Below are 57671 nucleotides of genomic sequence, written 5' to 3'. Positions count from 1 at the left end.
CATCATCATGTGCATAGCAAATGCAATAACGCCAAGTAAGTTCCATACGAGTGCCGCCCATACAACGGGTTTAAACCAATTTTTAGGTGTGTTTACAGACATTTTATAACCTTGTTTTATTATTATTAACGAGGTTATTAAAGAGTAAAAAGGCCAACTATACAAGTTGGCCTTTTTATATAAAAAGAGTGCTTTTAAATGCTTAACCAAATGAAATAGGACGACGACCTGTTTTATCATCTACTTTTGGTTTTTTAGTTCGCTTACGCTTACTTTTAGCTGGTTGATTTGTTGGTTGTGGTGCAGCTTGCTTTGACTCTGCTTGAGTTTGTACCGCAGGTTTTTCTACAGGGATTGCATCTTCACTTAGTGAGAGTTTAAAAAACTCACCATCAAACTCTAGTACATCACCACTGTATAATTTTTTCCGTTTAATTGTACAAATTTCATGGTTAACACCCACATAGCCTTCAGTAATTAGGTTTTTAGCTTGGCCGCCACCTTCAACTAAGTTTAGTACTTTTAATAATTTACAGAGCTCAATCGGCTCTTCTTCTAATTCTATTTCTATGTATTCTTCGTTCATATTTGCTCTCGGTGGGGTAACGCACAAGCTGTAGTATAAAGGCTTGCAGCTACTTTTGCACCAAAGCAAGTAACTTTAGCTAATTGTAATAGGGAAATAACGACGAAAGTTTTTATGTATTTTATCTGTCTTTAAAAAAACTGAAGCAATTGAAGAGTAATCTTTGCAGCAGTTAATTTTACGTATGGCCTGCTAATTGCTAAAACTTTGGCGGAATAAATATTTTTCATTAAATGGAGTAGGAAATGGGCGTAAGATTAGCAATGAAAAAAGAGCTAATGGGATTAGATAATTCAGGTATGTTAACTGCTGACGATGTTAGAGAGCACCTTGCTAATTCTGTAAAAAAGCAAGCTGATCAAGGTGAGCGCGGTTTTTCTGTAATTTCAAAATTCAATGATACCCATAGCCGTTTAGTTAGTGGTGATGCCACGAGAAAAACAAAACTTGAATTTGAACGTCATCGTTTATTTAAAGAAGTTTTATATACTCGCAAAAGTGTTGATGCTTGGTTAGATAGCCAAACAAATTAAATTGCGATAAATAGTTACCTTTAATAGACTACAATTGTAATCAAAAAGGGGTAACTATGAAAAGTGGAATTTTAATATGTGTGTTGGCATTACTATTAGCTGCGTGCCAACAACCTACCGTGTATGTATTTAGTGAAAACTTGCAAGATGAACAGCGCAACCAGCTCGATGCTGCGCTAAAAGCACAATCGCTCCCTTATGAATATGTAGAGCTGGCAATCCCACCTGATTTTGGTGAAGCCACATTACTCTTATCAAGTGATAAGATTTATCCTAAAGAAACTGAGCAACTTGCGGCTATAATGCAAGAGCTAGGTTACAAGCCACAAGTTAACTACACGACTCGTTCAAATCACTTTTATGGTGATGGCAATATAGGCTTTTATTTAAAGAATATAGTGGCGGGTACTACCTTTGTTATGCCTAAAAAGTTACGAACAACTCAATGCAGCGAAGAGAAGTACAATGATTTACTTGTCACATTTACAGATAAATATGCTGACTTTAGTTTACCCAGTGGCGCTGTTGTAAGGTTAGGTTGGGAGTTTTTATACGGTTACGTTGTTATTTATTATAAAACCTATTCGCAAACATATCGTCATTCACAGCCGTTTGTAAATACCCCCTTTGGTGCCAAGCCCTCAGATACTTACACTTTTACTGCGCACGTTAATAAGCCCAGTTGGCTTGATTGCTCATTGCAAATTGTTTATATGGATTGAACTAACCGTGAGTTTCTATATGCTCGCTTAATTTGGCAATGCGCAGGCTCATACCTTCAATAATTCGGTCTTTAATTTTTTCGCGGATAACATTAGGTAAGCGGGTGAGTGCTTCAGGGGTAATGGCAAGTACTATGGTGTCGGTTTTAGCGCGAGCACTGGTACTGCGCTCTCGGTTATTTATAAAGGCACCTTCACCTATAAATTCACCGGGCTCTATAGTGCCAAGTTCTAGTAAATGGTTATGCTTAAATACTAATAATGCGCCGCTAAGTACAATGTACAAGCGCTTGTCGTTATCGTATTGCTTAAATAAAAATTGATGCTGACTTACTAAATATAACAGGCCGAACGACTCCAATAAGACTTGGCGCTCGCTGAGCGTAAATTCTTTAAAAAAGTGCAGCCTGTTTATAATTTCCATTTGTTTGAATAATGGAATATGTTCGATTAGCTTCATCAATAACCAAATGTGTTAAAAGCGTTTAATCAGCTAATATTGCGCTCTTTTAATTTTCGGGTCAACGTGTTGCGTCCCCAACCAATTTTTATAGCAGCATCTTGTTTATGACCAGAGCAATTAGCCAGGGCTGTTTTTATTAAGCGAGTTTCTAGTTGAGCTTGAATGTCAGGCCAAATATTTTCTTTGCCTTTTTTTAGCTCTTGATTAAGCCATTGTTGGAATGCATCGAGCCAATCACCTTCTTCTTGGGTTGGTGAAGCATCCAGAATCTCCGGCGGTAAATCTTGCTCGCTTACAAGCTCACCCGGTGCCATAACTGTCAGCCAGCGACAGGTGTTTTCTAACTGGCGTACATTACCTGGCCAATTAAATAAACGTAGTTGCTCAGTCGCTTTAGGGCTCAGTACTTTACTTTCTACTTGTAGCTCTTTAGCGCTTTTATGTAAAAAGTGTTGCGATAAGCTTTCTATATCTTCAGTACGCTCTCGAAGAGCGGGTAAACGTAGGCGCACAACATTAAGACGATGAAATAAATCATCCCTAAACTTGCCTTGTTTAACTAAATCTTCAAGGTTTTGGTGCGTAGCTGCAATAATGCGTACGTCCACTTTTATACTTTGATGGCCACCAACGCGATAAAACTCACCATCGGCAAGAACGCGTAATAAACGTGTTTGCACATCAAGTGGCATATCACCAATTTCATCTAAAAATAGTGTACCGCCATTGGCTTGCTCAAAGCGGCCTTTACGTACGCTATCGGCGCCCGTAAACGCGCCTTTTTCGTGGCCAAATAACTCTGACTCAACAAGCTCTTTTGGAATGGCCGCCATGTTAAGTGCAATAAATTGATTTTCTTTACGTGGGCTATGGTTGTGCAGGGCGCTGGCGACAAGCTCTTTACCTGTGCCAGATTCACCATTTATTAATACGCTCATGCTAGAGGCCGATAGTTTACCTATCGCTCTAAACACTTCTTGCATAGCGGGTGCTTCACCAATAATGTGGGCACTTTTTGGTGGAGCTTGCTTTCGCTTAGTTTTTTTAGTGGAGTTTGCTCTGCATGCGCTCTCGACTAGCGCCACTGCTTCGTTTAAATCAAACGGCTTAGCTAGGTATTCAAAAGCACCTTTTTGGAATGCATTAACTGCAGAGTCCAAATCTGAGTGGGCAGTCATTATAATAACTGGCAGCCCAGGGTTTTGCTCTGCTATAAGCTCAAGCAACGCCATGCCATCCATACCAGGCATTCGTACGTCCGAAACTAAAACAGTAGGTTGACTAAACTTTAATGCGCTTAATACATCTTGCGCATTAGCAAAGCTTTCTGCGTTAAACCCTGCACGGGTTAGTGCTTTTTCAAGTACAAATCGAATAGAAGCATCATCATCTACAAGCCAAACTGTTTTCATGCAAACTCCAAACATTAATCTGCAAAGGGCAGATAGATATTAAATTCAGTATGTCCAGGCCAGCTATCACATTCTATATAGCCATCATGTTGATCTATCAGCGTTTGCGCTATTGAGAGTCCTAACCCTGAGCCATCTTCTTTATTGGTGATCATAGGGTAGAACAGTGTTTCACGTACACTGGGATCAATACCTGGTCCGTTATCAGATATTTGGATCAACAAGGCTTTTTTAGGTGCTTTACCTGGGCGACGATGTTGATGATTAATGCGGGTTTTTATTGTTATTTCACCGCCATCTACAAGCGCCTGCTGAGCATTTCGAACAATGTTTAATACTACTTGCTGAATTTTACCTTGATCAATGTATACATCAGGAATGCTTGGGTCGTAATCCTTAACCAAGCTAATGTTAGAACAATTATCTAACGTACTTAGTCGTGCAACTGATTCAAGTGATTGATGTATATTGCCATACGATTTTTGCGGAAGCTGATTTGGCCCTAAAAGCCTATCTACTAATTCGCGTAATCGGTCAGCTTGCTCAATGATAAGTTCAGCACATTGGTCTCTTTCTTGTTGATCAACCTCATACTGCAATAACTGCGCCGCTCCGCGAATTCCACCTAAAGGATTTTTAATTTCGTGAGCTAAGCCTCTAATTAGATTTCGGGCTGCTTGGTATTGATGCATTTGATTAGACGCTTGGTCGTGCTTAATTTCGTCATCAGTTTGGCGCCACTCAAATAAAATATAAAGTGAGCCATCAAACTTAATTTGTCGTGTACTTACGGCTACTTTTGCATGGCGAGAATCGCTAAAAACCACGTCAGCTCTGTGCTGCTGGCAATCTACACCTTCAACTAATGAGTATTGTTCTATACGCTGCAAATCGATTGAATGGTAATTAAAAAGACTATCGAAAGGCTGTTCTAATAGGCGCTTGTTACCAAGGCCAAGCAGTTCGTTAGTACTGGTATTGGCATAGACAACGGTGAAGTTTTTATCAAGCAACATGATAGCGGTTGTTTGATTTTGCCAAATAGCATCGAGTAGCTCAGGGCTAAAGTTTTTATTATTAATCATAGCTGCACCATTTTAGTGCGTGGATATTTACAAGCAAGTTATATAGTAAAATACACTGCTGCACGTTTAGTAATGCCCCAATTTAGTTACTTAGGTTTAGCCCTTTTCGGTGCATAAAAAATATGCAGGGCTCACTTATAGCAATAACTTGGTTTTTACTATTAAAAAGCTTTAATTGTAGTGTGTGCTCACCACGTTCTACATCTCTTATTGCAAAGGTTGAACTGTCACTGGCTGGGCCATGTGCTTTGCCATCAATAAAAAGTTGTATAGTAAAACCAGTTTCAAAGCGTGGTTTTATTCGGCTAGTAACATAAACAGTGCCGGTATTTTCACGAATAGTCTGGTTATGATCAGGTGAGGAAATGGCAATACTAAAGGCCGCTTGTTGGGGCTGGGGTTGCTCGTCAAAAATGTCAGTATTTGTTGCAGGCATATTAAGATCTTGGCTGGTAAGCTTTACCTCTTTAGCACCTTTATGAGGGGTGTCAGAGAACACTAATACGCCATTTTTATCTTTCCAAGCGTATATCTTTGTTTCACCAGCGTAACCATAATTGCTTAATCCTAAAGCAATTAATAGTAATAAAATCTTGTTGTTCACTCTGCAGCCCTGCATTTTTGTCGGTAACTTAACTTTAGTGGAGATTGATTAATTTTACCATTAAAAAAGCCCGCAAAGCGGGCTTGAGAACACACATATTTTATACAGCTAAATTAACAGCTGTAGTACATTTCAAACTCAACTGGGTGAGTTGTCATGTTAAGCTTTTCAACTTCTTTAGATTTAAGTTCGATGTAAGCATCGATTAAGTCGTCAGTGAATACACCACCTTGAGTTAAGAATTCACGGTCTGCGCTAAGTGCAGATAGTGCTTCGTCAAGTGATGCTGCAACAGTTGGGATTTCTGCTGCTTCTTCAGCTGGTAAGTCATATAAATCTTTATCCATAGCATCGCCAGGGTGGATCTTGTTTTTGATACCATCAAGGCCAGCCATAAGCATTGCTGAGAAAGCAAGGTATGGGTTAGCTGTTGGATCTGGGAAGCGTACTTCAATACGACGACCTTTTTCAGATGGAACCACTGGGATACGGATTGATGCAGAACGGTTACGTGCAGAGTATGCAAGCATAACTGGTGCTTCAAACCCTGGTACTAAACGTTTGTACGAGTTAGTAGAGGCATTTGCAAAAGCGTTAATTGCTTTAGCATGCTTGATGATACCGCCAATGTAGTAAAGCGCATCTTCAGAAAGGCCGCCGTACTTATCACCAGCAAAAAGGTTTACACCATCTTTAGCAAGTGACTGGTGACAATGCATACCAGAACCGTTATCACCAACAACTGGCTTAGGCATAAACGTTGCTGTTTTACCGTATAAGTGAGCCATGTTATGGATAACATATTTCATTTCTTGAATTTCATCCGCTTTTAATACCATTGTATTAAAGCGAGTAGCAATCTCGTTTTGACCTGCTGTTGCAACTTCGTGGTGATGTGCTTCTACTACTTGGCCCATTTCTTCTAGAACTAGACACGTAGCTGAACGCCAATCTTGGAAGTCATCAACAGGAGCAACTGGGAAGTAACCGCCTTTAATACCTGGACGGTGACCTGTGTTGCCATCTGCATATTCTTTATCTGAGTTCCAAGCAGCTTGCTTAGAGTCAATTTTGTACATAGAACCAGACATATCTGATTTGTATTTAACGTCGTCAAATACGAAAAACTCTGGCTCAGGGCCAAATAAAACTGTATCTGCAATACCTGTAGAGCGCATGTAATCTTCAGCACGCTTAGCAACAGAACGCGGGTCGCGCTCATAACCTTGAAGCGTAGAAGGCTCTACTACGTCACAACGTACGATTAATGTTGATTCTTCAGTGAAAGGGTCTAGTTTGATTGAGTCAGCAACTGGCATTAATACCATGTCTGATTCGTTTATGCCTTTCCAGCCTGCAATTGAAGAACCGTCAAACATTTTACCGTCTTCAAAAAAGTCTTCATCAACTTGGTGATGAGGAATAGATACATGTTGTTCTTTACCCTTAGTGTCAGTAAAGCGTAAATCAATGAACTTAACGTCATTTTCTTTAATAAAATCTAAAACCGATTGTGACATGTGTCCTCCAACTATTGGGTTTTGTTATTGCTGCATAATTGCTTTGGGATTTACTAAGCTGATTTTGTGCCATTTTTATAACTAGCTGTTTATAAATTAAAAAAATATCGTTGCATCAAAATGGAATGTACAAACGCACTATATTGGTGCGTAAATTTTCCTTTTTGGTGCAAAATTTACAGGGCACAATTTGCTGCTAATTTAATCGCTCGGAAATAGCATAACCTAAATGCAAAAGAGTACCAAAAAGATCAGCAAAATAGCCAAAAAGGCTGTTTTTCAAAAAAAATTTGAAATTTAATTCATATAATTGTCATATATAAAACAGATACTTAGTAAAAGTATTGAGAAAGTTTTGAAATTTATATTGGATAAACTTTCATCCATGTCATTAATGAGGGATAATATGCGCCCTTTTAAATCCTATGCTGGGACATCTCGCGAAAGCGTGGATGAGTGCGTAGATCTTGCAGGATCAATGAGAATTTAATTTCTCTGAGTAAATATATGAGCATCGAACAGTTAAGAAATATAGCGATTATCGCGCACGTTGACCATGGTAAAACAACACTGGTTGACAAACTACTTGAGCAATCAGGTACATTAGAAACACGCGGCGGTAACGAAGAGCGCGTGATGGACTCAAACGACATTGAGAAAGAACGTGGTATTACCATTTTGGCTAAAAACACAGCCATTTCTTGGAATGACTACCATATCAATATCGTAGATACCCCGGGACACGCCGATTTCGGTGGTGAAGTTGAACGCGTACTTTCGATGGCTGACTCAGTATTATTACTTGTTGATGCTCAAGAAGGTCCAATGCCGCAAACGCGTTTCGTTACGCAAAAAGCATTCGCGCAAGGCTTAAAGCCAATCGTCGTTATCAATAAAATTGATAAGCCAGGCGCTCGTCCAGATTGGGTTATGGATCAAATCTTTGATTTATTCGACAACCTTGGCGCGACTGACGAACAGTTAGACTTTAAAGTAATCTACGCTTCAGCAATCAACGGTTGGGCAACACTAGATTTAGACGAACCATCAGACAACATGGAACCTATGTTCAAGATGATCGTTGAAGAAGTATCACCACCGGATGCAGATCCTGAAGGTGACTTCCAAATGCAAATTTCTCAACTAGATTACAACTCTTATGTTGGTGTAGTTGGTATTGGTCGTATTAAACGTGGTTCTGTTGCTCCTAACCAACAAGTTACTATTATCAGTGCTGATGGCACTACACGTAATGGTAAAATTGGTGCAGTACAAAGCTACCTAGGTCTTGAGCGTATCGAAACTGATAGAGCTTACGCTGGTAACATCGTAACTGTAACAGGTATTGGTGAGCTTAAGATTTCTGATACAGTTTGTTTCCCAGGAAACGTTGAAGCATTACCACCACTAAGTGTTGATGAGCCAACTGTAACAATGACATTCTCTGTAAATAACTCACCTTTCTGTGGTAAAGAAGGTAAGTTTGTAACGTCACGTAATATCCGTGAGCGTTTAGACAAAGAATTAGTACACAACGTAGCACTTCGCGTTGAAGATACTGCTAGCCCAGATAGCTTCCGTGTTTCTGGTCGTGGTGAATTACACCTAGGTATCTTAATCGAAAACATGCGTCGTGAAGGTTACGAGCTTTCAGTTTCTCGTCCAGAAGTTATCTTACGTACTGTAGATGGCGTTCTAGAAGAACCGTTTGAAACAGTGACTATTGACTGTCAAGAAGAGCATCAAGGTTCTGTTATGGAACAAGTTGGCCTACGTAAAGGTGAACTTACTAACATGACTCCAGATGGCAAAGGCCGTATGCGTTTAGACTTCATGATCCCAAGCCGTGGTTTAATTGGTTTCCAAACTGATTTCATGACGCTTACTTCGGGTTCTGGTCTTATGTACCATACGTTCGATCATTATGGTCCTCATAAAGGTGGCGCTATCGGTGTTCGTAAGAACGGCGTAATGATTGCAAACGCAACTGGTAAAGCACTTACTAACGCATTATTTAACTTACAAGAGCGCGGCCGTTTATTCATCGGTCACGGTGTTGAAGTATACGAAGGTATGGTTATCGGTATTCATAACCGTGATAACGACCTTACAGTTAACGCCCTTAAAGGCAAGCAGTTAACTAACGTACGTGCATCTGGTACTGATGAAGCGCAAACGCTTTCTCCACACCTTAACTACTCACTTGAGCAAGCGCTTGAGTTCATCGATGATGACGAGCTAGTTGAAGTTACTCCACTAAACATTCGTATCCGTAAGAAACACCTTACAGAAAACGAACGTAAACGTGCGGGTCGTGCACCTAAGTCATAATCTATTAATTTAGAATAATGATTTTAAAAGCCGCTGTATTGAAAAACACAGCGGCTTTTTTGTGAATAATAGTTAGCGAGAAAAGAGCTGTAAGCTCTCAGGTTAGAAGAACATCGCGGTTGGTTCGATACCGTTAAACAGTTTTTAATATTGAACCTAAAAAAGGTATTAAGTTATTATCAAAGCTATATTTAATATGTGCGAGTAAGCTAGTGTGAATACCGAAAATGAAATGAAGGCAAAACTAGAGATAGAACATATTGCTGAACTGCAAAAATATAAAGATGAATTTGAAACGTTAGGAAAAAATGATTGGGGCTTGAAAGATCTCATATCAATTTTTTTACCGTTTGTTTTGTTATCAATTGCTAATAGCTTCTATGATATTGAAACTGAATTATTTCAAATAATATGTTTTATTTTTCTTGCTTCAGCTATGGTGCAGGGAATGATTAGGGAGCAAACCAAAAAAACAAATCGCAGAATTGATTTGCTTCTTAAAATTATTAAACATGAGCAAAAGGGTGGCTGAAATTAGCTTTATATTAGGGCGCAGCGCTCTTTGTCTAAGCAAAAACGTGCTTGAGAATTAAATAATCGATATTGCAAAGTCTATGTTTTTGTTGGTAGGATATTTTTCGTTGGGTTTCGCTTTGCTCAACCCAACCTACTTATTGGTGTTGGGGGCTTACTTTTTAGGGAGTAGGGTTATTTTGCCAAATACGTCGGCATCTATAAAACCACGATTTCTGTCGCCATTTACCGGCTGTACTTCGTGTGAGCCCATAAAATGCTCGCGCACCTCACTGCCATCGTTATCGCAATACGCTAACATAAAGCCGATTACTTGCTTTTCGATAAGTGTAAGTGGGGTGTTTTTAGCACCTTCTTTATAATCATTAGGGTAGATCTTTATCGCTACTTCCCAGGTGATGTTAAAAGGCGCGGTGGTATTGCGCTTCCAGTTACTAACTAGGTGGTCGGTATACAAATGGGCTTTTTTATCAGGTCCGTAATCGGCAGCTTGGTTATCAAGGCCAATATGGTACGCCAATGCGGTGTGATTAAATTGATGATTACCGCCCGATGCATCGCTATCAATAAATACTTCAAGCGCATCGTCATCCCAATATTTATAGGTTGGATCTGCGTGTGTATCTATTAGAACATCATCCACAATATCGGCTTGTAGGTATAAATAGTTTTGATCCCACAATAAACGATAACGCCCTTTAAAGTCGGCATCGTTTGATGGCAGTGTGCCATCCATTAGATAAGGCATGTCGTGCCAAGCGGCTTTATCCCATACGCTTTCTGATACGCCATCAATAGTAATTGGAGTTGGTGTATGTTCAACATCAATAGCCATTGATGGCGTGCTTAATAAAAAGCTTAAGGCGAGTGCTAATTTCTTCATTAATCTCTCAATTTTATTGTCGATTCGTCTTAATGTAATAACAATCTTAAAACAGCTAAGTAAATAGTTACAGTGAAATACTTTCGCCTTCGTTTAAAATATACAGCGGTACTTTTGAATCCATTTTATTGTACATATGCAATAAGCGCAGCAGGGCTGAATGACTGCTGTGGTCGCCCATTTTCCAACTTGAGTTACCGTATCCCCACGGTATCATTACTTTGCAGTTAAGCTCTTGTGCTGCGTTGAGCGCGTCTTCTGGTGTGGTGTGAACGTAACGATAAAATTTACCACTTTCTTTACTGTAGTAAGAAGCGATTGGGATTAAGCATACATCTATATCGCCATATTTTTGCTGTATGTCTTTAAAATGTTTTGAGTAGCCTGTATCGCCTGCAAAAAATAAGGTGCTACCGTTTTGTTCAAGCAGCCAGCCATTCCATAAGTCTTTATTGTTATCTTCGTAAATAAAGGGCACTAATACGCGAGCGCTAAAATGATGAGCTGGCACGGCGTTAATAACTAAGTCGTCAATGTTGGTTGTTGAGTACCACGGCATTTCGCTAATGTTAAAACCGCCGGTAGGGAAGTTGTCGGCCATCCCGAGTGGTGTTAAATAGCGAGGTTTATTGTCAATGCTTTGTATGTCGGCTTTATTAAAATGATCGTAATGAATATGCGAATACATTACCGCATCAATATTTTCGAGTTCTTGCTCACTAGGCCAAGCGCCTGCTTTACGATAAATGCCACCGCCGAGTTTAAAGCCAAGTGCCACTGGAGAATCAAACTGATTTTTTACCGGATCAAACAGCACACTTTGACCATTTGGAGTGTTAATAACAAAACTAGCGTGACCAAGCCAGCGTACGGTATAGCCAGTGCTAAGTTGTGGTTTAGTTTGCTGGCCTTGGTACTGGCAGTTTTCGCTGCCGGTTTTGCATAGTAAGTCTGGGTGAGCTGGGTAGCAGTTTTCAGTACAGGTAGTGGGATATGTTTTTTCACCTGTGTATAAATTTTTATAACGACCGTTCTTATCATTAATAACAACAACTGAGTCAGAGCTGGTAATACGATTAATATTATTAGGTGCACCGCAGGCCGTTAATATACATAAGAGTATTGCTGCGATTAAAAAGCGTTTCATTGTAAATCCCTTTTAGTATTCCCTTTAACATAAAAAAGCCTGCAGCTAAGCAGGCTTTTTAAAGTAACAAATGATTAGCCAGCGCTGTTCATTTGTTCAATAAATTTATTTGAATCGGCAATCGATTTGTTCATGTCGTTCATCAACAATTGAATATCGCGCTTAAGGTTAGTGAATTCACCTTTAATAGCCGATACCGCTTGTGCATTTAAGTTATGCTTTAAGTATAAAACGTTATCATGAAGCGAGGTTAATACTGGCTCCATTTTACTCTCTGCGCTGCGCATTGAGCGTAATAGCTGATCAAATTGACGCTTAGTCGCGGTTAGCTTTTTGCTGCTTTCACGCTTAAGTGACGCGCTTTTGTATTGCTCTAACTCATCGCTCCACTCATCAAATAGCGCTTCTGCCACGTCTTCTACTTTATTGATGTTAGTTGACACTTCGTTAGCGGCATTTAAGCTCGACTCGTAATCGTCATTTAACTGATTATAAGTGTCTTGTAGTTCGCCACCATTAAAATCGATTAGAGTCGTTAAGCGCTCTAGTGCCGATTTAAATTCTTCTTGTGACTCTTGTTGCGAGTCTTTGGTTTCTTCTACGCGGTCAATAAGAATATCGCGTTTGTGAACACCCACTTTTTCCATCGCAGAATAATAAGCAGATTGGCAGCCAGTTAAAGTAAGTGTTACTACAAGCATTGAAACACTGAGTAATGTTTGTTTTTTCATTTGAATTCCTGTTTACGAGCGTTAGTGCTGTAAATTATGGCGCTGATTGTTATTATAATCAAAACTATATAAGCACAAGTCAATTGTATGAATGATAAGCTCTCACATTACAAACAGCAAGTTAAGTCCTTTATACGCCAGCAGCCTGGTTGGTGGATGCAGTATTTTAATCGTTGTATAGACGATCAGATAACGGTTAATGCAGGTTACCTTGCTTACGTAACCCTTCTTTCTTTAGTGCCATTAATTGCGGTGGGTGTTGCTATATTTTCAGCTTTTCCGGGCTTTGAATCTACTCGCATGGAAATTGAGAGCTTTTTGTTTACCAACTTTGTCCCTACCTCTACCGATGTTATTAGAGAGCATATTAGCTCCTTTGCCGGTAACGCTAATCAAATGACGGCGGTAGGTATTGGCTTTTTAGCTGCAATAGCCTTGCTGTTAATACGTAATGTAGATGCCACACTAAATCGAATTTGGCGAATTAAGAAAAAACGCCCAATGATGATCTCATTTGCTGTGTACTGGATGGTTTTGAGCTTAGGGCCTGTATTACTCGGAGCGAGTATTGGTGTTACCTCTTATATTGTATCTTTGGTATCGTTTGCTGATCAGGGTATTCCTGGGTTTAGCGGGTTTTTGTTAAAGTTATTGCCGTATGGGATTTCGATGGTGGGCTTTATTATGCTCTACACCTTAGTGCCTAATACGCGTGTATCGTTCAGAGCGGCAATACCTGGCGCTTTTTTTGCAGCACTTTTATTTGAGCTGACTAAAAAAGGGTTTGCACTTTATATTAGCCATTTTCCTTCGTACGAAGTTATTTACGGCGCAGTAGCAACCATTCCTATTTTGTTTGTATGGGTGTATTTATCGTGGGTCGTTGTTTTGCTTGGCGCTGAATTTACTGCGTGTATTAGCCCAAATGATATTCCAGAAACACCAGAACTTGAACTAGAAGATGATGAACCAGCAGTAAAGGACACAGTTTAAATGCAAGGTTTAATACAACGCGTAAAGCATGCCAAAGTAGAAATTAACAACCAAGTAGTAGGTGAAATTAGCCAAGGTATATTGTTGTTGCTGGGCGTTGAAAAACACGACGATACGCAAACGGCCGATAAGCTTTTACACAAGGTAAGTAATTATCGTATTTTTACTGACGAAAACGACAAAATGAACTTAAGCCTTAAAGATATTAAAGGTGAGTTACTGGTGGTTTCGCAATTTACGCTAGCGGCTGATACTAAAAAGGGTATGCGCCCTAGCTTTTCATCTGCGGCAACGCCAAGCCAAGCTAATGAGCTTTACGAGTACTTTGTTGCTCAAGCTAAAGAGTTGGGGCTTACAATAGCCACCGGTGAGTTTGGTGCCGATATGCAAGTAAGCTTGTGTAACGATGGGCCCGTTACGTTTAACTTATCTGTTTAAGTTTTTGGTTACCACGACAATATGATTTACATAGCCCGTAATTTTTTGCGGGCTAACATTACAACCAAATACATCGAGTAATAGCTGCTGAAGTTGCTTTAATTGCGACTCATGCTGCGATAAAAAGTTAATAAATAGCACACCGTTGTTATTTAAAGCCGAGTAAATTTTTTTATAAAATGCCTCTTCAAATAAAAATCGAGGTGCATCTATCTGGCTAAACAAATCTAAAATAATCCAATCAATATTTTGCGCACTTTTTAAAATCTGTTGCGCATCGGCGCAAAGCAGTTGCTCATTTTTATTTGACGAAAAAAATTGGGTATAGCAATCAATAATATCGGCGTTTTTTTCAACCGATGTTATTTGTGCTTTAGGGTATTTGTATTGTAAATAATTACGAATTGCTCCGCCGCCGAGGCCTAGTTCTAACACTTTTTGTGGCGGCTTAAGAGCCTGCCAATGCTTACCTAGGCATAATAAATGTGGAAAAAGTAATAAATCCGGGTTATTTAAATCAATAACAGATTGAAGAGTGTCGTTAATCAGTAACCAGCGTAACGGCTCGTGCTCACGTACTTGAATGTGATCGCCACTGCATTTATGCCAATAGATTAACTGACCAATGCTGTGGCTATTTTCAATAAATTGATCGCCCAGCAAACCCGTCAGTGAATTTATATAATTGATTTTTTCCATCATATTCTCAGCATAAACTAGCAACGTTAAAGCGCAATGGCCTTTGCCATTATTTTTTACGTTATTTTACAGCCATCACCAAAGTCGTATTTGCAGTTTTTTTAAGATGGAGTATGGTATTTGCCATAAATAATACCAACGGACTTAATTATTTAAGCTTTTTAGTTTGGTAGATAATCAATACTATTAGTATAGCGCCGTAGCCTTTTTTGACTTTTATTTACGGCTTATATAACAACAGGAGTATGTATGTTTCAGGTAAGCACCCCACAAAGTAGCGAAGATTGGCAAGCGTATTACCAATTGCGTTGGCAAGTATTACGCGCGCCTTGGGGCGAGCCTCGTGGCTCTGAACAAGACGATATGGAACAAGACTCTGAGCACCGCTTTATAAAAAATAAAGAAGGCGAAGTGCTAGGTGTAGCACGTTTGCACTTTAACAATCATGAGCAAGCACAAGTGCGCTATATGGCGGTTGCAGAGGGTAATCGTAACCAGCATATTGGTAGTCGCTTACTGCACGAGCTTGAAAAAATTGCATGGGTTCAAAACGCAGGCGAGCTTGTATTGTTTGCACGCGAACGAGCGCTTGAGTTTTATAAACGCCACGGTTACGAATTAAAAGAAAAAGCGCACTTAGCGTATGGCGATGTTCAACACTTTAAAATGGTAAAGCAAAAACCGTCTGAGCCAGGTTGGTTTCGTCACCCTAATTGGACGCAAGTACTACAAAATACGTGGCGTGAGTCTATTCCAATTAGTGACGCGATGGGTATTAAGGTAGAAAGCTATACCGATTGGCAATTTACAACCAGCGCCGACCTAGACGCTAACTTAAACCTACATAACACAATGTTTGCAGGTTCTATTTATAGCTTGGCCACGCTAACAGGTTGGGGCGCTACGTACTTGGCACTTAAAGAAGCTGGGCTTGAAGGTAATATTGTATTAGCCGATGCTAACATTAAGTACTTAAAACCGCTTACTACCGACCCACGTGGTTGTGTTGATATACAAACCTGTAAGGGCAAGTTAAGCGATTTAGAAACCGACGGTAAAGCAAGTTACGTAGTGCCAGTAACTATTTACGATGGTGATAACGTGGTTGCAGAATTTGAAGGGCAGTTTGTAGTAAAAAAATAACTGTTTAGCTGTTTAAAACACAAAAAAGCCAAGCAATGCTTGGCTTTTTTTGCGTAAAATTTAGGGAAGTATTACAGCAAATCGGTTAATAATATACCGACACCAATACGTTCTACATCCGCATTGTAATCAATTAAGCTTTCGCCATAACCGTTAAAGTATTGTGCATAACCACGAACGCGACCCCATAAAGGAAACGACCAGTCGAGTTGAATTGCACCGCGATTATCTGAATTTAAATTGTTACGCGTCATAAAGCTAAATTCATGGTCATGAAAACGATACGCGCCGCTAAATTCAAAGTAACCCATGTATTTGTATATGTCTGGGTTGTCGTCGCCATTGGCTTCTAAAATATCTTCTTTTTCGTCCTCAGCTATTCGGTACCAAGGTTTAAAGCTAAAAACAAAGCCCCTATTTTCCCAAATAAAGTCTGCGTAAATACGGTTCCACGAACGCGAGTTTGGTTGGCTTCGACCGTTTGATTGGTGCGAAATACCTAATGCGATTGCCATTTCGTCGCCCCATAATACGTTTTCTGGGTCGAGGTAATTTATCCAAAATATCTCTGGTTCGTAGTTTGTTTCACGAAATGGAGACGAAATTTCTGAGTTATAAATCTGCCAATATGATTGCAGTGTAAAGCCAAAAAATATGGCTTGGTCTTTATCCGAAAAATCATCGTAAAGAGGCACTTTGATTGAAAGCTGGTATTTTGCTTCTAGGTTGTCTAGTGGCTCACCATCGTTATCATCTGTTAATTCGTCAAAACCATCAAAAGGGCGATCGTTTGGGTGTGATACATACGACAGAGGTAAAATATAGTTACGCTTATGTGGCGTAATTACGTTTCTATTTTTTTTACCTACTTCTTCACGGGCTTGGCGTTTATCAAGCGCGGTAAGTTGTTTATTTTCTTCAAGAGCTGAACACTTTTTACGAAGGTCGTCTAATGTCTGTTTACCATCTCCGCCAATTACCTCATTTAAAATACACTGTTTTACAAGCTCGATGTCGTTGTCTTGCTCGTTTGTAGCAACTTCTTCTTCTTGTGCGAAGGTAGCGGTACTAATTAAAGCAGAAAGAGTTATCCAGTGGCGCCAGCTCATTGTAATTCCTTGTGAGTTTGGGTTGTTGTATGCGTTAATTTAATTATAACGTCTTTTTACATATGTAACGGTGAACTTTTACTGAATTTGTATTCATAACAAGGTCCATACGTATACAAAGTAAATATAGATCAAAAGAAAAGCGGCCTAAGCCGCTTTTCTAATGCAAATTAACTACTTTAGTTAATTTATACCAATTTTGTTAAAAACATGATCATTCTAGCGTATTAAATAACTCACTAACTACGTTAAAAATTATTTATATAGAACAACTATGTACCATAATTTTAGCCTTGTTATTAAGCTATTTCCTTATCGCTATAATAGATCACTAATTTAATGCAATTGGTATTACTCTCACGCAATGAGAAGGGTGAGCTAAAGCTCAAATATGTTAGTAAAAAACTTATAAAGCTCGGTACCTTGATTAACACTCGCTGAGGCAAAGTGCAAAATAGCAATTGCATCGCAATCAAGAGTAAGTGTTTGCAATGGTTGCTCACTTAAGTAGCGCTCCATGCGTAAAATATTGGCAATAGGCTCACCAGCTTTAATGTGCCCGCCAAGTGGGGCTAAGTATTCAACCATGCCGCCAATAGGGGCGTAATAAGCAAAGTAGTCATCTAAATTACATGCATAACGAGTCATATTGGCTGGCGTATGCGGTGCGTTTTGTAATACGCCTTTGTGATTTAAGTAACTTAAAATGCTGTTTGCATCGTTTAATGCTTCTTTTAAGTCTATTTTTTCTTGGCTGCCTAGCTCTACAGTAAATGCTTCTACAGCTATTGATAATTCGCGACCTTGTCCGCTAAGCGCATCACTTAAATGCCACCATGGGCAAAAGTTAGCTTCATCCATAGCGCCGTCAAAATCACTAGGAATAAGCAATACATGTTCAATATTAAAGTAACGTGCGCTGTCGGTTGCATAGGTTGGGCAGTACAGATGCTTGCTTGAAATAGGGCCTGTGTGTAAATCGAGTACTATATCAGCCTGATGAGCGAGCTTTTGTAAGTTAAGCGCAATGCGTTTACCCGTGTTGAGTAAATAAGCAGGGCCGTTAAGTTTGCTATCTACTTCGTCAATAAGTGCCTGTTTGAAGTTACTTTTTAATGTAGCGTCGTCATACTGAGTATGATTTTGTGCAAACTGTGCCACTAAATTTTTATTGTAGTGATACATGCGATTCCAATTAGTGCCCGTAATCGGATCGAACCTGCCAAGGGTAAACTCGCCAGATTTTTGATTACAACCAATCGGATTGGCATAAGGTACAAGGGTAATATCGCCACTAAGGTTTAAGTTTTTTAACTGCTCAAGCAGCTGAAAAATAACTGCGTTACCTTGCACTTCAGCGCCATGCATATTGGCCTGAATGTAAACACTTGGCCCTGTGCCATCGCCTTTTAAACGATACACAGGAATTGTAAGTGGTAAGCCGTTTGCAACTTCCCCTACTACAATGTTCTCTTGGCTAATGTGTGTTGTATTACTCATACTTGTTACCTTAAATAATGGCTGGCATTTTCGGCTTGGCGAACACAGGTAAGTGTACCGTTTTGCAATGTGTACTCAGCAGCTAGCTCATGGCATAAAAAATACGGCATACTTTCGGTAAAGCCGTAAGCACCGCATTGGCTAAACACTAGCCAGTCGTGCTCATTTAAATCGCTTGGTAAGTTATGTTCACCCAAGCAATCAAGCGCTGTACAAAGTGGGCCATATAAAGTGACCGCTTGAGTTTTAGCATTGGATTCACGCAGTAATGCAGCAGGAAAGTCCTGGCTGGTAACAGCAGGGCGTAATAAGTGATTTATACCGCCGCTTAAAATTACTTGTTCTTGATTGTAGTTTTGTTTGCGCTCTACTACTGGGTTTGCGTAATGACCGCATTCGCCAACGGCATAGCGACCAAGTTCCATCCATAGCTCTTCTACACCCGCATCATTTTTAATTTTAGCGAGCGCAGCAATCAAGTCATCCCAATCAAGTGTTGCTTCGTTTTGTGTATAAGGAATACCTAAACCGCCACCTAAATCTAAAATTTTAAGGCTAATATTTAAATCGCTGGCAAGTTGGCTAAGAGGTGCAATCATTTGTGACCACAAGTCGCTTAGTTTTTGCGTGCTAAGCATGTTGCCCCACTGAAAGATATGCAGGCCGTCAAATTTAAGCGCAGGGTAGTCAGCTACATTGAGTGCTTGCCATTCATTACAACCCAAACCAAACGGCGTAAGGCTGTCGCCGCCCAGTGGGTTTTTTTCACCTTCAGGCCAACGTAATTGTACACGCAGTAATACTTGTAACTGCGTGTTTTGTAGTTGCGCTTGTTGGTTTAACCAACGTACTTGATTGAGGCTTTCTGCTACGAATATACGCACGCCGCGCTCAATAAAGTGTTTTATTTGTTTAGGGCTTTTTGCAGGCCCTGTGTTGAGCACGCGCTGCGAGCTAATACCTTGTGCTAGTACTTGCTCAAGCTCACCTTTACTTGCTACGTCAAAATTAAAGCCAGCACTGTCTAAGCTTTGAATAATTTTAGACAGTGGGTTTGCTTTTACCGCGTACCACAGTTTTACATCGGTTTGCGCAACTAAACGCGCAAGATGCGTGTTTAGTTGATCTAGGTCGTAAACAAAAAAAGGTGTATCAAGTTGTTGTGTAATCGTATTTACAGCGGTTTTGATAGGCGTGCTCAAAAAGCTCATTATCGTAAAACCTCTTCAAGCAATAACGATGCATCGCTTTTCTCGTCGCGGTATTTAACTATTAACGCACACGACATGCTTAGGCCTTGCTCGCGCGCCCATTCGTTTGACGCAGGGCGAGAGCCCGGTATTACAATCGCGTACTCTGGGATTGGCTCGCCTTTATCAAGTTGGCGCTCGTTTACGCAGTCGTATACTGGAATAGTTGCTGATAAACGCACGCCAGGGGCAAGTACTGCGCCTTTTTTAATGACTACGCCTTCAACAATAATACAGCCTGCACCAATAAATGCGTCATCTTCAACCACTACTGGGCTTGCACCAATTGGCTCAAGTACACCACCAAGCTGAACTGCAGCACTTAAATGTACGTTTTTACCTACTTGTGCACAAGAACCCACCAATGCGTGGCTATCTACCATTGTGCCTTCGTCGATATATGCGCCAATGTTTACATACGCTGGTGGCATAATAATCGTGCCTTTAGCAACATAAGCACCACGGCGAACACTTGAGCCACCTGGTACCATACGGACGCCATCATCAGTACTAAATTCTTGCGGAGCTAGGTTATGTTTATCAACAAAGCCGCCTGCAAATTCAGTATTAGTGCCATTTTTAAAGGCTTCTAAAATGCCTTGCTTTACTTCTACGTTAGCTTGCCATTGGCCGCTTTCGTTTTGTGATGCAGCGCGTACTGCGCCCGATTCTAAATTATTTAATAGTTCTAACCAGCTCATTATAAAAACCTGTATTTAATGCCAAGATAAAATGGTGTTGTTTGCAGTTGTAATGCAATCGGTTTGAGTTAACTCAAGATGTGTTAAAGGTGGACGAAGTTGCGGGCTGCTTAAGCGGCCTTGCAAATGCATCAGTACCTTTACGGGAATAGGGTTTGCGACAGCAAATAGGCTATTAATAGCGCTTGACCACTGGGCAAATAAATTAGGGTGTTGACCACTTAAACTGCGCTTAACAAACTCGTGAGTTTGTTCAGGCCATGCGTTTGCAGCTACCGACACCAAACCTTTTGCGCCAGCTTGAGCAAAATAAGGCATTAGCGCATCGTCGCCACTAAAAATAGCTAAATTAGGCGCCGCTTGGCGGTAAGCTTCAAACTGAGCAATACTGCCGCTCGCTTCTTTTAACGCCCATAAATTTTTATTGTTTTGTAAGTTTTGAATTGTTGCCGCTGGGATGCTAACAGCGCTTCGACCGGGTACGTTATAAAGCATACATGGATGAGCGCTTGCATTTAGTAGGCTTTCAAACCAATGAGTTTGACCTATAGCGCCAGGCTTTGCATAAAGCGGTGAGCCAAGTAAAAAGCTATGAATTGGGAGTGTATTACAGTAGTTAACCCACTCAATTTGTTGCTTTAAGTTACTACCGCCCACAGCTACCATGAGTGGTACTGTTGGTTTTAGCTGGCATACGTGCTCAACAATGGCTTGTTGCTCTTTTAGCGTTAGTGCTAAACCTTCGCCCGTACTGCCAAGTAGCAAAATACCGTTATGTGCCGCTTCTTGATCGCTAACCAACTTAGTTAACGTGTTGTAGTCAACATCGCCGTGTTGATCAAATGGCGTTACGAGCGCGGTCCACAGTGAGTAGTCGTTTAAATTGAAGTTGTTGATCATCTCTCACGAACTTATAATTTGTACCAATTTTATTAAAAACGTGATCATTTTAGCGATAACTAATTTAATGCAATTGGTATTATTCGAAGAGTTAAAAAGCTTTATGGAAGGAGCCGCATTAACGTCGTTCGAACTAATAATTCGAAGAGCGAATGGGCTTAAAATAATAGGGCGCACGGCCTTAATATTTAAGACCAGAAGCTCTCCACCAAACTAACAAGCTGCTTTTTATAAGCAGCTATTGGTGACAGTCGCTAGGGTTCAACCTAGTCGCCCGAAATAAACACCTCGCAAAAGTGGTTACTTCTCGGCGTTAATTCCCCTCACGTATGCTTGCTGGAGTTTGCGCTCCTAACATACGCTACCTGAATAACGCACCTCTTCTAGCCCTTTGCACCTGTTTGTAGAGTAAAACTTACAAACCTGTGCAATTTAAATAGGGTAATTACGGCGATTAAAGCATTTTAGCCGTCTAGGTGTCAAGCGACTAAATACAGATTAATTCATCGAAAAGAGGGGTGGTTACGTATTAGGTGCTTTTCTCGTACACTAGCAATATAAGTAGTGAGGTATTTAATTAGTATGGAAAAATTTAGCGATATTTATAAGCGAGCGGTAGAGCGAAAAGGCTCTGAAAAAATGCTTAAGTTATTACTTGCAAAACCGCTATCTAAAAAACAACTAAGCACGTTAAGTGACGACGATTGGCTTGAAGAATTTACTCGAAAAGTATTTCAAAGCGGCTTTTATTGGTCAGTCATAAATAATAAGTGGCCGGGCTTTAGAGAGGTTTTTTGGGATTTTAGCGTTGATAAGTTATTAATGATGCCACCCGATATGCTGGAGCAAAAAGCAACGGATGAGCGCATTGTTCGTAACTATAAAAAAGTAAAAACAATTACCGAAAATGCTTACATGATCCACGAAATAGCAGGGGAACATGGCAGTTTTAGCCAGTTTATCGCTAATTGGCCGACAGACGATATTATTGGTTTGTGGGCATATTTAAAAAAGCATGGTTCGCGTTTAGGCGGAAATACAGGGCCTTATGCGCTGCGAGCACTTGGTAAAGATACATTTTTACTATCACGCGATGTAGAGAATTATTTGCGTGCCCATAAAATTATAGACGGCGGCTTACAAACTAAAAAGTCACTAAATGCAGCCCAAGCTTTTTTTAACGAAATGCAAGAGCAAAGTGGCTTAAGTATGCAAGAGTTAAGCTTAATTGTTGCTTATGGCGTAGGTGACAACCGTGTTGGTATAAGTCAGCAACAATAGGAATTACAATGAAATTAGTGCCAAGATACACAGATGTTGCAGAAAACTTCGCGATAGAAGATTTCCCTGCAAGTGTCGCCTCTCCTCAGTTATTGCTGTGGAACGAGAGTTTAGCAAAACAATTTAATATTAACGTTGCGGCTGATTTGCGTGCCAGCACTTTTAGCGGTAACGAAAAACAGGCGATTCCTGCAGTAGCACTTGGTTACTCTGGGCACCAATTTGGACATTTTTCACCACGCTTAGGCGATGGACGAGCGCACTTACTGGGCGCTATTAGTGATGATGAAAACCAGTTATGGGATATTCAATTAAAAGGCTCTGGTGCTACTCCTTACTCAAGAGGTGGGGATGGACGTTGTGCTCTTGGTCCTGCTATTCGTGAATACGTTATGAGCGAAGCAATGCATGCACTGGGAGTTAAAACCACACGCTGCTTAGCGGTTGTTGGTAGTGGTGAAACGGTTTATCGTAATCCGCCACAAGCAGGGGCTATCGTTACGCGTGTAGCAACGAGTCATATTCGTGTTGGCTCGTTTCAATATTTAGCGACGCAAGGCGATGTTGAAGGGCTTAAAAATTTAGCCGATTTAGCTATAGAGCGACACTACCCAGAAATAACCGATACAGGTTCGCAGCGATACTTAGCATTTTTAGGCGCTGTGATTAAAAACCAAGTTAAGCTAGTTGTGAGCTGGATGCGTGTTGGCTTTATTCACGGAGTAATGAATACAGATAATACGCTAGTTAGCGGAGAGACTATTGATTACGGCCCGTGTGCCATGATGAATAGCTTTGATTTTGATACCGTATTTAGCTCTATAGACAAACAAGGCCGCTATGCATTCGGTAATCAACCTAATATAGCTAACTGGAACTGCGCACGCTTAGCTGAGAGTTTAATACCGCTTATTAGCGATGATGACGAGCAAGCAGTTTTATTAATGACGCCATTTATTAATAGTTTTGCTGAGCAGTTTAATGCTGAGTTTACGGCTATGTGGGCACAAAAACTGGGTTTAACTGAATCTAGCGATAGTAGTGGCGAGTTAATAGCAGAGTTGTTAACGCTATTAAAAGATAATCAGCTCGACTACACCAATACCTTTGATGCGCTTACTGAATCCTTAAAAGGAGAAAAAAGCGTACCTGAGTCGCTAATTGAATGGAGAGCTAAGTGGGTAAGTTTAACTGACGATAATAGTTATGAAGTAATGAGAGCGGCAAATCCTCGTGTAATACCGCGTAATCATGTGATCGAAGAAATAATTGCACAATATAACGCTACAGGATCCAGCGAGTTGCTACAGCGCTTTATAAAAATAGCCAGCAATCCATATTCTAACAGTGAAGAGTTATCAGAATTTTGCTCTCCACCGACGAATGATAATGACTACCAGACTTTTTGTGGTACTTAATACTTAACTTTAAATATAACCGCATGATTAAAAAGAGTCATTTTTTAATCAAACATGCGCATATACCTAGGGGAATGCTAATTCTGGTGGTATTATGCGCACAATTAAAACCAAGCAATATTTCTTTGCATTTATAAGTGCATTTAATTTAATTGCTCTTACATTCCTTGCTAAGTACTAATTTACAATAAACTACTATATTTATTTTTCAATAAAGTTTTAATTTCGCCTATAGTAAGTGGATGTGTGTTGCGACAAGGCATAGAAAAAAGTTATAAACTTTATTTTTCGTTAAGTATTGATTAACAAAGGCTCAGTTAGTCTATATAAAACTGATTGAGCTAGTATCGATTAGCTACAATTTAAAATTGTTCAAATGGGAAGAAAACAATGAAATTAAAATCACTTACAATTGCAATCGCGTTGGCTGCAACTAGCGCATCTACATTCGCTGCTGATAAAGAAGAAGGTTTCTACATTGGCGCATTTGGCGACTACTATGACGCATCTTGGAAAAACATGCGTGACCAAGCTGGTCTTGACGTAAACGAATCAACTGGCTGGGGTGTTGAAGCTGGTTACCGTTTCAGTGATTACTGGAGCGCACGTCTTGAATATGCAGACATGGATTTTAATGCTTTTGATAAAGTTGCTGGCAACCGTAACAATATTGATGGCGAGCGTTACGGTATTGATGCTCTTTACCATTTAGACGGCGGTCCTTTCTATGGTCTTTTCGGTATTAAAGAAATTGACGTAGTTGATGACAACACATTCTTAAATGCAGGTGTTGGTTACCAACATTTCATTACAGATGGCTTATTTGTAAATGCTGAAACAGCTGTATACCAAGGTCTTGACCGTGGTTACACAGATGTTGGTGCTAAAATTGGTATTAACTACTTATTTGGCCAAAACTCTGCTCCTGTAGAGCCAGTAAAACCAGCTCCAGAGCCTGTTGCTGCAGCTCCGTTAGACAGTGATAACGATGGTGTTATTGACGCTAACGACGAGTGTGCTAACACACCAATAGTAGATGCTGTTGATGCTAAGGGTTGTACTGTATACGAAGATAAAGAAGTAACTGTAAAGTTATTAGTAACTTTCCCTCATGACGTTGCTAATGTACCAAATGAATTTTTTGGTGATATTAAGCAAGTTGCTGATTTCATGAAAGAGAATAGTGAAGTAACAGTGGTATTAGAGGGTCATGCTTCCGCTCCTGGTGATGCAACTTATAATCAATCGCTTTCTGAAAAGCGTGCTAAAGATGTAGCTTCTGAATTAATGAAAGATGGTATTGAGAAGTCACGTATTTCTACTGTGGGTTATGGTGAAACGCGCCTTAAAAACTCAGCAAACACACGTGCTGCAAACGCAGAAAATCGTCGTGTTGAAGCGCAATTAACTACAGTAGAGAAGGTAAAAGTTAAGCGTTAATAGTTATTTATCTGTAAAAACCCAGCCAAGTGCTGGGTTTTTTTATGCCTGTAATAAATTAATATTAGTTAATGGTAATGATTCTTACTTAATAAGTATTCATGAAAATAGTTTTTACCACAACCACTATTCATAGTATTTATAATCGGTATAATCAGTTGCGCAACTGGATGGATTTTCATCTATCCATAAAAGCTTTATAATTACGCGTTAGAATACTATAAGTATTGGGTAACTTATTTGCGCCCAAAGCGCTACCGGATACTTTCACGTCACCAAGAGGGCAATATTGTGCTACAAGAATATCGTAAACACGTAGAAGAACGTGCCGCGTTAGGTATCGTACCAGCGCCATTAGATGCTCAGCAAACTGCTGATCTTATTGAATTAATAAAAAACCCACCTGCAGGTGAAGAAGAATTCATTTTAGATTTGTTCATTCAGCGTATACCAGCTGGTGTTGATGATGCTGCCTATATTAAAGCGGGATTTTTAGCAGCTGTAGCTAAAGGTGAAGCTAATTCTCCACTTGTTTCTAAAGAAAAAGCGGCAGAATTATTAGGTACAATGCTGGGCGGTTACAATATCGCGCCAATGATTGACCTACTTGATGACGAAACACTTGCACCAATCGTAGTTAAAGGCCTTTCAAATACATTACTTATGTTTGATGCGTTCTACGATGTTGAAGAAAAAGCAAAAGCGGGTAATACATTCGCTAAGCAAATTATTGAGTCTTGGGCAAATGCAGAATGGTTTACTAATAAGCCAGCTGTTGCTGAAAAGATCTCAGTTACTGTATTTAAAGTAACTGGCGAGACTAATACTGATGACTTATCACCAGCACCAGATGCATGGTCTCGTCCAGATATCCCACTTCATGCTTTAGCAATGCTAAAAATTGAACGTGATGGAATTACACCAGACAAGCCAGGCGAAGTAGGTCCAATCTCTCAGCTTGAAGAATTAAAAACTAAAGGCTTACCACTTGCATATGTAGGTGATGTTGTTGGTACTGGTTCTTCTCGTAAGTCTGCAACTAACTCTGTACTTTGGTTCATGGGCGATGATATCCCATTCGTACCAAACAAGCGTGTTGGCGGTGTATGTCTAGGTAATAAAATTGCTCCAATCTTCTTCAATACAATGGAAGATTCAGGCGCATTACCAATCGAATTAAATGTTGATGAGCTTAACATGGGTGAGCAAATCGATATTTACCCGTACGAAGGTGTTGTTAAGAGCCACGGTACTGACAAAGTAATCTCAACTTTTGAACTTAAATCTGATGTAATTTTAGATGAAGTTCGTGCTGGTGGTCGTATACCACTTATCATTGGTCGTGGTTTAACTGATAAAGCACGTACATCACTTGGCCTAGGTCCAACTGATGTATTTAAAGTACCAACAGTGACAGAAGTGTCTGAAAAAGGCTTCACACTAGCGCAAAAAATGGTTGGTAAAGCGTGTAACGTTCCAGGTATTCGCCCAGGCCAATACTGTGAACCTAAAATGACAACTGTTGGCTCGCAAGATACAACAGGTCCTATGACACGTGACGAACTTAAAGACTTAGCATGTTTAGGTTTTTCTGCAGATTTAACAATGCAGTCTTTCTGTCATACGTCGGCTTACCCTAAACCAATCGATGTAAACACTCACCATACGCTTCCTGATTTCATCATGAACCGTGGCGGAGTGTCACTTCGCCCAGGTGATGGTGTAATTCACTCATGGTTAAACCGTATGTTATTACCAGATACTGTAGGTACTGGTGGTGATTCACATACACGTTTCCCATTAGGTATTTCATTCCCAGCAGGTTCGGGTGCAGTAGCATTCGCAGCAGCTACAGGTGTTATGCCTCTTGATATGCCTGAGTCAATTTTGGTTCGCTTTAAAGGTGAAATGCAACCAGGTATCACTTTACGTGACCTTGTACATGCAATCCCTTACTTCGGTATTAAAGAAGGTTTATTAACAGTTGAGAAAAAAGGTAAAATTAACGAATTCTCTGGTCGTGTACTAGAAATTGAAGGCGTTGAACACCTAACTGTTGAGCAAGCGTTTGAACTATCAGATGCATCTGCAGAGCGTTCTGCAGCAGGTTGTGCGGTTAAACTTTCTAAAGAGTCTATCGCAGAATACCTAGAATCAAACATTGTTATGCTTAAATGGATGATCTCTGAAGGTTACGGCGATGTACGTACTATTGAGCGTCGTATTACTGCAATGCAAGATTGGTTAGCTAACCCAGAACTAATGGAAGCTGACGCTGATGCAGAGTACAAACATGTACTTGAAATCGATTTAGCAGATATTAAAGAGCCAATCCTTTGTGCTCCAAATGACCCAGATGATGCACGTTTATTATCTGATGTTACTGGCGAGAAAATCGACGAAGTATTCATCGGTTCTTGTATGACTAACATCGGTCACTTCCGCGCAGCAGGTAAGTTACTAGATGGCTTTAAAGGTCGTATCCCAACTCAGCTTTGGGTTGCCCCGCCAACTAAGATGGATAAAGATCAGCTTACAGACGAAGGTTACTACGGTATCTTTGGTCGTGTAGGTGCACGTATCGAAACTCCAGGTTGTTCACTATGTATGGGTAACCAAGCACGTGTTGCAGACAAAGCAACGGTTGTGTCTACCTCTACACGTAACTTCCCTAACCGTTTAGGTAATGGCGCGAACGTATTCTTAGCTTCAGCAGAACTTGCTGCAGTAGCGGCTATTTTAGGTAAACTACCTACTCCAGCTGAGTACCAAGAATACGCAGCGAAGATTAATGCAACGGCTGCAGATACTTACCGTTACTTAAACTTCCACCGTATGCCTGCTTACACTAAAAAAGCAGACAACGTGATTATTCAACAAGCTGTATAACTTTTAGAGTTTGTTTAAAAACCCGCTTCGGCGGGTTTTTTATTGGCTAAAACAAATATTAGATAGTTCATGCTTCTTTTTTTATATTATTGTATTAACTCTAGTCTTAAATTGCTTTTAAAGTAATTAATCGCGCAAAAATTCCTATCAAAATGCATTAAAATCCTTATCAATATTCTCATTATTTTAGGCGAGATTTTATGACAGCATTAAACAACCAGAATTTATTGCAACTACGTTTTGTTAACCAAGCAAATATTGATTTGGTTAAACCTTCTTTTGATAACCTTCCTGCAAACCTTTATGCAGATGGTGCCTTTCGTAAACGTCGTTATTCAGTAGTAAAAATGCAAAATGGTGAAATAAAACTACAGCAAGCCAAAGCATTTGTTCAAGATGATTCAATTAATACTTTTCAAGGCAATGTAGAGCGTACTTACGAAAATTTAGAGCAAAGTTTACTTGAGTCAGAGGGCATGAAAAGCATTGTAAATGAGTTTCGCCAACTTACCGGTATTGATGAGCAGCGTGATATTGAAATTCATCAGTTCCGTATGCTTGCCATCGATAGCGATACACCTGCAGCGCCAGAAGGCGTGCATCAAGATGGTTTTGACCATGTATGTATATGCGGTGTTTCTCACGAGAACTTAGAAGGTGGCGAACTGCTTGTATACGAAAACAAGCAAGCTGAGCCTTGTTTTAAAATGGAAATAAAAGACGGCATGTTTGCATTAATAAACGACCGTCAAGTGTGGCATAACGCAACACCTATGAACAAAATTGATGCTAGCAAACCAGGTTACCTGGATTGTTTTGTATTAACGTCTTAAGGAAGTTAGGCATGAACATAACGCAATTACGTGAGCAGTTTCCAGCATTAATGCAGAACGTTGATGGTAAATCGCCAATATTTTTAGACGGACCAGGTGGCTCGCAGGTACCAACATCGGTGCTTACTGCGATGACAGCTTATTTAGGTCATTATAATTCGAACTTAGGTGGCGCGTTTTTTTCAAGTGATAAAACGGTTGAGTTGATGGCGAATGCGCGCCAAGCCGCCGCTGACTTACTTAATGCACCTAGCTCACAACAAATTGTGTTTGGTCCAAACATGACCAGCCTTACGTTTAGTTTTAGCCGTGCAATTTCACGCGACTGGCAGGCTGGCGATGAAATAGTTGTAACCAATGCCGATCACTTCTCGAATGTATCGTCGTGGCAACAAGCTGCAGAAGATAAAGACGTTAAAGTTAATACGGCTTTAATTAACGAAGCTGATTGCAGCTTAGATATGGCGCAATTTGAAAGCTTATTAAACAGCAACACTAAGCTTGTAGCGGTCACTTACGCTTCAAATACCACAGGTTCAATTAATAATATTAAACGTATTGTTGAGCTTGCTCACGCTGTAGGTGCACTTGTTTATGTTGATGCCGTACATTATGCACCGCACGAACTTGTTGACGTGCAAGCACTTGATTGCGACTTCTTAGCGTGCTCTGCGTATAAGTTTTTTGGTCCGCATTTAGGTATGGTTTACGGTAAAAAAGAACATTTAGACGGGTTTACGCCTTACAAGGTTGAGCCAGCTAAAGACGTAGCACCAGGTCGCTGGGAAACCGGCACGCAAAGCTTTGAAGCAATGGCTGGTTTTATCGCAGCTGTTGATTACATTGCGGCGATTAGCGAACTTGACGATAGCCATTCACGCCGCGAAAAGTTAAGCGTTGCTTTTGCTAAAACTAAGCAGCACGAAATGGCGCTTAGCGAACACTTTTTAACGCGCTTAGTTAATTATCCACGTATTAAGTTATTTGGTATTGATGATTTTGATCGCCTTAATGAGCGTACACCTACTTTTGCTTTAATTTTTGAAGGGCTTGAGCCACGCGCCGTTTCAGAATTTCTAGGTAAGCAGCATATTTGTGTGTGGGATGGTAATTTTTACGCGCAAGGGTTGTGCAAGCAATTAGATGTGCTTGATAAAGGCGGCGTAGTGCGCATTGGTTGTATGCACTACAACACCATTGAAGAGCTAGATCAGTTGTTTAATTTATTTGATGAACTGCTCGGTTAAATAATACTGATTTTGGTGCGCTAACTCTTAGGCGCACCATATATTTGTTCTGCACGGTTAAACAATACCCACGAGGTTAAAATATACTTATTGTTTGATACTGGCTTATTGCCTCTATGAGTATGTGTAAAGTAGCCAGGTGCTATTACCATAGTGCCTTTTTGAGGGGCGATTTTACGGTTTTGATAATAAAACTCTGTTTCACCACCTTCTTCTACATCGTTTAAGTAAAACATAAATAACAACACGCGATGCAAAGCTTCATTGTGCTGTAGCTGCGGATAAACTTCACTGTGCCAGTAAGGGTAGCCACCTTTGTTTACTTCGTATTTTTGCGCTTGAATGTTACCGAGTCTAAAAATTTGCTGAACTAAAACGGGTAATTGCGGTTTACCCACTTCTTCAAAATTCTCTTGGGTTAAATCGACTACTTCGCCTGTTTTTGGATGATAAACCTTTAAGCCAAATGCCCCAATCATCATAAAAATATGCTCTTCAACATACTTAAAAACATGCTGTGCAGTCGTTTGTTGTATATGTTTTAATTGTTGTGCATATTCGGGGTGATTATTTAAGTGTAGGTCGTGGCTGTCTTTTTTCTTTAAGTCGACACCGCCCGATGTTACCCCTTGTCTTACATGCGGGCTTTGCGCGAATGTGGAAATAAATTCATCGCAAAACTCATCGCTTAATGCGTTATTAATAACGCGTATAAAGTCCGTCATGGTTTACCTTTATATAATTATTATTGGATTTTTATGTTTATTGAAAAAGTGATGCCGCGCTTTAGCGAAACAGATGCACTCGGACACATCAACAATACCGTACTCCCTGTATGGTTTGAAGTCGCGCGTGGACCTATTTTTAAGTTTTTTACACCGGACTTAAATCCACATGATTGGAAATTGATTATCGCCAAAGTTGAAGTGTCGTTTGTGGGCGAATTATTTTATGGCCACGAAGTGACCGTAAAAACCTCTGTAGAGCATATAGGCACTAGCTCTTTTACACTTAGGCAAGAAGCATGGCAACACGATAAATGCTGCGCAATAGGAAAAGCTGTGATGGTGAGGTACGATTTTATTGCTAAATCAAAGCAAGCGCTTAGCATTGACGAAAAAGCGGCGCTTAACGAGCATATTTACCAAGGGAGTTAACCTTACAAAGCTTATATTTTATATAAGCTCATGCTGAGCTGGATTAGTGTAAATAAATAATGGCAGCTGTAATACCTATCCTCAATAATACTTAATCAATTTGAGGGATTAAATCTGACGATAACTGCGTTAAAAATTTCTGATATAGAACAACTAAATAACGAAATTTTTGCCTTGTTATCAACACGATTTTCTTTCCTCAAAATAGATCACTTAATTAAGTGAAGAGGTATAAATTTTTGTCGAGAAATTTTAACGTATTTAGATTGAGTTGCAGGCTCCAATTATATACTATTTATATTATATATTGTTGCGCCGTTATAACAGGAAATGTTAATTCGGTAATTTGATTGGAGTATGCGTGTGACATCTATTGCCAGTAACCAGCCTTTACAAGTTATTCAGCTCAGTGATGGTGAGAATTTAACAGTTGAAATTTTACCGTTTGGCGCAATAATAAAAAGCATTAAATTTAAAAAACAAGAAATGACGCTTAGCGTCGATGACCCTCAATACTATCTTGAAAACCCATTTTACTTAGGCGCTACAGTAGGTCGATACGCTAATCGTATTGCAAAGGGGCGTTTTAGCTTATCTGGTACGCAGTATCAATTAGAGGCAAATAACGGTCCTAATAGCCTACATGGCGGTGTTAAAGGTTTTAATAAAGTACTTTGGCAAGTAACCAAACAAACTGAAAGTGAAGTTGAGCTTTATTATTGCTCGCCCGACGGCGAACAAGGTTTCCCCGGTGAGTTGCAGGTTTGGCAAACTATTAGCGCTAAAAACGGCGAGCTTACTCTGCACTTTAAAGCGCTAACCAATAAAGAAACGCTCGTTAACTTTACTAACCATTGCTACTTTAATCTTGATGGCAGCTCATCAATTAATGAGCATCTTGTTCAAATTAATACCGATCGTTACCTTCCTATTGATACAACTAGTATTCCACTTAATGAAGCCGCTTTAGTTTGCGGTACCTGCTTTGACTTTACTAAGCCAGCTCAAGTTGGTGAGGCCTTAAGCGCCGTTAATCCTCAGCTAGAAGCTGGAAATGGCTTTGATCACTGCTATATTTTTAATGATGACAGCAGTTTAAAGACGATGGCTACATTAACTTCGCCACACACGAACGTTAGTTTAACCCTTAAAAGTACGCAGCCAGGCATGCAGCTTTATACCGCAAACTTTGTTGGTTCGCCTTTTAAAGCACGGCAAGCTTTGTGTTTTGAAGCGCAAAATTGGCCAGATGCGCCAAATCGTGAAAATTTTCCAAAGGCTAATTTATTGCCAGCAGAGAAATACGAACAGGTTATTATTTACGCTTTTTCTGAGTGAATACAGTTCTTTAATGTTAATTAAAAGAAAACCAAAAGAAAATATACGGTAATTGAATGCTATCCATAATTAAGGAAAAGGTTGCACTTTTTGCCGGTTTAAAGTATTTATAATATAAATAGTATTTGAAACTATACGCACTACCACAACGACACAACGACTACACACAATCAGGAGTTTTTAAAAAATGGTAATTAACAATAAGTTATCGTTCAACAAGAAAACCGCGCTCAGTATTGCTATCACTGGTATATTGGCAAGCGGAAGCGTTGCAGCTCAAGGCGCTGAAGGCAATACGCCTACAGTAGTAAATGAAGATGTTGAAGTTATCGCAGTAACGGGTATCCGCAGCAGCTTACGTTCATCAATGTTAGATAAAAAAGCATCTAATGTTGTTACAGACGGGATTAAAGCAGAAGATCTTGGTAAATTTCCTGATTTAAATGTAGCAGAGTCTCTGCAACGTATTACAGGTGTAGCAATTGACCGTAGTGGTGGTGAAGGCCAAGCGGTAACTATTCGTGGTTTTGGTCCACAATTTAATACTGTACTTGTTAATGGTCGTCAAATTGCGACAGACAGTGCAGGTCGTGAATTTAATTTTGATGTATTAGCAGCAGATCAAATCACCGGTGCTGATATTTATAAAAGTAATACTGCAACGCTTCAAGAAGGCGGCATTGGTGGTACGGTTAACGTAACTACAGCACGCCCTTTTGATTTTGGTGGTTTACATATTTTAGGTTCAGTTAAAGGTATGTTCGAAAGCCTTTCTGAAGAAGTATCTCCATCAACATCATTCTTAATAAGTAATACGTTTAACGATGACAAGCTAGGTGTGCTTTTTGCCATCACTAATCAACAACGTAAACTTCAAAATAACCAAATTTTAACGGCAGGTTGGCGCGGTGGCCAAACAATATCTAACCCAACTGATGGTGTATTGTTTGAAAATGCCTACATTCCACGTAACTGGGACCAAGTAGTTGATGAGCAAGACCGTGAACGTACAAACGCAAGTTTAGTACTTCAATATGCACCATCTGACGATGTTACGATTACGGTTGATGGAATGATTTCAAAATTTGAAGTTGATTCGTCGGTGCGTGATTTAGCATCTTGGTTCGAACCAGACCGTGTAGGCAGCGCAACAATTGATGCTGAAACGGGTACGCTTTTAACTTTCTCTCAAGAAGTTGGCTTAGGCGCACCAAGTGGCGACCCTGCAAGCGACTTTGTATCACATACACGTAACTCACGTGACGTAACTAATAAAGCATTTGGTATTAATGTAGATTGGCAAGTAAACGAGTCACTAAAAGCAAAATTTGATGTATCTCGCTCAACAGCTGAAAACGACCGTGCAGGTAATGATCGTTTTAACGTAGTGGGTATTATTAACAGCTATACTTTTGACGGTACAGGCAGCATTCCTACCGTACAGCATGATGGCTTTGAAAATGGTTCATTGCCAGATCCAAGCCTAGCGCGTCTTCACTACAACGAAATTGGTAATCAATTTACTGATGAAGATGAAATCACTGAAGTAAAAGCCGATTTTGAATACGTGCCAGATAAAGGCCCAGTAGAGCGTATTAACTTTGGTGCTTATCGCCAAGAGCGTGAAAAATCTAGCTTCCAAATTTTTGGTAGCCAATGTCAATTTTGTGGTTACGGTACACAAGCACCGCTTGATGAAATTGATTTTGAAGCATACACAGCGAGTAATTACTTCCCTGGTTTGATCGATACATTTTATAGCTACGATGGCGATAAAATGCTTGATTACTTAGCCGATCAAGGTTTCCCAGTAGAGCCAACGCTACAAAATAACCGTTACACAATTAACGAAGACATCACTAGTTTATACATGGACTTTACGCTTGGTTTTGATTTAGCTGATATGCCAGTAACCGTTAATATGGGTGCTCGTTACTCAGAAACTGATATTGAAGTTGCTGCAATACAAAGCTTTATTAGCGATGTAGTTCCAACTTCAGATGCGACATTGTTTGCTAACGTATTTGGCCCTGCGACTAATATTGAACAAGGTACTAGCTACTCAAACTTACTACCGTCTTTCAACGTTAAGCTTGAGCTACAAGATAATATGATTTTACGTTTTGCCGCGTACGATAGTATTACTCGTCCAACTATGTCTCAGTTATCTCCAGCAACAAACTTTAACGAACCACGTCGTCAAAACTTAACGGCAAGTGGTGGCAATCCAGCACTTAAACCATTCCAATCAGAAAACTGGGATATCTCTTACGAGTGGTACTACAACGATGCTAACTTATTTAGCTTTGCAGTATTTAGTAAAGAAGTTGACGACTTTATTGTTACGTTAACGGGTGCAGAAACATACGAAATGTCTGACCGTTCAGGTCCTGATTTTGCGTGTACTACATGTACAGACCAAACAGATGACGAACTTATTGGTAGCTCAGAAGTTTACACTGTAAGCCGTCCTCAAAATGGTGAGTCTGCAACCGTAACAGGCTTCGAAGTGGGTGTTACTCACATGTTTGAAAATGGCTTTGGCTTTATTGCCAATGCGACTGTTGTGAATAGCGACATTAGTGTAGGTGATGATACAACTCAAACATTTGCACTTGAAGGTTTGGGCGATTCACAAAACTTAGTATTGTTTTATGAGCAAGACAACTGGCAAGCACGTGTTGCATTTAACAACCGTGAAGGCTTTTTACGCTTAGTTGATAACGGCTTCAATGGTGAACCAGTGAACGTAGAAACGTACGGCCAGTGGGATATTAGTGCAAGCTACGATATTAATGAAAACTTCACTATTTTTGCTGAAGGCATCAATATCACTGAAGAAGAGTTAGTACAAACAGGTCGTTTTGCTAACCAAATTTATTCAGTGGAAGATAATGGCTCACGTTACGCGTTTGGTATTCGCGGATCGTTTTAATTAATGTTTGAGGCGAACTTCTCGCCTCTTGTTTCATTGCAGCACATTAGTGCTAATACCAATTAGGTTAATTTAACAGTAATGTATATTAGTTAACCTAATTGGCTAAAATGAAGCCACATTAAATCCAAATGCCCTACCGGGCATTTGTTGTATAAAACGTTATCAAAGATACTCAAAGAGTAGTCCATTATGAATAAAACAATAAAAACAATCGCAGTAATTGGTGGCGGCACAGCAGGATGGTTGAGCGCTGCAATTATAGCTTCGTATCACCAAGGTAAAAATGGTGATGGCTTAAAAGTGATGTTGGTTGAATCGTCAGATATTCCAACAATTGGTGTAGGTGAAGGTACCTGGCCCACGATGAAAAACACACTTCAGCAAATAGGTTTGCGTGAAGTTGATGTATTTAAAGCCTGTAACGCTACCTTTAAGCAAGGTGGTAAATTTGTAAATTGGACGCACGGCAACAACGACTTTTACTACCATCCATTTACTGTACCGCTAGGCTACGGCCGCATAGATTTAGCCCCTTATTTAGATAATGTTGAAGACTTTGCACAGCAAACTAATTTTCAACATGATATTTGCGAAGCAAGCTTAGCCCCAAGAGGTATAGCGCAAGGTGAATATCAAGGTAACTGTAATTACGCTTATCACTTAGATGCCGGCGCTTTTGCAGAAATGCTTAAACAACATTGTAAAAGTAAGCTTGGTGTAGAGCATATTATTGGTACTGTTGATCAGGTAAAACTTGATGACGATGGTGCAATAAATGAGCTTACTCTAAAAGATCAAATCCGCATTATAAGCGCCGATTTATTTATAGACTGTACTGGTTTTTCATCATTGTTATTAGGCCAAGCGCTCAACGTACCGTTTAAAAAAATGGACCACGTGCTATTTAACGACAGCGCACTGGCGATGCAAGTCCCTTACGATGAAAACGATGACTCCTTAGCCAGCCATACCATAGCAACAGCGCAAAACGCTGGATGGATTTGGGATATAGGTTTAACGCATCGCCGTGGTGTAGGGCATGTATATTCAAGCAAATTTTTATCAGACGATGAAGCAGAGCAAAACTTACGAAACTATTTAGGCGATGCAGCAAACGGTTTAACTGCCCGTAAAATTAGCTTTGAGTCGGGCTACCGTGAGAAGTTTTGGCATAAAAACTGTGTTGCAGTGGGTATGTCAGCAGGGTTTGTAGAGCCGCTTGAAGCAACCGCTATTATGCTTGTTGAAATTTCAGCACGCTTTGTAGCAGAGCACATGCCAGCAGATACACAAGTAATGCCTATAGTAGCTAAACGCTTTAACGAGCAGATGGATTACCGCTGGCAGCGTATTATCGACTTTTTAAAGCTGCATTACATGCTAACCAAGCGCCCAGAACCTTACTGGCAAGCACATGTACAGCCCAATACTATTCCACAAACCCTGCAAGAAGATTTACTGCTTTGGGGAAGCCGTGGCCCGCTTATTCAAGATTTTCATGGCGCATTAGAGTTATTCCCAGCCGCCAGCTACCAGTACGTTTTATATGGTATGGGCTTCAAACCAGACTTTACTAAACAGGCTTATTTGTATTCACAAGACGCGCAAGCCAAACAAATAATTGAACGTAACAGCCAGCTTACACAGCAGATGTTGCAAACTTTGCCGCCACACCGCGCTTATATTGAGCAGTGGTTAGCGGCTAACCCAGTTTAAGGATGTGTAACTATGGCTATTAGTGAACTAGTAAACACCAAACACCAAACATTAAAAATTAACCCTAATGCAGGTGTTGAATATGCAAAAACGCAGCATTTAGTTAATTTAAGAGCTAACGAAGTGGCAAAAGCAGCCTGCGACTTACCTATTTTTTTAGCACGTAATACACAAAATGGTAGTTATACCGTATCAGCGTTAACCAGCTTTAGTGCAGGTCAAAGTTTATTGGTTAATAACAACCAATGGCAGGCACTTTACACACCGGTATGTATACAAACTCACCCTCTTTATTTAATGACCCGTGAAGCAAATAGCAGCGACTACTTTATTGCGATTGATGATCAAAGCTCAGCCGTAAATACGCAGCAAGGCGAGGCACTATTTGATGCTAAAGGTAAGCCAAGCTTATTTTTAAATTCACAGCAAAAGCTACTTGAGAGCGATTTAAAAAATGATTATCAAACGTATCAATTTACCCAAGAAGTAGCGCGCTTAGGGCTTATTAAAAACATAGATATTGTATTGCAGTTTGAACAAGGCGAAACCCAAACTATTCAAGGTTTGAGCACCGTTGATGAAGACAAACTGCAAACTTTAGATAGCGATACCGTTGCAAACTTACACAAGCAAGGTTACCTAAGTGTGCTTAACAGTATGCTTATTTCACTGTTTCAGTTAAATGCATTGGTAAAGCTGCACAACCAACGTCCCGAACTTATGCCTTTAAAGCAAATTAAGTTAGAACTAAGTCGAGATGCGCACGCGCTGTAGCGTGCACTTTTTTATTACACAGACATTGCGCGTAACGCGTAGGAGACACACACATGTCAGATAACATTTTACAGCTGGTGGTTTTTGTTTTTGTCACCGCTTTAATTGGTGGCCTTACTTATTGGAAATGCCGAGGCCAAAATCGTAATAACGGACAAAGCCAAACCAAAGAGTATTTTTTAGCGGGCGGTGGCCTTACTTGGATGTTTGTTGCAGGTTCAATAACACTTACTAACTTAAGTACCGACCAACTAGTGGGTATGAATGGTAACCAAATGGCTTTGCTTGTTTGGTGGGAGCTTGCGGCGATTATTGGCTTAATTATTTTAGCCAAAGTGTTTATTCCTGTTTATTATAAATACAACTGTACAACGACCACAGAGCTTTTAGAAAAGCGCTATAACAACAAACATATTCGCGCTGTTATTGGGGGATTATTCTTTTTAGGTAATGCACTTATTTACATGCCAGCGGTAATTTACTCAGGTGCGCTGTTTATGCAAACCATGTTTAAGGTTGATATTCCGCTAATGTATATTGCCACCGCATTTGCCATTGTAGGTGCTATTTATGCGTTTTTTGGTGGTCTACGTGCAGTTGCAGTGTCTGATACTTATAACGGCTTACTGGTACTGGGTATGGCTGTTTTAGTGGTGTTTTTAGCACTAAATGCGATTGATTATGACTTTACGGGTATTCCTGAGGAGCGCTTAACACTCATCGGCGATGCTGATTCACCTATTCCATGGCCAACACTTTTAACCGGTATGATCTTTATTCAAATGTATTACTGGGGTACTAACCAAACAATTACGCAACGAGCCATGGCTGCTCCTAATGTTAAAGAAGCGCAAAAAGGTATATTTGCCGCAGCGGGAATTCGTTTTTTAATCGTCCCTGCCATTGTGGTATTACCGGGTATCATTTCGTTTAAACTTTACGGCGATATTGGCGACGCTGCTTATGGTCGAATTGTAGGTGATGTAATGCCAGCATGGTTAACCGGTGTGTTTGCAGCGGCAATGGCAGCCGCTGTACTCTCTACTTACAACAGCTTATTAAATTCAGCTACAGCACTATACGTGTGTGACATTCACGAAGCTTACTTTAATAAAGAGCCAAGTGTTGTAAAGCTAAGCGGTTACGTAACATTGCTACTAACAAGCTTAACACTGGTACTTGTACCAATTTACCAGCAAGCAGACAGTATTATTAACTTGCTACAGCAATTAAACGGCTTATTAAGTATGCCTATATTCTCAATTTTTGTAGTGGGCTTATTATTTAAAAATGTTGATGCACGTGCAGGTATTGCAGCAGTAATTTTAGGTGTTGTAATGTACGGCATGCTTACGTTTGCAAACTCACCACTACATACTGACATTCATTACATTCATTTAATGCCAATTACACTGATTGTATGTGTAGCTTTTGCATTGATAGTAAATAAAGTGGTATTTGGTTTGAATGCGCAGTGGGCAGGTAAAACACCGGCACTTGATGACGCAGGACAAGTACAAGTACAAAAATAGATTGTAAATAGTTTAAGCTGACAAAATCGGTCATGGGGCAACTCTGGCCGATTTTTTATATATATTAAAAGCAATAACAGAATTTTAAAGTAAAGGTTAGTTTAATAACTTTTATTACAGTGGTACTTCCAGTGAGTTTATCTGACTATTTGCGATGTAAAGACTATCAAAACCTAATTTGTATGATATATACTATTATTATTGAGTGTCACCATCTGATAGATTGTGGCTCAAGCAAAGAGATACATTTAGTAAATAGTGTAGCTTACTAATTTTCGTTATATTTATAACTCACACAATGAACAAGAGGATAGGAAAATCATGGCCGACACTAAATCATTTTATCGATTAGACAGTGTAAACAGCACCGTTATTTTCGACTGCCAGAGCAAAACACCGGCGTTACTGTACTTTGGTAAACGCCTATCTGAGCAAACAACAGAAACAATGCTTACTCAGCTTGCTACCCGTCAAGAGGTAAAATGTGCCGTGGTTGAAGAAGCGCCTATTTCTCTATCTCCTTTATTAGGCGAAGGCTTTACTGGCGCGCCAGGGCTTGAGCTAGTAAATGATTCAATCGCATGGTCAGTTGGGCCAGAGCTTCAAGAAGTGCGTCAGCCTTCAAGTGCGACTGTTGAGTTTGTAAGTGTAGATAAGCTTCGTGGTATTGAAGTCGTGCACAGCATTACGCTTGACAACAACAGTGACGTACTAAGTGCACATACTGTATTAACTAATTTAGGTGACTCACCACTGAGCGTTAATTTTTGCGCCGCGCCAACATTTCAATTGCCAGATAGCGTAAGCAAAATAGTGAGCTTTGAAGGTCGTTGGTCAAACGAATTCCAGCGTCAATCTGTTGATTTAGTGCTTGGGAGTTTTGTACGCGAAAACCGTAAAGGCAAAACATCACACGATGTGTTTCCTGGTTTATTAGTGCATAACGAAAATGCAGGCGAGCAACACGGCGAATGTTACGGCTTTCATTTAGGTTGGAGCGGCAACAATAAACTACGCGCAGAGCTTTTAGCTGAAGGTCGTCGTTATGTACAAATGGGTGAGCTATTACTTCCTGGTGAGCTTACGCTTGCTAAAGGTCAAACGTATCAAAGCCCGAGCATTTATGGCTCGTTTTCAAGTGAAGGTTTTAGTGCGCTTTCTCGTAATTTCCATCGTTTTGTTAAAGCTAATTTACTTAGCCAAGCTCAACGTGAAAAAGCGCGCCCTGTGCATTACAACACGTGGGAAGGTATTTACTTTGATCACGACGTAGACACGCTTAAGCAACTAGCCGACAAAGTAGCGCCGTTAGGTATTGAGCGTTTTGTACTTGATGATGGCTGGTTTAAAGGCCGCCGTGGCGACAATGCAGGCTTAGGTGATTGGACAGTAGATTACAAAATTTACCCTGATGGTTTATCGCCAGTCATTGATCATGTTAATAGCTTAGGTATGGAGTTTGGTATTTGGTTTGAACCAGAAATGGTTAACCCAGATAGTGATTTATACCGCGCGCATCCTGATTGGGTTTTAGGCTCAGAAAATAACGAGCAGTTAAGCTTTAGAAATCAGCTAGTACTTGATTTAACGCGCTCTGAGGTTGTTGAGTACCTATACAAAGCGATTGACGATATTTTAGTTGAATACCCAACTATTAAGTACATTAAATGGGATATGAACCGCGATATTAACCATGCGGGTAATTTTGATGGCAAGCCTGCTGTGCATCAGCAAACATTGGCACTTTATCGTTTAATTGACCGTATTAAAGCGGCGCACCCTGGTCTTGAAATAGAAAGCTGTTCGTCAGGTGGTGCACGTGTAGATTACGGCGTACTTGCACACACAGATCGTGTATGGACGTCAGATTCAAACGATGCGCTAGATCGCCTTGAAATACAGCGTGGATGTTCTTTCTTTTTCCCATCGTCGGTTATGGGTGCACACGTAGGCCCACGCGATTGTCATATCACAGGGCGTAATGTAAGTATTGAAATGCGTGCTGCGGTATCAATGTTTGGCCACATGGGAATCGAAATGGACCCACGTGAACTGACCGATCACGAATACAATGCACTTAAAGCGGCAATAGCACTTCATAAAGAGCATCGTGAGTTTATTCATGCTGCCGATTTATACCGCCTAGATAGCGACGATTTATCAATTAACTTTGGTTTAATTGATGCGCAAAAAACAAAAGCGTTATTTGCCTATAACAGCGTTCGCGAAACACCGCGTACAGCGCCTAATAAGCTTCGTTTTGTTGGCCTAGATGCCGATGCGCAGTACACGCTTAATTTAGTGTGGCCGGTAAAATTTGAAGAGTATCGCCCATCTTCTATTGCTGCGGTAAATGGTCAAACATTTACAGGTGAAGCGCTAATGCAGTTTGGTTTACAAATGCCAATTTCATTCCCGCAAACATCGCTTATATTTGAGCTTAATAAAGCTTAAATTTAACTAAGAGCAGTAAAGGGCGAAAATCGCTTTTATGCTGCTCTATTGAGATATCAGAAGTCAGCTCTATATTGTTTAGAGCTGACTTTTTTATATCCTTAGTAAGCTAATTTAGTAAATTAACTTAGTAAACTCAAAAATATAGAAAATAGAGTGGTTACGCTTGCGCGTAATTTTGCTTATTACCCAACCAACGTTGAATTAGCGGGTCAACAACCTCTGGGTGTTGCTTAAGCATTTGCTGTGCAATCGGTCTAACTTGGTTGAGGATGTGCTTATCGCGGGTAAGATCGGCAATTTTAAACTCGGCTAACCCTGTTTGTTTTGTACCGAGTACTTCACCAGGGCCACGAATTTCTAAATCGCGCTCTGCTATCACAAAGCCATCGTTACTATCGCGTAGTACACCTAATCGCTTTTGAGCGGTATGAGACAGTGGTGCGTGGTATAAAAGCACGCAATGCGATGCAGTAGCGCCACGGCCAACTCGCCCACGTAACTGATGCAGCTGTGCTAAGCCTAAGCGCTCAGGGTTTTCTATAATGATTAAGCTCGCATTAGGGACATCTACACCAACTTCAATAACCGTCGTGGCAACTAAAACATGTATATTACCTGCCTTAAACTCGCTCATAATGGCTTGTTTTTCAGCTGATTTCATTCGCCCATGTACTAAGCCTACGTTTAGCTCTGGTAATGCTTCTTTTAACTGCAGTGCGCTGTCCTCCGCTGCTTGGCATTGCAGTACTTCAGATTCATCAATAAGTGTACACACCCAATAAACTTGGCGGCCTTGCTCGTTACACGCTAATTTAACGCGGGCAATAATATCGTCTCTGCGAGTATCAGGAAGTGCCACTGTTGTGATTGGCGTACGCCCAGGTGGCAGCTCGTCAATCACAGAGGTTTCTAAGTCGGCATAGGCGGTCATGGCGAGTGTACGTGGAATGGGTGTTGCGGTCATGACTAGTTGATGAGGGTAACAATCACCAAACTTACCTTTTTCACGCAGTGATAAACGCTGGTGGACACCAAAGCGGTGTTGTTCATCAATAACGATAAGCACTAAGTTATTAAACTTAACTTCATCTTGAAATAAAGCGTGAGTACCTACAATCATTTGCGCTTCACCAGAGGCTATTTTTTCAAGTGTTGCTACGCGCTCTTTGCCTTTTGTTTTACCGCCAAGCCAAGCAACTGTTATACCTAGTTGATTAAACCACGTTGTAAAATTAACACCATGTTGCTCTGATAAAATTTCAGTAGGAGCCATTAAAGCGACTTGAAAGCCCTGCGCAATGGCTGTTAGTGCACTAAGTGCTGCTACTAGGGTTTTACCTGAGCCTACATCGCCTTGTACTAAACGCATCATGGGATACGCGTGTTGCATGTCACCTTTAATCTCAGCAACTACGCGGCTTTGCGCATTTGTGGGTGCAAAAGGAAGTTGCTCTAAAAATTGGCTTTCTAATGTGTTTACCGGATTTAATGCCACGGCTTTAACTTGTTGCCCTTGCTCTCGCACTTTTAATAAGCTGAGGTTTTGAGCAAGTAACTCCTCAAATACAAGGCGCTGTTGAGCAGGGTGAGTACCTTGCTCTAATGCAGCTACATCAACATTATTTGGTGGGCGGTGCAGTAATAATAGTGCGTCACTTAGCGGCATATTTGATGGCTGCCACTGTGAAGGCAGTAGTTCTTCTACTGAGTATTTATTTAGTAAATCAATAGCCTGTTCGCTTAAAGCTCTAATCGATAGTTGCTTTAAGCCTTCGGTTGTTGAATAAACGGGCGTTAATGTTGTCGCTACCGGCTGCTCGTTAGAGGTATCGCTGATGCTGTATTCAGGATGACTCATTTCAAAGCCAACACGGCCACGGCGCACTTCACCAAAACAACGTATTATTTTACCAGCGCTAAATGCGTTTTTTTGTGCAGCGGTAAAATTAAAAAATCGTAGTGTTAGCCTGCCAGTACCATCATTGATTTGGCAAACAAGCATGCGCCTTTTTCCAAACGTGATTTGGCTTGTTTCAATTGTTGCTTCAACACTCACGTGGCTATGTAGTGACAACTCATTAATCGCGTATAAGCGAGTGCGATCTTCATAGCGAAGTGGCAAATGAAAAAGCATATCTTGCACAGTTAAAATACCTAGCTTTAACAAACGCTCAGCCATTTTTGGGCCGACCCCTTTGAGCTCTGTAATTGGGTATTGATTTAAGCTAGGTTTAGACAAATTATATCAATCTTATTATTTGTGAATAAGTTAAGTGTACTTACAGAGCTTTAGTCCATCAAGTATGTTTTAAAGCTTGCCAAAATTGCTCGTCAGCGACTATTTCGCCGTTTTCATCAAGTGCAGGATAAGGTAATTTTTTTTGTTTACACTGCCTTGCGATAATAGGGTGGCAGCCTTCAAAGTAAAGTGGATGTTTAACTTCGGCGCTCAACATATCTCTATTATATAAACCAGCCAGCTCGCGTTGGCGCTGTGCTTCAAACAATATTAGCGCAGCAGCAACTGAAACATTTAGCGATTGCACCATGCCTTGCATTGGAATAATAATATTTTGATCGGCATATTCTAGGGCTTTTTCTGATATCCCTGTTTTTTCTTGTCCAACAATAATAGCCGTGGGCTTGGTGTAATCTACTTCTCTAAAATCAACGGCATCTTCTGATAAGTGAGTCGCTAATATTTGTATTTCTGGATTGCGTTCACGCATTGCAGTAACTGCATCATCAATATTTCTATGTAAGTGCGTCTCTAGCCAGTTTTTACTGCCACCTGAGGTATTATTTGTTAGCCATTTTTGCTTTTCAGGCCATACAGCATGTACGTGATGACAACCAACCGCATCAGCACTTCGTACTATTGCAGATAAGTTATGGTGTTTGTGCACGTCTTCTAAGCACACGGTTAAGTCTGTTTGACGGCGCGAAAGTACGTCTTCGATTCTTTGATAGCGAGTTTGCTGCATGGTTATCCTCTTTTTTCGGCAATTATACGAGATTTTTGCAGTTAAGGCATTACCGTACGGCTAATTGGATTTTGTAGAGAAATCAGTGTTTCTGTTGATTGAATGGCTTCTATTGCCTGTATTTTATTAATCAGCACATCTTGTAAGTGATCAATGGACTTTGTCATTACCTTTATAAATATACTGTAGTTACCTGTTGTGTAATAAGCCTCTACCACTTCCTCCAATGCTTCTAGCTTTATAAGTGTTTGTGGGTAATCACGTGCGTTATTTAAATTAATACCTATAAAACAACACACATCGTAGCCTAGCTGTTTAGTATTAATCGTTAATTGGGTGCCTGTAATGATTCCTGCTTGCTTCATTTTTTCAATTCTTACGTGAATTGTCCCAGCGCTTACATTAAATCTTTTTGCTAATTCGGCGTACGCAGTACGGGCATTTTCCATTAATGCATGAAGTATCTGTTTATCGAGATTATCGATTAAATAATTTTCCATTATATTTTTCTCATAAAATTATCGAATATATGATTTTTATACCACTTAATTGATGGTTTTAATATGTTAAAGCTATTTTTATTATGGGATATTGAATTAATTCATCAAATCGTTACATTAACCTCATTAAAGGCGCTCATTAGGGCGCTTTTTATCAATTAAGCAAGTAACAATAACTGGGAATGAGGCCAATTATTATGAGTTCACACTATGTGCAGCAACAGCAGCAAATAAGTAAAGTTAAACAATTTTTTTCACAGCAACTAGAAACCCAACTTGGGCTGGTTGAGATTCAAGCCCCTATTTTGGCTAAAGTAGGTGACGGCACGCAAGATAACTTAAGCGGCCATGAAAACGCAGTTGCTGTAAATGTAAAAGCGATTACAGATAGCCGCTACGAAGTGGTGCATTCATTGGCTAAGTGGAAACGTAAAACACTCGCAACTTATGGCTTTGGTGTTGGTGAGGGTATTTACACTCAAATGAAAGCTTTGCGCCCAGATGAAGATTCATTAAGTCCTATTCATTCTGTATATGTTGATCAATGGGATTGGGAAAAAGTAATTAACGAAACCACAGAGCGTTCGCTGGCAACACTAAAGCAAACTGTTCAATCTATTTATAAAGGGATAAAAGAGACGGAAGCTTTTGTAAGTGAGTCTTATGGTTTGACGCCTTTTTTACCGGAAGACATTAAGTTTGTGCACAGTGAAGAGCTACGTAAAATGTACCCTGACTTTAGCGCTAAACAACGCGAAAAAGCCATTGCACAAGAATATGGTGCTGTATTTTTAATTGGTATTGGTGGCGCGCTTGGTGATGGCAAAATCCATGATGTAAGAGCCCCAGATTACGATGATTGGTCTACGCCAACATGCGATCAATACATGGGTTTAAATGGTGATATTTTAGTATGGAACCCAGTACTTGAAGACGCCTTTGAAATTTCATCAATGGGTATACGCGTAAGTCCTGAAGTTTTAAAAGCGCAGTTAAGGGTTACTGGAGATGAAGACCGCTTAGAGTTTGATTGGCATAAAGCGCTACTACAAAGTAAATTTCCGCAAACAATTGGCGGGGGAATAGGGCAGTCGCGCTTGGCTATGCTCTTGCTACAAAAGCAGCATATTGGTCAAGTACAAGTGGGTGTATGGCCGCAGCAAACACATGCTGAGGTAAGCGGTTTACTTTAAATGTGAATAAATTTGAGTGCTCAATAGAGCACTCAGTTATTAGCTTGTTTTGAACTCTATTTCAATTTTGTTATTCAAAAGTTTAACGTTGCACGGAGGGTAATTGCGGATTGTTTTGAGTACTTTATCAAAAATATGAATCTCTACACCTGAATGCAAAACAGAATTTACCGCTAAATTAGCGTCGTTAAGTAAATCGTGTAAGTCGTGATCTAAGTTTGAAAGACGTTTTTCTAATTGCTCTGCCTGCTCACAATAATGCTTTTGAGTAGCACCAATTTTAGTAATTAATAGTTTTTTCTTTTCGGCATCCTTCACTAAATCAGTTTTTTCTAGTGCTGCTTGCAACGTGTCTAGCTGTGCATCTGTTTTAGCTAAGTCTTTAAAGCAATTATCAGTATCTGCGGTTATTTCGGCGCCAGAAGCCGCTAGGTTAATAATCATTTTAGCGCCTGATTCATTCCCTATTTCGCCAGCAATGAGGGTCGTTGCATCGAGTATTTCGCCACCAAATATTTTTCCCTTAGGTAAGTCGGATTGACCAACTTGCAGTAAGCGTTTAGCTTTCATTACACAGTGGCTTGTTTGGCGATCAATAAAAATATTATTTGCTTCTAGGTAGCAATACTGTGAATGGGATACGTGAATATCACCTCGTGCAATAAGCTTACAAGACAGTGATTGTTCGTCGGCTTTTTGATGGCCAATAATGCCTTGTTTAACGGTGATGTTTCCGCCTGCGGTAAGCTCTCCTGATTCAACAGTGCCAAATATAGTAATATCGCCTTTGGCTGTTACTTTCATTCCAGGGTCTATATTACGGGTAACAATAACACTTCCTTGAAAGTCAATGTGGCCGCTTTTTACGTTTACATCTGAAATGGTAAAAATATCGTCGACACGCATACCATTATTAATTTCAACCGGAACACCTGCAATAGTAGAGACTAGTTCAAGCGGATTTAGCTTTGATATTTCGGTGCCTTCGCCTGCCACTAATTGTTTATTTTCTCCGGGTTTTGCGGGCAGTATGTCACCTATTACGGTGAAGCCTTCTTTACCAGGGGTTGCTGGTTGTTGGCGAATAAGCACAGAGCCTGGCTCTACGCTTGCAAGCTTGCCAAAGTCGCGCATATCCACGCTGCCATCTTCTTTGAGCTTGGGGGTTTTTAAACGGTCTTTTAAAGTCTCTACGGTTGTTATTAGTTTAGTGGCCAAACCATCACTTGGTAGCCTACCTTTAGCTAATACTCCCTTAACGACAGAACCCGCTGTATGCTCAAACTGTTTTTGCAGTAGCAACTCTAAAAATGCTTGCTTATAGCCACGCACAATTCCTGCTTTAACGAGTTGTTTTTTTGCATCTTCTAAACTTAATAATTTTCCGCCTTGGGCAAGGGTTAGCTCGCCAATGGCCAGCATTTTATCGTCGCTAATTGTTACATTTAAAGTGGCATTGTGTTTTGTTGCTACAACCAGAGTGTGTTGTGTGTTTTCGTTTTTAAAAAAATCATTAATAGCGTCATGATCTATTTTGCAGTCGCAAAAAGCTGACTTTTCGAGAGCCTCTAAAATAAATGCAGCGCTGGGAGGAATATGTTCTTTTACATCAAGTAAAACATTTCCATTGTTGGCAAGCTTAAACACGAGTTAATCCTTTTTTACTACTTAAGTTAAGTTTGTTTTTTAAAACACAACTACAGATTGCTAGAAATTTACATTTGAGTCAAGAAGTCACAGAGAACGAAGTGCTAAGAGAGAAAAAAAGGCTATAGAGAGGCTCTATAGCCTGTAATACTTAATTGGTAGAAGGAAGTTCCATTATTCCATCTATTTCAACTTGTGCACCTTTTGGAAGTGCACGAACACCTAATGCAGCTCTCGCTGGGTAAGGTTGCTTAAAGTATTGGCTCATAACTTCATTTACAGTCGCGAAGTTAGATAAATCAGTTAGATAAATATTTATTTTCACTAAATCTTGAATTTGCCCGCCAGCTTCTTCACATACCGCAGTGATATTTTTAAATACCTGATGCGTTTGCTCACTAAAGTCTTCTGAAATCATTTCCATCGTTTCTGGCACTAATGGAATTTGACCAGATAAATAAACAGCGGTGCCTACTTTAACTGCTTGGCTGTAAGTGCCAATGGCAGCAGGTGCTTTGTCGGTAGAGATAAATGCTTTATTCATGTGTTTCCTATTTTACTTTTTACGATAGACTTTTTGTACATCAGGCATAACGCGAATGCGGCGCATAATGTTAGCAACGTGGATACGGTTTTTAACGGTAACCCCTAAATCTATCACGTATAAATTACTTTCTTTTTCATCGGTGGTTATTTCTACAATATTGGCTTGGGTTGTAGTAACAACATTGGTTAATTTAGCCAGAGCCCCCTGATGATTAATAATTTCAACTCTCAGAGCTGCAATATATTCTTTCTCTGGGTTATCGTCCCATTTTACAACTAAGTATTTAGAGCGCTCATTTTCCCAGCCACGGATGTTTTTACATTCTTGGCGGTGAACGGTCAGGCCCTTACCTTGGCTTACATGAGCTGTAATAGCATCGCCAGGTACAGGTCGGCAACACTTAGAGTAATTAACTAGCATGCCCTCAGTACCAATAATGGTCGCTTTGGCTTGGCTGGTAATATCAGTTAAGTCGTCACTGTCATTTTGTAATAGGCGTTTGGCAATTAACATGCTCATTAGGTTACCAGAGCCAATTTCTACAAGTAATTCAAGAAGCGTTGTTAGTTCGTGCTCCTCAAGTACTCTCGCTATATTTTCATCAGCAATGCTATCTAGTTTGTTTTCACCTAATGCTGAATCAAGTAAGCGGCGCCCTAAAAGCATAGCTTCTTCATGATGCTGGCTTCTAAGGTAGTTACGAACGCCCAAACGCGCTTTACCAGTAACAATAAAGTTTAGCCATGTTGCATTAGGGTGAGCGCCTGAGCTTGTTATTATTTCTATAGTTTGCCCTGTATCTAAGGGCCTACTTAAAGGGTGCGGCTTGCGATTAACGCGAGCGCCTACGCAGGTGTTGCCTACATCTGTATGCACGGCATAAGCAAAATCGACTGCGGTAGCACCCATTGGTAGCTCAACAATACGCCCATCTGGTGTAAATACGTAAATTTCTTCTGGGAATAGCTCAGTTTTTACATTTTCAATAAATTCAAATGATGAACCCGCACTTTGCTGAAGCTCTAATAAGCTCTGCATCCACTGGCGAGCACGTTGCTGCGAAGTATTACCTGCGCCATCACCTGCTTTTTTATACATCCAATGCGCCGCTACACCTTTGTCGGCCATATGATCCATATCATGAGTACGAATTTGAATTTCAACAGGTATACCGTGAGGACCAACTAATGAAGTATGAAGCGATTGGTAACCATTTGTTTTTGGTACTGCAATATAATCTTTAAAGCGTGTTTCAATAGGTTTATAAAGACTATGAGCTACACCTAATACACGATAACACGTATCCATAGAGTCAACTGCAATTCTAAACGCGTAAATATCCATAACTTCGTTAAATAGCAGTTCTTTATTAAGCATTTTTTTATAAATACTATATAAATGTTTTTCACGGCCTGACACAGTTGCTTTAATGCCTGATTCTTCAAGACGTGCTTCTATTTCATGTTGGATATTAGTAATAACTTCTTTGCGATTACCGCGTGCTTTAGCAACTTCCGATTTAAGTGCGCGATGACGCATAGGATATAAAGCTTGAAAACCTAAGTCTTCAAGTTCATTTTTAATATCGTGAATACCTAAGCGGTTTGCAATTGGTGCGTAAATTTCTAGTGTTTCACGCGCTATTCTGCGGCGCTTATCTGGGCGCAATGCGCCTAAAGTACGCATATTGTGTGTTCTATCAGCAAGCTTGATTAAAATGACTCGAATATCCTGAGTCATTGCCATAATCATTTTGCGGTAGTTTTCAGCTTGGAATTCTTTTTTATCTTTAAAGCTAAGCTTATCGAGCTTACTCACACCTTCAACTAGCTCTGCAACAGTTTCGCCAAATATCTCGGCTAAATCTTGTTGACTAAAATCAGTATCTTCAATTACATCATGCATTAGCGCGGCCATGAGCGTTTCATGGTCAAGATGCATGCCTGCAAGAATTTGGGTTACTTCTACTGGGTGCGTTATGTAAGGTTCGCCACTCGAGCGAGTTTGTCCTTCATGGGCCTCTCGGGCTACCACGTAAGATTTTTGAACCAGCTCTACATCAGCAGCGGGCAAGTATTCTGAGATTTTCTTTTTAAGACCTTCAAAAAGATACATTCACACTCCAATGTTCTAGGGCCTGTTGACCTTTCAGGATTAAAATTTGTTCAATCTAGGGGCGATTTAATTGTGGCGCGAGGTTTTTAGCCTAGCGGGCTAAGTAAAAATCGAGCAACAAAGAGTAAAGTGCCCCTAGGCAGAACCCTTTAGGCAGCGCATGTTTTGCATTTATGCTGCGTTATCGCCTATTTATGGGGAATAACCACACTACATAGGCTCTGCCTTGCCTAAATACCAAACATACTACTGCAAATTTAACCTCGAAAGATAAACAGCCCTAGTGAAGTAAATTAGGTAAGCTACGAATATACGATGAAAAGAGAGGATTGCCAACGGCTATAGTAGAAATACTGCGCCGTTGGCTAAATCAGACCGGGAGGTCGATTATTGGTTGCCACCAACAATAGCGGCAACAGCAGCTAATTCAGCTGCTTCTTGGTGTTGTTGTTCTTCACGGTCAATTAAGTCCATTGAAGAGCTATCAACTAAACCTAGTTCAATTTCACGTAAAGCAACTACCGTTGGCTTATCGTTTTCAGGGTCTACTAGTGGAGTTTTACCACCAACAGCAATTTGGCGGGCACGACGAGCCGCAACTAAAATTAAGTCAAAACGATTACCAACTGCATCTACTGCATCTTCAACTGTTACGCGGGCCATCACAGCACTCCAAAAATAATTTAAATCAAAGACGTAGTTTACTGCAAGCAGCCACTTTCGCCAATAGCCAGTGTTCAATTTTTATCAGTTTTACTTGTCTAAGCCTGATTTAAATAGACTTAAATTATTTAAGCAGGCTATTTAGTAAAACTTGATGGCGTTCTTCTTGCGCTTTTAGGGTTAAGCGCTGAGCCATTACAATCATTTCTATGTCGCCAAGCGCGCTCTCAAAGTCATCATTAACAATTACATAGTCGTATTCGTTATAATGTGATGTTTCAGATTGTGCTTTTGCCATACGAGAGGCAATAACCTCAGCCGAATCTTGGCCACGATTATTTAAGCGTTGCTCTAATTCTTCTTTTGAAGGCGGTAGAATAAAAATAGTTTGTACGCTTGGCATAATTTTGCGCACTTGCTGAGCGCCTTGCCAATCAATATCTAAAAACACATCAATACCCGCATCAAGTTGCGACTCAATAGCTTGCTTTGATGTGCCGTAGTAATTATCGAATACTTGAGCCCATTCAAAAAAGTCATCTTTGGCAATAAGCGCTTTAAATTCGTCTGTAGATACAAAGTGATAATGCACGCCATTTTCTTCACCTGGGCGAGGGGCGCGAGTTGTATGTGATACAGATACTTTCATGTCAGCGTGTTTTTTTAATAACGCATTGATTAAGCTTGATTTACCAGCACCTGAAGGGGCTGATAAAATAAATAAGTTACCGCGAGTTTGTGCCATGCTTTTCTCTACCTAAAAATAAACAGGCTTGGATTACAAGTAAACCAAGCCTTTAATTAACTGCATTATACTTTAATTAGCTCACCTTGCTCAAGTTAGGCGTGCTCAAGTGAGCTATGCCCAAGTTGAAGCGGGAGTGTTAGACTTTAAATAAAATTGCAGTTTAAATTTATCAACAGAACTAGCCGCTAGATATAAGTATTTGATAAGGTGAAGTATCACCTAGTAAAGGAGCCTTTATGCTTAATAAAACCTTATTTACCGCACAACAAGTAAGAGACAATGAAGCTTTAGCGGCTAAAAACAGTCATTGTGATTTATTTACACTAATGCAGCGTGCAGGAGAGGCTGTATATAAGCAATGGCAGTTATTTGATGCGCAGCATACATTAGTCATTGTTGGCCATGGTAACAACGCTGGAGACGGTTACGTTGTAGCTAGGCTTATTATGCAATCAGGTAAAAAGGTAACAGTATGCGCTGCTGAACCCGAAAAAACATTAAAAGGTGATGCTGCAAAAGCGCAGCAGCTATGGATAGAAGCGGGTGGGGTGGTTTCTCATTTTACAAAAGATGCTCTTAATGAGTGCGATATCGTTATTGATGCGCTCCTTGGTACTGGGCTTAATAGCTCCGTGCGCGATAATTTTGCGAATATAATTAACGCTGTAAATAACAGTGGTAAGCCCGTAATAAGCATTGATACTCCATCAGGCATTGAAGCAAATACAGGACAGCCTTTAGGGTGCGCAGTACAAGCTACTTCAACCGTTACTTTTGTAGGTATAAAGCAAGGGCTCACAACGACGGCAGGTAAACAATATAGCGGTAAGTTAGTTTTTGATGATTTAGCAATTGGCGATGCGTTTACTTGTATAGCTCAATCATCAGGAACCTTGATAAATATTAATAGCTTTAAAGGAATTGCCACGCGGGCAATCAATAGTCACAAAGGCAGCCATGGCAAGCTTTTATGTGTTGGTGGCAATCAAGGTACTGCAGGTGCAATTAGGTTAAGTAGTGAAGCAGCTCTTAGAACGGGTGCTGGCATGGTAAGGGTGTATACACACGAAAGCTCAATAACGCCTATTAGTATTGGCAGACCAGAGCTTATGGTAAGCAGTAATAACTTACATCAAGCGCTAGAGTGGGCAAGCTGCGTTGTTATTGGCCCAGGGCTTGGGCAAGACGAGTGGGCACAACAAACATTCGATGAAGTAATGCAATATTGCCAAAACAATAAAATGCCATTGGTTATAGATGCAGACGCCCTTAATTTACTCGCTAAGCAAGCCTCATCGTATGTGTTAGAGCAATGCGTACTTACGCCACATCCAGGCGAAGCTTCGCGACTGCTAAGTGTTAGTACCAGCGACATAGAATCAGACCGCTTTAATTATGCCCGCCTTTGCGCCAAGCGCTATAACGCGACTTGTGTATTAAAAGGCGCAGGAACATTAATAGATAATGCCCAGCACACGTGGGTGTGTGAAGATGGCAACCCAGCACTTGCAGTTGGCGGCAGTGGCGACGTACTCACTGGTATTATTGGGGCATTACTTGCTCAAGGTTTAACTATTGATGAAGCAGCACGCTATGGTGTAACACTGCACGCTAAAGCCGGTGATATCGCAAGTGAGCGAGATGGGCAAAGGGGAATGCTACCCAGTGATTTATTCCCAGTTGTAAGAGAGTTAGTTAATAAAGTGACGTGAGTTTAAGCGTCACTTTATCTTGCTAATTATTAAGCTGTAGTAGATCCCATTGTGTACCATATAAATCTTCAAAAACCACTACGGTGCCATAGGGTTCTACTCTAGGCTCTTCGTTAAATGTAACGCCTTTAGAAAGCATTAAATTATAATCTCGCCAGAAATCATTAGTATGCAAAAATAAAAACACGCGACCACCTGTTTGATTACCAATAGCGCTAATTTGTTCGGGCGTTGTGGCTTTAGCAAGCAGTAGATTAGTTCTGCTCGAATTAGCTCCGTTTGAATTTGGAGGTGAAATTAATACCCAACGTTTACTATCACCTAAATCAGTATCCTCTACTAACTCAAAGTTGAGCTTTTGAGTATAAAACTCAATGGCATCGCCGTAGTCCTTAACAACTAATGCAATGCTGCCGATATGCTGTTGAACGTTAGTCATGTTTGGTTTACTCCGTACTATTAAATAAATGTGCTTTTTATCATATTTAGCAAACGATCAAGTAGGGTATATGCCCGCAGTATGTAATATGAATTAACTTACGAGTTCGTCTTCATCATCGGGTGGATCACCTGAGTCTTCTTTGCGTTTTCTTTGTTCTTGTTTTGCTTTTTGTACATTTTCGTATGTAGGTGGTGGGATAGGAATAATAGAAATAAGCGGAAAGAATGCTAAAAATAAATAAGCCCCCTTAGACATACTTTTACCCCACGTGACCATTTTGAGCATAGCCCAAACTACGAATGAAAATAACCCAGTCACAAGAGCAACAAAAACAAAGAAGATGAATATTTCGTTATTATTTAATAAATCCATTTAATATAAATCTTAGTTATACGTAACTTAGGTATGGGTATAAATTAAACAATATCAATGATTTTTATTCTAAAAAGCAAAAAACCAGCCGAAGCTGGTTTTTTATATAAGCGAGGTGGTTAAACGGTGATGTTTATTACATCATGCCGCCCATACCACCCATTCCGCCCATGCCACCCATATCAGGTGCACCAGCAGATTCGTCTTTAGGGATTTCAGCTACCATTGCTTCAGTAGTGATCATTAGACCCGCAATAGACCCTGCAAACTGTAGCGCAGAGCGTGTTACTTTAGTTGGATCTAGGATACCCATTTCAATCATGTCGTTGTATTCGCCAGTTGCTGCGTTGTAACCGTAGTTACCATCGCCGCCTTTAACTGCGTTAATTACAACTGATGCTTCGTCGCCTGCGTTAGTTACGATTTGACGAAGTGGTGCTTCCATCGCACGAAGTGCAACTTTAATACCGTGGTTTTGATCTTCGTTGTCGCCAACTAAATCAACTAGCTTGCTAGCAGCACGTACAAGTGCAACACCGCCGCCAGGTACTACGCCTTCTTCAACCGCTGCACGAGTTGCATTTAATGCATCTTCAACGCGGTCTTTTTTCTCTTTCATTTCGATTTCAGTAGCAGCACCTACTTTGATAACTGCAACACCGCCAGCTAGTTTAGCCATGCGCTCTTGAAGTTTTTCTTTATCGTAGTCAGATGTAGCTTCTTCAATTTGTGCTTTAATTTGAGAAACACGACCAGTAATACCCGCTTCTTCGCCAGCACCATCAATGATAGTTGTATCATCTTTAGTGATAATTACGCGTTTAGCTGTACCTAGGTCTTCAACTGTTGCTTTTTCAAGCTCTAAGCCGATTTCTTCAGAAATAACAGTACCGCCAGTTAATACAGCAATATCTTGTAGCATTGCTTTACGACGATCGCCAAAGCCAGGTGCTTTAACAGCTGATACTTTAACAATACCGCGCATGTTATTAACTACTAATGTAGCTAGTGCTTCGCCTTCAAGGTCTTCTGCAATGATTAGTAGTGGTTTACTTGCTTTAGCAACCGCTTCTAATGTTGGTAATAATTCACGGATGTTAGATATTTTTTTATCTACAAGTAGAATAAATGGGTTATCAAGCTCAACAGTGCCTTTTTCTGGGCTGTTGATAAAGTAAGGAGATAAGTAACCACGGTCAAACTGCATGCCTTCAACAACATCTAGTTCGTTTTCAAGTGATTGACCTTCTTCTACAGTAATAACACCACTGTTGCGGCCTACTTTTTCCATTGCTTGAGCAATGATATTACCAATCTCTTGATCAGAGTTAGCAGAAATAGTACCTACTTGTGCAATTGCTTTAGTATCAGAACAAGGAACAGATAACGCTTTAAGCTCTGCAACAGCAGCAATAACTGCTTTGTCGATGCCGCGCTTAAGATCCATTGGATTCATGCCTGCTGCAACAGCTTTAAGGCCTTCATTAACAATAGACTGTGCAAGTACTGTAGCGGTAGTTGTACCATCGCCGGCTGCATCATTTGCTTTAGATGCAACTTCTTTAACCATTTGTGCGCCCATGTTCTCAAACTTGTCTTCAAGTTCGATTTCTTTTGCTACAGATACACCATCTTTAGTGATAACTGGAGAGCCAAATGATTTGTCTAGTACAACGTTACGGCCTTTAGGACCTAATGTAACTTTTACTGCGTTTGCCAGGATGTTTACGCCAGTTAGCATTTTAGCGCGTGCGTCACCTGCAAAAAGTACTTCTTTTGCTGCCATGTTTTAAATTCCTCTAAATTCTTAAATGTTTATAAACGAAAAGTAGGTTTAGCCTACAATGCCTAAAATATTATCTTCACGCATGATCAGGTACTCTTGACCTTCGATCTTTTCAACTTTTTCAACATATGAGCCAAATAACACAGTGTCACCGGCTTTAACTTCTAACGCTCTCACGTCACCGTTATCTAAAACGCGACCATTACCTACGGCTACAACTTCTCCGCGAGTTGATTTTTCAGCTGCAGAGCCAGTTAATACAATACCGCCAGCAGATTTTGTTTCTTCTTCTAGACGTTTAACGATTACGCGATCTTGTAAAGGACGAATGTTCATGTTTTTTAGTTCTCCTAACAGTTTCTGAACAGTACAGAAAAAAGCTTTTCTAATTTGCATTCATTAATGGGGGTAGAGTGTAAAATTCCAAGAGAAAAAATGATAAATTTTTAATCTTTTCGCTCATATTCGCCATCAATAGTCGTTGGTCGTTCCATTTGCCCTTGCTCTCGTTCAGCATGTTGCTGCCCAGCAAACGGCGATGGCCCTTGTTGCCTACCTGCGCTCATTCTAACAGTTGCTTGGCTAGCAAGGCCTGCGGCCAGTTTGTTACGAATTGCAGGCGTTAATAATAGTAACCCAAACACGTCGGTCATAATGC

The 57671-nt window shown here is 40.3% G+C and carries 52 protein-coding genes and 1 riboswitch (2 of these 53 cut by a window edge); of the genes, 22 read left to right on the top strand and 30 right to left on the bottom strand.

Going from position 1 to position 57671, the window contains the following annotated elements; genetic code table 11:
* Nucleotides 1-102: the beginning of a hypothetical protein gene (locus H5161_RS12265; protein ID WP_154903739.1), read on the bottom strand. It extends 327 nt beyond the left edge of the window; the window shows 102 of its 429 coding nt (coding positions 1-102); it begins with the start codon at nt 100-102; its stop codon lies off the left edge, out of view.
* 100 nt (nt 103-202) lie between these two features.
* On the bottom strand, nt 203-586 hold the full coding sequence (locus H5161_RS12260; RefSeq protein ID WP_182769411.1) for an RNA-binding S4 domain-containing protein: 384 nt from the start codon (nt 584-586) through the stop codon (nt 203-205).
* Between the two features lie 245 nt (nt 587-831).
* Between H5161_RS12260 and H5161_RS12255 the strand changes: the two genes are divergently transcribed.
* Both H5161_RS12255 and H5161_RS12250 read left to right on the top strand, forming a co-directional pair.
* Nucleotides 832-1119 (top strand): hypothetical protein, encoded by a 288-nt coding sequence (locus tag H5161_RS12255; protein WP_154903741.1) that lies wholly within the window; start codon nt 832-834, stop codon nt 1117-1119.
* Nucleotides 1120-1175: 56 nt separating this feature from the next.
* Nucleotides 1176-1841, top strand: coding sequence for a hypothetical protein (locus tag H5161_RS12250; RefSeq protein ID WP_154903742.1), 666 nt, complete (start codon nt 1176-1178; stop codon nt 1839-1841).
* Nucleotide 1842: 1 nt separating this feature from the next.
* Here H5161_RS12250 and H5161_RS12245 read toward each other — a convergent pair whose 3' ends face one another.
* The 5 genes from H5161_RS12245 to glnA all read right to left on the bottom strand — a co-directional run bounded on the left by H5161_RS12245 (nt 1843) and on the right by glnA (nt 6925).
* Nucleotides 1843-2301, bottom strand: a complete 459-nt coding sequence (locus tag H5161_RS12245; protein ID WP_002961116.1) for a cyclic nucleotide-binding domain-containing protein — start codon at nt 2299-2301, stop codon at nt 1843-1845.
* A 29-nt stretch (nt 2302-2330) separates the two neighbouring features.
* Entirely contained in the window at nt 2331-3716 is a 1386-nt protein-coding gene (gene ntrC, locus H5161_RS12240; protein WP_002961117.1) for a nitrogen regulation protein NR(I), read from the bottom strand.
* A 14-nt stretch (nt 3717-3730) separates the two neighbouring features.
* Entirely contained in the window at nt 3731-4801 is a 1071-nt protein-coding gene (gene glnL, locus H5161_RS12235; RefSeq protein ID WP_182769410.1) for a nitrogen regulation protein NR(II), read from the bottom strand.
* 82 nt (nt 4802-4883) lie between these two features.
* A complete protein-coding gene (locus H5161_RS12230) occupies nt 4884-5405 on the bottom strand; it encodes a DUF4124 domain-containing protein (protein ID WP_182671859.1) in 522 nt (173 codons plus the stop codon).
* A gap of 113 nt (nt 5406-5518) precedes the next feature.
* The gene (gene glnA, locus H5161_RS12225; protein ID WP_182692919.1) at nt 5519-6925 is read right to left on the bottom strand and encodes a glutamate--ammonia ligase; all 1407 of its coding nucleotides are present in this window, start codon (nt 6923-6925) and stop codon (nt 5519-5521) included.
* 507 nt (nt 6926-7432) lie between these two features.
* On the opposite strand from glnA, the gene typA reads away from it, so the two are divergent.
* Nucleotides 7433-9256 carry a translational GTPase TypA gene (gene typA / locus H5161_RS12220; protein ID WP_002961123.1) on the top strand — a complete coding sequence of 608 codons (1824 nt, stop codon included), beginning with the start codon at nt 7433-7435 and terminating at the stop codon, nt 9254-9256.
* Between the two features lie 214 nt (nt 9257-9470).
* A complete protein-coding gene (locus H5161_RS12215) occupies nt 9471-9788 on the top strand; it encodes a hypothetical protein (protein WP_182716056.1) in 318 nt (105 codons plus the stop codon).
* Nucleotides 9789-9944: 156 nt separating this feature from the next.
* On the opposite strand, the gene H5161_RS12210 is transcribed toward H5161_RS12215, so the two are convergent.
* The 3 genes from H5161_RS12210 to H5161_RS12200 all read right to left on the bottom strand — a co-directional run bounded on the left by H5161_RS12210 (nt 9945) and on the right by H5161_RS12200 (nt 12551).
* Nucleotides 9945-10673 (bottom strand): CBM9 family sugar-binding protein, encoded by a 729-nt coding sequence (locus tag H5161_RS12210; RefSeq protein ID WP_182769409.1) that lies wholly within the window; start codon nt 10671-10673, stop codon nt 9945-9947.
* A gap of 67 nt (nt 10674-10740) precedes the next feature.
* On the bottom strand, nt 10741-11820 hold the full coding sequence (locus H5161_RS12205; protein ID WP_182769408.1) for an MBL fold metallo-hydrolase: 1080 nt from the start codon (nt 11818-11820) through the stop codon (nt 10741-10743).
* Between the two features lie 74 nt (nt 11821-11894).
* Nucleotides 11895-12551 (bottom strand): DUF2959 domain-containing protein, encoded by a 657-nt coding sequence (locus tag H5161_RS12200; RefSeq protein WP_002961128.1) that lies wholly within the window; start codon nt 12549-12551, stop codon nt 11895-11897.
* An 87-nt stretch (nt 12552-12638) separates the two neighbouring features.
* Between H5161_RS12200 and H5161_RS12195 the strand changes: the two genes are divergently transcribed.
* Nucleotides 12639-13544, top strand: a complete 906-nt coding sequence (locus H5161_RS12195; protein WP_002961130.1) for a virulence factor BrkB family protein — start codon at nt 12639-12641, stop codon at nt 13542-13544.
* Nucleotides 13545-13982, top strand: coding sequence for a D-aminoacyl-tRNA deacylase (dtd, locus tag H5161_RS12190; RefSeq protein WP_024597209.1), 438 nt, complete (start codon nt 13545-13547; stop codon nt 13980-13982).
* Here dtd and H5161_RS12185 read toward each other — a convergent pair.
* Nucleotides 13971-14684 (bottom strand): spermidine synthase, encoded by a 714-nt coding sequence (locus tag H5161_RS12185; protein ID WP_024597210.1) that lies wholly within the window; start codon nt 14682-14684, stop codon nt 13971-13973. The genes dtd and H5161_RS12185 overlap by 12 nt on opposite strands.
* Nucleotides 14685-14930: 246 nt before the next feature.
* Between H5161_RS12185 and H5161_RS12180 the strand changes: the two genes are divergently transcribed.
* On the top strand, nt 14931-15824 hold the full coding sequence (locus tag H5161_RS12180; RefSeq protein WP_002961136.1) for a bifunctional GNAT family N-acetyltransferase/hotdog fold thioesterase: 894 nt from the start codon (nt 14931-14933) through the stop codon (nt 15822-15824).
* A 71-nt stretch (nt 15825-15895) separates the two neighbouring features.
* Here the strand turns inward: H5161_RS12180 and H5161_RS12175 are convergent, their stop codons facing one another.
* The 5 genes from H5161_RS12175 to dapA all read right to left on the bottom strand — a co-directional run bounded on the left by H5161_RS12175 (nt 15896) and on the right by dapA (nt 21284).
* Nucleotides 15896-16933, bottom strand: coding sequence for a phospholipase A (locus H5161_RS12175; RefSeq protein WP_182769407.1), 1038 nt, complete (start codon nt 16931-16933; stop codon nt 15896-15898).
* Nucleotides 16934-17311: 378 nt separating this feature from the next.
* Nucleotides 17312-18433 (bottom strand): succinylglutamate desuccinylase/aspartoacylase family protein, encoded by a 1122-nt coding sequence (locus tag H5161_RS12170; protein WP_182769406.1) that lies wholly within the window; start codon nt 18431-18433, stop codon nt 17312-17314.
* Nucleotides 18434-18438: 5 nt separating this feature from the next.
* Nucleotides 18439-19644, bottom strand: coding sequence for a PLP-dependent decarboxylase (locus H5161_RS12165; protein ID WP_182752906.1), 1206 nt, complete (start codon nt 19642-19644; stop codon nt 18439-18441).
* Nucleotides 19644-20384 (bottom strand): 2,3,4,5-tetrahydropyridine-2,6-dicarboxylate N-succinyltransferase, encoded by a 741-nt coding sequence (locus H5161_RS12160; RefSeq protein ID WP_002958799.1) that lies wholly within the window; start codon nt 20382-20384, stop codon nt 19644-19646. Before H5161_RS12160 ends, H5161_RS12165 begins: the two co-directional genes overlap by 1 nt.
* 15 nt (nt 20385-20399) lie before the next feature.
* Nucleotides 20400-21284 (bottom strand): 4-hydroxy-tetrahydrodipicolinate synthase, encoded by an 885-nt coding sequence (gene dapA / locus H5161_RS12155; protein WP_002958800.1) that lies wholly within the window; start codon nt 21282-21284, stop codon nt 20400-20402.
* 190 nt (nt 21285-21474) lie between these two features.
* A riboswitch (Lysine riboswitch) is annotated at nt 21475-21675 on the bottom strand.
* A 191-nt stretch (nt 21676-21866) separates the two neighbouring features.
* Here dapA and H5161_RS12150 point away from each other — a divergent pair.
* The 6 genes from H5161_RS12150 (at nt 21867) to H5161_RS12125 (ending at nt 30392) form a co-directional block, all read left to right on the top strand.
* Entirely contained in the window at nt 21867-22565 is a 699-nt protein-coding gene (locus tag H5161_RS12150) for a DNA-3-methyladenine glycosylase I (RefSeq protein WP_182712468.1), read from the top strand.
* Between the two features lie 8 nt (nt 22566-22573).
* Nucleotides 22574-23983 carry a YdiU family protein gene (locus H5161_RS12145; RefSeq protein WP_182695893.1) on the top strand — a complete coding sequence of 470 codons (1410 nt, stop codon included), beginning with the start codon at nt 22574-22576 and terminating at the stop codon, nt 23981-23983.
* Nucleotides 23984-24373: 390 nt separating this feature from the next.
* Nucleotides 24374-25423 (top strand): OmpA family protein, encoded by a 1050-nt coding sequence (locus H5161_RS12140; protein WP_182769405.1) that lies wholly within the window; start codon nt 24374-24376, stop codon nt 25421-25423.
* 291 nt (nt 25424-25714) lie between these two features.
* A complete protein-coding gene (acnB, locus tag H5161_RS12135) occupies nt 25715-28312 on the top strand; it encodes a bifunctional aconitate hydratase 2/2-methylisocitrate dehydratase (RefSeq protein WP_039488618.1) in 2598 nt (865 codons plus the stop codon).
* 200 nt (nt 28313-28512) lie between these two features.
* Nucleotides 28513-29145 carry a 2OG-Fe dioxygenase family protein gene (locus H5161_RS12130; protein ID WP_002958808.1) on the top strand — a complete coding sequence of 211 codons (633 nt, stop codon included), beginning with the start codon at nt 28513-28515 and terminating at the stop codon, nt 29143-29145.
* Nucleotides 29146-29156: 11 nt separating this feature from the next.
* On the top strand, nt 29157-30392 hold the full coding sequence (locus H5161_RS12125) for a cysteine desulfurase-like protein (RefSeq protein WP_154903747.1): 1236 nt from the start codon (nt 29157-29159) through the stop codon (nt 30390-30392).
* Nucleotides 30393-30412: 20 nt separating this feature from the next.
* Here the strand turns inward: H5161_RS12125 and H5161_RS12120 are convergent, their stop codons facing one another.
* Nucleotides 30413-31117: a 2OG-Fe(II) oxygenase gene (locus H5161_RS12120; RefSeq protein WP_182769404.1), complete on the bottom strand. Its 705-nt coding sequence runs from the start codon at nt 31115-31117 to the stop codon at nt 30413-30415.
* 33 nt (nt 31118-31150) lie between these two features.
* On the opposite strand from H5161_RS12120, the gene H5161_RS12115 reads away from it, so the two are divergent.
* The 7 genes from H5161_RS12115 to H5161_RS12085 all read left to right on the top strand — a co-directional run bounded on the left by H5161_RS12115 (nt 31151) and on the right by H5161_RS12085 (nt 42301).
* Nucleotides 31151-31549, top strand: coding sequence for a thioesterase family protein (locus tag H5161_RS12115; protein WP_002958811.1), 399 nt, complete (start codon nt 31151-31153; stop codon nt 31547-31549).
* Nucleotides 31550-31912: 363 nt separating this feature from the next.
* Nucleotides 31913-32887 carry an aldose epimerase family protein gene (locus H5161_RS12110; RefSeq protein ID WP_182769403.1) on the top strand — a complete coding sequence of 325 codons (975 nt, stop codon included), beginning with the start codon at nt 31913-31915 and terminating at the stop codon, nt 32885-32887.
* Between the two features lie 187 nt (nt 32888-33074).
* Nucleotides 33075-35822: a TonB-dependent receptor gene (locus tag H5161_RS12105; RefSeq protein WP_182769402.1), complete on the top strand. Its 2748-nt coding sequence runs from the start codon at nt 33075-33077 to the stop codon at nt 35820-35822.
* Between the two features lie 192 nt (nt 35823-36014).
* On the top strand, nt 36015-37541 hold the full coding sequence (locus H5161_RS12100; protein WP_182769401.1) for a tryptophan halogenase family protein: 1527 nt from the start codon (nt 36015-36017) through the stop codon (nt 37539-37541).
* A 12-nt stretch (nt 37542-37553) separates the two neighbouring features.
* Nucleotides 37554-38315 (top strand): SapC family protein, encoded by a 762-nt coding sequence (locus H5161_RS12095; RefSeq protein WP_024594649.1) that lies wholly within the window; start codon nt 37554-37556, stop codon nt 38313-38315.
* Between the two features lie 53 nt (nt 38316-38368).
* Nucleotides 38369-39847 (top strand): SLC5 family protein, encoded by a 1479-nt coding sequence (locus tag H5161_RS12090; RefSeq protein WP_002958818.1) that lies wholly within the window; start codon nt 38369-38371, stop codon nt 39845-39847.
* Between the two features lie 321 nt (nt 39848-40168).
* Complete coding sequence (locus H5161_RS12085) at nt 40169-42301, top strand: alpha-galactosidase (RefSeq protein WP_024595829.1); 2133 nt, start codon at nt 40169-40171, stop codon at nt 42299-42301.
* A 160-nt stretch (nt 42302-42461) separates the two neighbouring features.
* On the opposite strand, the gene recG is transcribed toward H5161_RS12085, so the two are convergent.
* The 3 genes from recG to asnC are packed head-to-tail and all read right to left on the bottom strand — an operon-like array spanning nt 42462 to nt 45788.
* Nucleotides 42462-44543, bottom strand: a complete 2082-nt coding sequence (gene recG / locus H5161_RS12080) for an ATP-dependent DNA helicase RecG (RefSeq protein ID WP_182712474.1) — start codon at nt 44541-44543, stop codon at nt 42462-42464.
* 58 nt (nt 44544-44601) lie between these two features.
* Complete coding sequence (gene trmH / locus H5161_RS12075) at nt 44602-45288, bottom strand: tRNA (guanosine(18)-2'-O)-methyltransferase TrmH (RefSeq protein ID WP_007580009.1); 687 nt, start codon at nt 45286-45288, stop codon at nt 44602-44604.
* Between the two features lie 41 nt (nt 45289-45329).
* Complete coding sequence (asnC, locus tag H5161_RS12070) at nt 45330-45788, bottom strand: transcriptional regulator AsnC (protein WP_024595831.1); 459 nt, start codon at nt 45786-45788, stop codon at nt 45330-45332.
* A gap of 197 nt (nt 45789-45985) precedes the next feature.
* Between asnC and asnA the strand changes: the two genes are divergently transcribed.
* Nucleotides 45986-46981 (top strand): aspartate--ammonia ligase, encoded by a 996-nt coding sequence (gene asnA / locus H5161_RS12065; RefSeq protein WP_182769400.1) that lies wholly within the window; start codon nt 45986-45988, stop codon nt 46979-46981.
* A 39-nt stretch (nt 46982-47020) separates the two neighbouring features.
* Here asnA and H5161_RS12060 read toward each other — a convergent pair whose 3' ends face one another.
* From H5161_RS12060 to gmk, 5 genes are all read right to left on the bottom strand, one after another.
* Nucleotides 47021-48628: a DUF342 domain-containing protein gene (locus H5161_RS12060; protein WP_182692454.1), complete on the bottom strand. Its 1608-nt coding sequence runs from the start codon at nt 48626-48628 to the stop codon at nt 47021-47023.
* Between the two features lie 151 nt (nt 48629-48779).
* Nucleotides 48780-49172: a RidA family protein gene (locus H5161_RS12055; protein WP_002958826.1), complete on the bottom strand. Its 393-nt coding sequence runs from the start codon at nt 49170-49172 to the stop codon at nt 48780-48782.
* Nucleotides 49173-49184: 12 nt separating this feature from the next.
* Nucleotides 49185-51290: a bifunctional GTP diphosphokinase/guanosine-3',5'-bis pyrophosphate 3'-pyrophosphohydrolase gene (gene spoT, locus H5161_RS12050; RefSeq protein ID WP_002958827.1), complete on the bottom strand. Its 2106-nt coding sequence runs from the start codon at nt 51288-51290 to the stop codon at nt 49185-49187.
* A gap of 387 nt (nt 51291-51677) precedes the next feature.
* A complete protein-coding gene (gene rpoZ, locus H5161_RS12045; protein ID WP_002958829.1) occupies nt 51678-51953 on the bottom strand; it encodes a DNA-directed RNA polymerase subunit omega in 276 nt (91 codons plus the stop codon).
* A gap of 124 nt (nt 51954-52077) precedes the next feature.
* Nucleotides 52078-52698, bottom strand: coding sequence for a guanylate kinase (gene gmk / locus H5161_RS12040; protein WP_182695900.1), 621 nt, complete (start codon nt 52696-52698; stop codon nt 52078-52080).
* A gap of 239 nt (nt 52699-52937) precedes the next feature.
* On the opposite strand from gmk, the gene H5161_RS12035 reads away from it, so the two are divergent.
* Nucleotides 52938-54413, top strand: coding sequence for an NAD(P)H-hydrate dehydratase (locus tag H5161_RS12035; protein WP_182769399.1), 1476 nt, complete (start codon nt 52938-52940; stop codon nt 54411-54413).
* A gap of 22 nt (nt 54414-54435) precedes the next feature.
* Here H5161_RS12035 and H5161_RS12030 read toward each other — a convergent pair whose 3' ends face one another.
* From H5161_RS12030 to H5161_RS12010, 5 genes are all read right to left on the bottom strand, one after another.
* Nucleotides 54436-54852: a VOC family protein gene (locus H5161_RS12030; protein ID WP_182769398.1), complete on the bottom strand. Its 417-nt coding sequence runs from the start codon at nt 54850-54852 to the stop codon at nt 54436-54438.
* A 93-nt stretch (nt 54853-54945) separates the two neighbouring features.
* Nucleotides 54946-55227 carry a hypothetical protein gene (locus H5161_RS12025; protein ID WP_024596674.1) on the bottom strand — a complete coding sequence of 94 codons (282 nt, stop codon included), beginning with the start codon at nt 55225-55227 and terminating at the stop codon, nt 54946-54948.
* Nucleotides 55228-55363: 136 nt separating this feature from the next.
* Nucleotides 55364-57013 (bottom strand): chaperonin GroEL, encoded by a 1650-nt coding sequence (gene groL / locus H5161_RS12020; RefSeq protein ID WP_002958835.1) that lies wholly within the window; start codon nt 57011-57013, stop codon nt 55364-55366.
* Nucleotides 57014-57061: 48 nt separating this feature from the next.
* Entirely contained in the window at nt 57062-57349 is a 288-nt protein-coding gene (locus H5161_RS12015) for a co-chaperone GroES (RefSeq protein ID WP_002958836.1), read from the bottom strand.
* A 110-nt stretch (nt 57350-57459) separates the two neighbouring features.
* Nucleotides 57460-57671, bottom strand: partial view of an FxsA family protein gene (locus H5161_RS12010; RefSeq protein WP_002958838.1) — the 3' end only. Its footprint extends 265 nt past the window's final position; only the last 212 of its 477 coding nucleotides appear in the window; its start codon lies beyond the right edge, outside the window; the stop codon is at nt 57460-57462.

The sequence above is a fragment of the Pseudoalteromonas sp. SG43-5 genome (assembly GCF_014164345.1).
Taxonomy (GTDB): domain Bacteria; phylum Pseudomonadota; class Gammaproteobacteria; order Enterobacterales; family Alteromonadaceae; genus Pseudoalteromonas; species Pseudoalteromonas distincta.
This window is presented reverse-complemented; position numbering and strand designations above follow the sequence as displayed.

What these genes read in the sequence shown, in the direction of transcription:
- H5161_RS12180 (WP_002961136.1), top strand. Translation starts at nt 14,931, where the DNA reads ATGTTTCAGGTAAGCACCCCACAAAGTAGCGAAGATTGGCAAGCGTAT.
- H5161_RS12195 (WP_002961130.1), top strand. Translation starts at nt 12,639, where the DNA reads ATGAATGATAAGCTCTCACATTACAAACAGCAAGTTAAGTCCTTTATA.
- H5161_RS12145 (WP_182695893.1), top strand. Translation starts at nt 22,574, where the DNA reads ATGAAATTAGTGCCAAGATACACAGATGTTGCAGAAAACTTCGCGATA.
- H5161_RS12165 (WP_182752906.1), bottom strand. Translation starts at nt 19,644, where the DNA reads ATGAGCTTTTTGAGCACGCCTATCAAAACCGCTGTAAATACGATTACA.
- H5161_RS12205 (WP_182769408.1), bottom strand. Translation starts at nt 11,820, where the DNA reads ATGAAACGCTTTTTAATCGCAGCAATACTCTTATGTATATTAACGGCC.
- H5161_RS12090 (WP_002958818.1), top strand. Translation starts at nt 38,369, where the DNA reads ATGTCAGATAACATTTTACAGCTGGTGGTTTTTGTTTTTGTCACCGCT.
- H5161_RS12250 (WP_154903742.1), top strand. Translation starts at nt 1,176, where the DNA reads ATGAAAAGTGGAATTTTAATATGTGTGTTGGCATTACTATTAGCTGCG.
- H5161_RS12160 (WP_002958799.1), bottom strand. Translation starts at nt 20,384, where the DNA reads ATGAGCTGGTTAGAACTATTAAATAATTTAGAATCGGGCGCAGTACGC.
- H5161_RS12125 (WP_154903747.1), top strand. Translation starts at nt 29,157, where the DNA reads ATGAACATAACGCAATTACGTGAGCAGTTTCCAGCATTAATGCAGAAC.
- dtd (WP_024597209.1), top strand. Translation starts at nt 13,545, where the DNA reads ATGCAAGGTTTAATACAACGCGTAAAGCATGCCAAAGTAGAAATTAAC.
- rpoZ (WP_002958829.1), bottom strand. Translation starts at nt 51,953, where the DNA reads ATGGCCCGCGTAACAGTTGAAGATGCAGTAGATGCAGTTGGTAATCGT.
- H5161_RS12130 (WP_002958808.1), top strand. Translation starts at nt 28,513, where the DNA reads ATGACAGCATTAAACAACCAGAATTTATTGCAACTACGTTTTGTTAAC.
- H5161_RS12095 (WP_024594649.1), top strand. Translation starts at nt 37,554, where the DNA reads ATGGCTATTAGTGAACTAGTAAACACCAAACACCAAACATTAAAAATT.
- H5161_RS12210 (WP_182769409.1), bottom strand. Translation starts at nt 10,673, where the DNA reads ATGAAGAAATTAGCACTCGCCTTAAGCTTTTTATTAAGCACGCCATCA.
- typA (WP_002961123.1), top strand. Translation starts at nt 7,433, where the DNA reads ATGAGCATCGAACAGTTAAGAAATATAGCGATTATCGCGCACGTTGAC.
- H5161_RS12025 (WP_024596674.1), bottom strand. Translation starts at nt 55,227, where the DNA reads ATGGATTTATTAAATAATAACGAAATATTCATCTTCTTTGTTTTTGTT.
- H5161_RS12115 (WP_002958811.1), top strand. Translation starts at nt 31,151, where the DNA reads ATGTTTATTGAAAAAGTGATGCCGCGCTTTAGCGAAACAGATGCACTC.
- H5161_RS12245 (WP_002961116.1), bottom strand. Translation starts at nt 2,301, where the DNA reads ATGAAGCTAATCGAACATATTCCATTATTCAAACAAATGGAAATTATA.
- dapA (WP_002958800.1), bottom strand. Translation starts at nt 21,284, where the DNA reads ATGATCAACAACTTCAATTTAAACGACTACTCACTGTGGACCGCGCTC.
- asnC (WP_024595831.1), bottom strand. Translation starts at nt 45,788, where the DNA reads ATGGAAAATTATTTAATCGATAATCTCGATAAACAGATACTTCATGCA.
- H5161_RS12200 (WP_002961128.1), bottom strand. Translation starts at nt 12,551, where the DNA reads ATGAAAAAACAAACATTACTCAGTGTTTCAATGCTTGTAGTAACACTT.
- ntrC (WP_002961117.1), bottom strand. Translation starts at nt 3,716, where the DNA reads ATGAAAACAGTTTGGCTTGTAGATGATGATGCTTCTATTCGATTTGTA.
- glnL (WP_182769410.1), bottom strand. Translation starts at nt 4,801, where the DNA reads ATGATTAATAATAAAAACTTTAGCCCTGAGCTACTCGATGCTATTTGG.
- glnA (WP_182692919.1), bottom strand. Translation starts at nt 6,925, where the DNA reads ATGTCACAATCGGTTTTAGATTTTATTAAAGAAAATGACGTTAAGTTC.
- H5161_RS12015 (WP_002958836.1), bottom strand. Translation starts at nt 57,349, where the DNA reads ATGAACATTCGTCCTTTACAAGATCGCGTAATCGTTAAACGTCTAGAA.
- H5161_RS12255 (WP_154903741.1), top strand. Translation starts at nt 832, where the DNA reads ATGGGCGTAAGATTAGCAATGAAAAAAGAGCTAATGGGATTAGATAAT.
- H5161_RS12185 (WP_024597210.1), bottom strand. Translation starts at nt 14,684, where the DNA reads ATGATGGAAAAAATCAATTATATAAATTCACTGACGGGTTTGCTGGGC.
- trmH (WP_007580009.1), bottom strand. Translation starts at nt 45,288, where the DNA reads ATGCAGCAAACTCGCTATCAAAGAATCGAAGACGTACTTTCGCGCCGT.
- H5161_RS12085 (WP_024595829.1), top strand. Translation starts at nt 40,169, where the DNA reads ATGGCCGACACTAAATCATTTTATCGATTAGACAGTGTAAACAGCACC.
- H5161_RS12100 (WP_182769401.1), top strand. Translation starts at nt 36,015, where the DNA reads ATGAATAAAACAATAAAAACAATCGCAGTAATTGGTGGCGGCACAGCA.
- groL (WP_002958835.1), bottom strand. Translation starts at nt 57,013, where the DNA reads ATGGCAGCAAAAGAAGTACTTTTTGCAGGTGACGCACGCGCTAAAATG.
- asnA (WP_182769400.1), top strand. Translation starts at nt 45,986, where the DNA reads ATGAGTTCACACTATGTGCAGCAACAGCAGCAAATAAGTAAAGTTAAA.
- gmk (WP_182695900.1), bottom strand. Translation starts at nt 52,698, where the DNA reads ATGGCACAAACTCGCGGTAACTTATTTATTTTATCAGCCCCTTCAGGT.
- H5161_RS12035 (WP_182769399.1), top strand. Translation starts at nt 52,938, where the DNA reads ATGCTTAATAAAACCTTATTTACCGCACAACAAGTAAGAGACAATGAA.
- H5161_RS12260 (WP_182769411.1), bottom strand. Translation starts at nt 586, where the DNA reads ATGAACGAAGAATACATAGAAATAGAATTAGAAGAAGAGCCGATTGAG.
- H5161_RS12030 (WP_182769398.1), bottom strand. Translation starts at nt 54,852, where the DNA reads ATGACTAACGTTCAACAGCATATCGGCAGCATTGCATTAGTTGTTAAG.
- H5161_RS12175 (WP_182769407.1), bottom strand. Translation starts at nt 16,933, where the DNA reads ATGAGCTGGCGCCACTGGATAACTCTTTCTGCTTTAATTAGTACCGCT.
- H5161_RS12170 (WP_182769406.1), bottom strand. Translation starts at nt 18,433, where the DNA reads ATGAGTAATACAACACACATTAGCCAAGAGAACATTGTAGTAGGGGAA.
- spoT (WP_002958827.1), bottom strand. Translation starts at nt 51,290, where the DNA reads ATGTATCTTTTTGAAGGTCTTAAAAAGAAAATCTCAGAATACTTGCCC.
- H5161_RS12120 (WP_182769404.1), bottom strand. Translation starts at nt 31,117, where the DNA reads ATGACGGACTTTATACGCGTTATTAATAACGCATTAAGCGATGAGTTT.
- H5161_RS12105 (WP_182769402.1), top strand. Translation starts at nt 33,075, where the DNA reads ATGGTAATTAACAATAAGTTATCGTTCAACAAGAAAACCGCGCTCAGT.
- H5161_RS12140 (WP_182769405.1), top strand. Translation starts at nt 24,374, where the DNA reads ATGAAATTAAAATCACTTACAATTGCAATCGCGTTGGCTGCAACTAGC.
- H5161_RS12055 (WP_002958826.1), bottom strand. Translation starts at nt 49,172, where the DNA reads ATGAATAAAGCATTTATCTCTACCGACAAAGCACCTGCTGCCATTGGC.
- H5161_RS12150 (WP_182712468.1), top strand. Translation starts at nt 21,867, where the DNA reads ATGGAAAAATTTAGCGATATTTATAAGCGAGCGGTAGAGCGAAAAGGC.